Consider the following 56,199-nt stretch of genomic DNA (forward strand, 5'->3'; position numbering starts at 1 on the left):
CGCCTTTGGTGCGTTCGCCGCGGCACGCTTAGCCTGCGCGGCTTTGGTGCGGCAGATGCGGCAGCCCTGACCCCCGTTGAGTACGGCGTTGAAGGTGGGCCGGCCCTTGTGCCCGCACGTGGTGCACCGGGAGGGCCAGGTGGCGTTTGTGCGGCCTGGGTAGGGAACGAGCGGCTCGTACCCACGGGCGCGCATCTGCCCGGCGGCGGCCTCGGCGTCGATCAGGACGGCGGCCCGGGGTCGGGCACCCGACCTCGGATCGTAGGTGCCGGGTGCGCGGCGGGTCTCCTCCTCGGCCATGGCCCACACCTCGTCCGCGGTGACGCGGTCGGTGGAGCAGGTCTCGCTCCATCCGTTCGGCATGACGTCCTTGGTGAGGAACGGACACAGCTTGGCGCCGCGCAGACGGTCCAGTACGGCCTGCTCGACGTCGTAGGCGGCGGCGCCTGTCGTGTAGTCGCCGGCCCGGTACAGCTCCCACCCCTGACGCTCGTGCTGCAAGAGACGGGAGGTGTAGCCGGTGCAGGCGCCGATGCCGACCTTGACCGCGTTCCACTCCCGGTGGGTGATCACGTAGAGCTTCGCCGGCCCGGCCAGGTCGATGCCGTGGGTGGCGCACATCCGGCATCCCTTGCCGGTACGGACACCGGTCAGCCGAAGAGGTACTTCGTGGCCCGCCGGGCAGCGGCACAGCCACCGCTTGTCACTGCCGGGGTAGGGCTCCAGCGGCTCGAACCCGGCCGCCCGCATCTCGGCCGCGCACACCGCGGGGTCGAGCGGCGCGCTTCCCGCGCAGTGACCGCAGCGGTGGCCGCGGCCCTTGACCCCGGAGTACAGGGGCCTCGACTCCTTCCCGCACGTGGTGCAGCGGCAGTGCCAGCCCACCGAAGCACCGGGATACGGCTCCAGCGGCTCGAAGCCATGCCCCCGCATCAGGGCGGCGGCCTCGGCTGGATCGGTACGGCGAGCGGCAGCCCGCTGCCTATACCCCTCCGCCCGGCACACCGGACACGGGTCGTAGCCGCTGCGAACGCTCGACGCCTTCACCCGGACCACCTCGCCGCACGCCGCATGACGGCAGCTCCACGGTGCGGCGGCGGACAGATACGGCTCCAGCGGCTCGTACCCCGCCGCGCGCATCATGGCCCCCGCCTTCTCGGCGTTGGCCTCGCGCTGACGCAGGCCGCGGGCCCTGCGATTGCACGTGGCGCAGCCCGACGCGACCCCCTCCTTGATCAGGTTCCGGACCGCGGACAGCCGTGGTGTGCCGACGGCCCCGCACGCGGTGCAGCGGCAGCGCCACGGCGTCTGGCTGTTGCGGTACGGCTCCAGCGGCTCCAGACCGACCGACCGCATGTCCGCCTCGGCCCGCTCGGCCCCGCCGGCGCGCTCCTGGAAGATCGCCCGGCGGCTCTCCTTCGCGCACTCCGTGCACCCGACCCGTCCAGCGCTGAGATACGCCGGTCGCGGCGAGACGATGTTTCCGCACGCCAGGTGCCGGGACCGCCACGGCTTCCCACTCCCGGGGTAGGGCTCCAGCGGCTCGTATCCGGCCGCCCGCATTGCGGTGGCGTGCCTGGCCCCGGCCGCGTCACCGCGCGGGCGCCCTGCATCCTCGCGGTCGGTGGAAGGAGTGCGGCGGTCTGAGCGAACCATGCGACGATTCTCGCGCTTCAGGGCGAGCGACGAGCCCTGATTCGTGGTTCTCCCTCAGAATCGGCTCGCTTGGGTGCCGGCTGTCGTCCGGTTCCATGACGACCACCCGGGGGAGACTCTGCTGTTCCGTTTTATCGCGTCGCGACCGGCCGCGTGCTGATGGGTTCTGTTGGATCATGGAATAGACGTTCGCGTCCCAGGCGCTCAGCCCTGCTCGCTTACAGCAATGTCGGCAGCCGGGCCCATAGGCGCTTCCGCTCTCAGCGCTGAAGGGGCTGTGCGTCGCCGGCCGGGGTCGGTTTCCTACCCGCGCCTACGGCTCGCGGGCCCGCCGGGCGGGAAGCCGTCGCTCGCGAGTTCCACGCTGCCGAGGGGCCTCGGACGGGCGACAGACAGCGAGCCGACTTCCGGAGCGGTCGAGCGTCGACCGGTTGATGGCCAAAGGGGCCGTGTTACGCGAACCGGAGCGATGTCGGCGCCCGACGTTTTGATGGTGCGTATGCGTTCGTCGTCCGTATGCAGTGGGGTCTCCCGCATGCCTGATGACTCATCAGGTAAGTCAGCATCCGGTCAGTATGAGTCCCTACGTGCTCCGGGGTGATCGCCCCAACAGACGCCTGAGTGAAGGGGAAGGCCCAGGTAGGAAGCCGTCTCGACTGACCGGAGCGATGTTCCTCACAAACATCGTTCGAGCGTGCCGGTGTAGAGTCGCGACCGCCCTTGACCTGCACAAAGTAGGCAGGGAGCCGTCTTAGAGGAGTCCACAGTGCTGCGCACTCTGTTCAAGTCCAAGATCTAGCATCTGGGTGTTTTTGCAGGTCACAGGCTTTATCGCCTCGCTCGGGTCAGCAAACGGTCAGCATGCGTACGCATGGTGTCCCCGCTTGCTGACCTCCGACCCGCAGCAGGTGCCTGAGCATGATTCTTTGGCTGGAACGGATGGTTCATCGATGGCCCGCCAGCTCGCCCGCGGCATGGGTTCCTTCTTCGAGGACTGCGGCTGCACCGAGCCCGCCCGCCGCCCCACCCCTACCCGATCCGCTTCCGCGACGCGCTCGGCAGGCAGCGCGAGGAGTCCGGACACGGAACGCAGGACGACGCGATCGAACGCCTCACGAAGCTGATATGCGGAGAAGGAGACCACGGCGCCGTCCGTGGCGGCGGCCCGCCGTGAATTGGGCAGCTGTGACGGTCGAGGGGTACGCGAAGCAGTGGCGGTCCCGGCAACGCAGGATGACGGACTATTCCACCGGCGAGCACGTCGACAGCTCGATCAACGTGCAGATGTCCCGCGTTTGGGATCGCGGAAGCTGAACTCGGTCACGCCGATGGTGGTGGAGCGGTCCCTGGACGAGATGGAGGGCGACAGGACAGGGTCGGCCGGGGCAACCAGGTGAACATCTTCCGGGTCCTGAAGACCATTCTTCGGGATGCGTATGCCAAGGGGGCGATCGCGGACGACCCGGTGCAGGGGGACCAGGAACCCGAATACGTGCGCGAGCAGATCCATTCCAACCCGCTGAAGCCTGCGAAGCTGAAGCACCGCAAGGCGGGGGAGTTCCGCCAAGCGCCGCTGCCCCGGTCGGTGTGAGGGGCGATCGAGCGGTACGCAGAGCAGCACGGCACCACGCAAAAGGGCTACCTGCTGCGCGGCCCGGGCGGCTACTTCATCGAGGGCATGGAGCGGCGCCGGGTGAAGAAGCTCTTCAAAAACCTTCCGCCGGAGGAAGGGGTGGGGATGTAAGGCTTCCGGCACTACTTCGCCTCGAACGTCCTCGGGAACGGAATTCCTATCACCGATGTCGCGGAGTGGATGGGTCACAAGTCCATTGAGGAGACGTACCGCACCTACCGGCACCTGATGCCGGACAGCATCACCAAAGCCGCCCGGATCCTCGATGCCGGCCTCTGGGAAGCAGCCTGATTTCCGGCGGGGCCAGCCTGGCAGCGGGGAAGGGGCCGCCCCATGGGATCCGCACCTAGAGCGCCGCCGTTGCCGGCCTGCCGACGGCTGTCGTGCCCTCCATCAGGGCTGTACTGCAGCGTGCAGGCGTCGCTAGTGCAGCTTGGTCGGGCGGGTGGTGGCCGTCTGGACAACGAAGCCCTCGTCGTCATCGCTGAGCAGGCGGGAACGGCCTCCCGCCCACCGAGGGTCCAGGCAGGCAGGGCGATCTCGTTGCACCGGTGGATCACATCGCGCACGGTGTCCTCGTCGGCCGCCACCAGCTGGGCGATCACCGGCACCCGGCTCCCGCCGGCCGAGGCCGGCAGCATCATCACGCGCCGATAGCGCACCGCGTTGGTGCTGCCCGGGCGCACGATCTGCTACAGCCGCTGCCCCTTCTGGTCGGTCGGTCCGCGCACACGGACAGGCTCGGCCACCGTGCCTGCAGCGGTCGGATCGGACGTCACCGCACGTCCAACCGCCACGACGACCAACCCGGCGAACCTATGCGGTCACAGCACCAGGGAGGGTGGGACCAACGGCTTCGCGATCGGCCGCGGTACTCGGTCCTGGTCGGTGGCGCCGAGGAGGACGTGCCGCCCACCGTGCGCCGCCACGTGGCCCGGCGGGGGCGTCCACGTTCCTCGCGGGTCAGCCGCGGCCGACCCAGTCCACGACGGTCTCGGCGAACTCCCGCGGCACCTGCTCCGGTGCCGCCACGTGCCCGGCGGACAGCACTCTGGTCGGGCAGCCGAGCGCTGCCGCGAACTTCACCAGGGACGGCCGGGAGTAGGTGTCCTCGGGCGCGCACACCGCGAGCGTGCGTGCGGTGATCCGCGGCAGGCGGGGTTCCATGACGTAGCGGTGTACGGCCTCGTGACCCTCCTCGACGCGGTCGAGGACGGTCAGCGCGTCCACCACGTACCGGCCCAGGGCCGCCTCCTCGCCCGGCCGGTAGAAGCCGCGTCGTCCGTCCCACAGCTCCCGCAGATGCGTGCCGTCGGGTGAGGGGTCGACACGGTCGATGCGTCCGCGGCCGACCGCGCCGGCGCGCTTCTCGTCGTCGACGAACGGCGTCCCGGACAGCGTCAGGCTGGCCACGCGTTCCTGGAAGCGGGCGGCCAGCTCGACGGCGATCACCCCGCCGGTGTGGTGCCCGACCAGGTGGAACCGGTCGAGACCGAGCGCCTCGATCAGTTCTCCCGCCCCGTCCGCGAACCGCTCCACGGTATGCGGACCGGCCGGCTTCGCGGACGCCCCGTAGCCCAGCGTGTCCATGGCGATCGCCCGGTACCGCTCTCCGACCAGGGGGAGCACGTCCAGGTACTCCGTCCAGGAGCGGGGTGTCTGGTGGAGCAGCAGCACGGGCTCGCCTTCACCGCACTCCACGTAGTGCAACTGGCCGAAACGGCTGGGCGCGTAGCCCTTCCGCAGGGTGTCGGTGTCCGTCATGCGCACGTCGCTTTCGTTGCGAGGCCGGTGGTACCGAGGTGCCGACCCGGGTGGACGATCTTCACGGCGGCCTCCCGGTCAGGAGACCGGCGTCGTGATCACGTGACGTCTCGTGCCGTCAGGTCGAGGGCGACATCCGTGATCATGTCCTCCTGGCCGCCCACCATCCCGCGCCGCCCGACCTCGACAAGGATGCTGCGGGTGTCCAGGCCGTGGCGAGCGGCGGCCGCCTCGGCGTGGCGGAGGAAGCTCGAGTACACGCCCGCGTAGCCGAGGCTCAACGTCTCCCGGTCGACCCGCACCTCTCGGTCCTGGAGGGGGCGGACGAGGTCGTCGGCGGCATCCATCAGCGGGAACAGGTCGCAGTGGTGCTCCCAGCCCATCAGGTCGGCCACCGCGACGAACGCCTCCAGGGGGCAGTTGCCCGCGCCCGCTCCCTGTCCGGCGAGGGAGGCGTCGACGCGGGTGACGCCCTCTTCCACGGCCACGACCGTGTTGGCGACGCCGAGGGCGAGGTTGTGGTGGGCGTGGATGCCGAGTTCGGTGGCCGGGTCGAGGACGTCGCGGTAGGCGCGGAAGCGGTCGCGCACGCCGTCCATGGTGAGGCGGCCGCCGGAGTCGGTGACGTAGACGCAGTGCGCGCCGTAGGACTCCATCAGCTTCGCCTGACGGGCGAGCTCGGCGGGCTGGGCCATGTGGGACATCATCAGGAACCCGGCGACGTCCATGCCCAGGCCGCGTGCGGCGGCGATGTGCTGGGCGGCGATGTCGGCCTCGGTGCAGTGCGTGGCGACGCGGACGGAGCGGATGCCGAGGGCGTGGGCCTGCTTCAGGTCCTGGATCGTGCCGATGCCCGGAAGGAGGAGCGTGGTCGGGATCGCGGTGCCGGTGGCGTCGACGACGGCTTCGATCCACTCCCAGTCGGTGTGCGCGCCGACGCCGTAGTTGACGCTGGAGCCCGCGAGACCGTCGCCGTGCGCGATCTCGATGGCGGCGACCCCGGCGGCGTCGAGGGCGGCGGCGATGGTGCGCGCCTGTTCGGTGGTGTAGCGGTGGCGGACGGCGTGCATGCCGTCCCGGAGGGTCACGTCCTGGACGTACAGGCCGGTCACTTGGCCGCCTCCTTCGAAGCAGTGGCGCGGTGGGCGGCCATGCGCTCGGCGGTGCGCAGCGCGGCCGACGTCATGATGTCGAGGTTCCCGGCGTAGGCCGGCAAGTAGTGTGCGGCGCCCTCTACTTCGAGGAAGACGGAGACCTTGAGCGCTTCTCCCGTGCTGGGGGGTGTGAGGCTGTGCAGGGGGTCACCGGGGCGGACCGTCTCGTACTGCACCTTCTGCTTGAGACGGTAGCCGGGGACGTACGCCTGGACGCGGCCGACCATCTCCTCGACGGACGCGGTGACGGCCTCCTCGGCGCGGGCGGAGATCACACAGTGCACGGTGTCCCGCATGATCAGCGGGGGTTCGGCGGGGTTGAGGACGATGATCGCCTTGCCACGGGCGGCACCACCGACCTGCTCCACGGCCGAGGAGGTCGTCTCGGTGAACTCGTCGATGTTGGCGCGGGTACCGGGTCCGGCGGAGCGGGAGGCGATCGAGGCGACGATCTCGCCGTAGTGGACCGGGGAGACCGCGCTGATCGCGGCGACGATCGGGATGGTGGCCTGGCCGCCACAGGTGACCATGTTGACGTTCCGGGCGGTCAGGTGCGTGTCGCCGTTGACCGGTGGGACGACGTAAGGACCGATCGCCGCCGGAGTCAGGTCGATCAGTGTGCGGCCCAGAGGGCGCAGGACGTCCTCGTGGTGGCGGTGGGCGCCGGCCGAGGTCGCGTCGAAGACGTACTCCACGTCCGCGAACTCGTCCATCGCCACCAGGCCCTCGACCCCGGTGTGGGTGGTGGCGACCTTGAGGCGACGGGCGCGGGCCAGGCCGTCGGATTCCGGGTCGATGCCTGCCATGGCGGCGATCTCCAGCGACTCCGACAGCCGGAGGACCTTGATCATCAGGTCGGTGCCGATGTTGCCCGATCCGATGACGGCGACCTTCGTGCGGACACTCATGCGGTGTCTCCTTCCGGTGCGAACCGCACACTGACGCGGCCCAGTTGACTGATGCGGGCCTCGAACCGGTCGCCGGGTGCGGCGACGGCCATCGGGCCCAGCGCCCCGGTGAGCACGACGTCCCCGGCGCGCAGCGGGTCGCCCGCCGCCGCGAGCGTCGAGGCGAGCCAGGCGGCGGCGTTGAGCGGGCCGCCCAGGCAGTCGGCGCCCGTCCCCTCGGACACCGGCTCCGCGGCGCCGTCGCGCGTCATGGTCATCCGCACGGCGCGCAGGTCCAGGCCCGACAGCGGTACGGGCGTGCCACCGAGAACGTAGAGGCCGCTGGAGGCGTTGTCGGCGACGGTGTCGACGATGGTGATGTCCCAGTCGGCGTTGCGGCTGTCCACGATCTCCAGTGCGGCGAGTACGAAGTCGGTCGCCCGGATCACGTCCGCCACCGTGCAGTCGCGGTGTGGCAGGTCCGCGCCGAGCACCAGCGCGACCTCGGCCTCGACCTTCGGCTGGATGAGCCGTCCGGCCGCGACGGTGCCGCCCTCGGGGACGGCCATGTCGGCGAAGAGCGTGCCGAAGTCCGGCTGCCCGACACCGAGCTGGGTTTGTACGGCGGGAGAGGTCAGTCCGATCTTGCGTCCGGCGATGCGGCGTCCCGCTGCCAGGCCGCGTTCGACGTTGAGGCGCTGAACGCGGTACGCGGCGTCGATGTCGCCCTCGGGAAGCAGGGACCGTACCGGGGGGCAGGGCTCGCCCGTGTGCTCGGCCGCCAGCAGCGCGTCGGCTGCCTTCGCCACGTCGGCGGCGCTCACCGGGCGCTCACCAGCGGGGTGTCGACGCCCACCGGCCCGAGCGGCGTCGCTCCGCCGGGGGATCCGAGGGCGCTGTCGCGGCCGGGGAGGACCTCGGTGAAGAAGCGCCGGTTGTCCTCGCGGAAGTCGGGGTCGGCCTTGCGGTCGACCGTGATCGCCTCCGCCGGGCAGGCGAGTTCGCAGGCGCCGCAGTCGATGCACTCCATCGGGTTGATGTAGAGCTTGCGCTCACCCTCGTAGATGCAGTCGACCGGGCACTCCTCCATGCAGGACCGGTCCATGATGTCGACGCAGGACGCGCCGATGACGTAGGCCATGGTGTGTTCAGTGCTCCTTCTCGGTGGAGTGCCCGGGGAACAGGGCGGCTTCCGGGTCGATGACGGTGGCCGCGTTGTTGACGGCGGTGGCGGCCTCGCCGAAGCCGACCGAGATGAGGCGGACCTTGCCGGGGTAGTCGGTGATGTCGCCCGCCGCGAAGACCCGCGGCAGGTTGGTCGCCATGTGGGTGTCGACGGCGATCTTCCGTGCCCGGAGGTCGAGCCCCCACCGCTGCAACGGTCCGAGGTCGGCGAGGAAGCCGAGCGCGGCGATCACGGTTCCGGCCGGGACGAGGCGGGTCTCCCCGGTCGTGCGGTGCCGGATCTCCGCCCGCTCCACCCGGTCCCCGCCGATGAGCCGGCTCACCTCGCAGTCCGTGACGATCTCCACACCGAGGGTGCGCACCTTCTCCACGGTCGCCGCATGGGCGCGGAAGCGGGCGGTGCGGTGCACCAGGGTGACCGACCGGGCGATCGGCGCGAGGAGGGCCGACCAGTCGAAGGCGCTGTCGCCGCCGCCGACGACCACCACGTCCTGGTCCGCGTGGACCGACGGGTCCGGCACGAAGTAGGCGAGGCCGCGCCCGAGGAACTCCTCCCCGGCGGGCAGGGGGCGCGGCGTGAACGTCCCCACGCCGCCGGCGATGACGACGGCCTTGGCCCGCACCGACATGCCCTGGTCGCTGCGGACGACCGGCAGCCCGTCGGCGTCGCGCGTCAGCTCGGCGGCCCGGTGGCCCAGGAGGTAGTGCGGGGAGTACGGCTCGGCCTGGGCGACGAGCGCGTCCACCAGGTCGCGGCCGCGCACGGACAGGAATCCGGCGATGTCGAAGATCGGCTTCTCGGGGTACATCGCGCTGATCTGCCCTCCGAGCTGCGGCAGGACGTCCATGACGGTGACGCTCAGGCCGCGGAACCCGGCGTAGTACGCGCCGTACAGACCCGCCGGACCGGCGCCGATGATCAGGACGTCGGTGGTCAGGGCACCGGTGTCGTCGGTGAGTTGGCTCATGCGGTGAGCGTAGGAACGAGGGGGTGGTTCTCCCTACGGATCCGTTCCGGTGAGCAGGACGGTCGGTCGGAATCGTGTGAAGTGGGGCGTGTGCGCACCGGAACACGGCGAGGGGCCCGCCCTCAGGCGGACCCCTCCGTGCGGCCGACGGCCGACGAGCGCAGTCCCGCGGCTCAGGCCCGGCGGCTCAGGTCAGAGACCTTCCGATGCCCAGCGCGGCGGTCCGCAGAGCCGTCGCGTGCCCCGCCGCGTCCATCCGGTAGGTGGGCGCCGTGATGGACAACGCACCCACCAGTGTGGTGCCCCCGGTGAACACCGGGACGGCCAGGCTCGCGTATCCGAGCCTGATCTCCTCGGACTCCAGGGCGATCCCCTCCTCCCGGATCAGGTCGAGCTGGGCGCGGAGCCGCCCCGGTGAGATCACCGTGTGCCGGGTGAGCGGCTTGAGGCCGCTGCGGATCACGTCGACGAAGAGCGACGGCGGCGAGTGCGCGAGGATCGCCTTGCCGGTGCCCGTGCAGTACAGGGGAAGCCGGCCCGCCACCCGTGACTCGGCGTTCAGTCCGCGGTGCGGGAAGATCTTGTCCAGGTACACGACGTCCAGGCTGTCGTGGATGGCGAAGTGGATGGTCTCCCGCGTGATCAGGAGAAGATCCTCCATGTACGGCTGCACGGCCTCGCGCAGGATGCGCTGCCGGTGCACGCGCTGCCCGAGCTCGAACAGGCGCAGGCCGAGCCGGTAGTCGCACCCCTCCCGCTCCAGCAGTCCCCACGTGACGAGTTCCTGGGCCAGCCGGTGCACCGTGGCCTTGGCCGCCCCCGACCGGCGCACCAGCTCGGCGAGCGAGAGGGCGGCGTCGTCGGAGGTGAAAGCCTCCAGGATCGGGCGGACCTTGCCCAGAACGGAGTTCATGGGGTCGGCGCCGACCGCCGCGGCTCCGCCCGTATCCGCATCGGACCCCGGCGCCGCGCGGTGCGCGGAGAACACGCAGTCGTGTGGCGCCGGGCCGGCGAGGGAGCGATCACCGGCCGTCGCCGCGTCGGCCGGCGCCTTCATGCCGACTGCCCCGTGTCCACGGCCGCGGGGTCGATGACCGCGACGCCCATTCCGGTCAGCCACTCGGGCATCGGCTCGTACGCCAGGCGCCGGGCCGGCGCGTGGTCGAGGACCGCGGCCATCAGCAGCCACGTCCGCAGTTCCTGAGCGCCGTTGCCCGCGGCCTCCTCCAGCTCCTCGGTCGTGTACTCGGTGAGGCGGTGGGCTTCGCCGCGGGTGAGAAGGGTGAGGAACTCGTTGTCGAACTCCGGGGTGAGGGAAGCCTCGGCGGCACGGATGATCTCGCGACGGCGGGCGTCGTAGTCCTGCCAGTTCTCGCGTCCGTCGAGCCACGCGCCGACCATGAACTCCTCGTCGTCGCCATGTGGTTCACGCCAGTCGGGCCAGGGCAGCCGGTGCGAGAGCCCGCCCGAACCGACCACGGCGACGCGCCGGTCGCCGGGGAAGGCGAGTACGGCCTCACGGATGGCCCGCCCCAACCGGTCGCACCGCTCAAGGGTCGGCAGCGGAGGGGCGAAGACGTTCACCACCAGGGGCACGATCTCCACGTCCAGCCCGTCCAGCAGGTACTGGATGGCGTGGGACTGTCCGTGATCGATCTGGAGCCGGGCGGAGAACGCCGGATCGAACCGCCCGCTCTCCACCAGGGAGCCGGCGATGTGCCGCGCCAGGGGCACGTCCACCGGCTGGGGTCCCTTCGGAGTTCCGGACTCGCCGCTGGCGACGCACTCCCCGACGCCGAGCGTGAACGGGGGGATCAGGTCGAGCCAGAAACCGCGGAAGTGGTTCGAGCCGATGAGGAGGACGGTGTCGGGGCGGGTCCGCGCCAGCTCGTCGCGAGCCGCGCCGAGCGCGTCACGGAAGCGTTTGGCCCGGTCCTTGTGGAGGGTTTCCTCCCAGTGCGTGTTCATCAGCGTGCTGTGGGAGGCCCCCACGCCGAGCACGATCTCGCTCATGCCGTTGCTCCTTCCGGCTCCATGACGGGCCCGGTCTCCCCGGCCGGTTCGCACTCCGCGTGGGAACGGGTGAGCGTGTCGACCGCCGTGCGGATCAGGTGTCGGGTCAGTTTCCGCATCTCCCGTACGGAGACGGTGTTCATGCCGCGGGCGAAGTCGATGTCGAAGGGCGCCTCGGCGACCTTCGGCATGCCGACGCGGACCGTCGGGATGCCGCGCCCGCGCAGGATGTTGGCGTCGGTCGCGCCGCTGTTGCCGTTCACGGCCTCGTGCGGGCGCCCTTCGATCGCCTCCCATCCGGCGACCGCGCTGCGGAAGATCCAGCTCTCCCGGCCGGTGGTGGTCCCCGGGACGGCAAGGACCATCTCGACTGTGGCGTCGAGCGCCGGCATCGAGCGTTTCAGCTCCGCCAGAGCCGCGGTGAACTCACGTTTCGCCTGCATGGGCGTCGTCCCGGGGGCGATGCGCAGGTCGACGCGCAGGGTGCAGGCCGCCGTGGTCACCGCGGCCATGCGCGGCCAGCCGCCCCGCACCGACGACACGATGCCCTGTGGCGCGACCGTGCCGGTGGTGTGCCGCTTCGCGTACTCGGCGAACCACTCCTCCAGGTGCCGCACGACGTCTCCGGCGCGGCTGATCGCGTTGTCGTAGGGGAGCCGGTGGCGCGAGCCCACGTAGGTGTGGGTCCCGTGCACCGTCACCTCGAACCACACCAGGCCGACCTCGTCCCTCGACACGGTCCAACCCGGTTTGGCGATGACGGCGTAGTCGGTCCACACCCCCTGTTCGAGCAGGAACGAGCAGCCGACGCCCTGACCGGTGTTGAGCCGGTCGCTGCCGGGCCGGGCGTTGGTCGGCATGCCGCCGGCGCCGAACGCGGCCACCAGGTCCCCCGTGAGCGGGACACCGGCCAGCGCGATCGCCTCGGCGGCCATCATCACGCAGGCCGCGTGCCCCTTGGGGTTGGAGGCGCCGAGGCCGGTGACGAGGTCGTCGTAGACGGTGGCCTCGGGGCGCATGTCCTCGCGCAGCTTCGGCCCGATCCACGGCAGGTCCTCGCTCTCGACACCCGTGGTGAGGGTGTCGATGGGCGCGTACAGCATCAGATCGGGCCCGGTGCCGTCACCCTCCAGACGGGCCCAGGCGTTCGCCTGGCGTGCGTCGATCGGCTGACAGGCCGCGCGCAGACCCACCGACGCGAGGCTTCCCGCGATGTGCTCGGCGAGGGGGCGCTCGTCGCCGGTCGGGCTCGGGACGCCGACCAGGCCGACGATCAGCTCACGCAGCCGCTCTTCGGTGACATGCCGCCATGCCTCCGTCACCCAGGCGCGACGCCGGTCGCCGAGCCCGGAGAGCCCGTCGGGCTCGTCGTGGCCGCTCACTGGTTGACCCGGTGGACCTGGGTCATCGTCGTCCGGGCGAAGCGCTTCTTCGCGCGGGGGAGTGCCACCGCGACGGCGACACCGAGGAGGATCTTGAACAGGGTGCGGGCCATGATCAGGCTTCCCCTTCCGTGATGGTCGCGGTGTCAGCGGAGTCCGTGGTGGGCGCGATGACTCCGGCGGCGGCGAGCTTCTTGCCGTACTCCTCCTCGCTGAGGTTGCGCCAGGAGGTCAGCGACACGTCGGGGCGGTAGAGCTTCTCCGGAGGCGCGTCGGTCACGTCGACCATCCAGGCGTCCTGGCCGGAGAACTCGCCGTGGAACAGCCAGCGGACCGCGCCCAGGTACTTGGCGTAGAAGCGGAGCGTGTCCCAGCCCTGCGTGAAGTTGACCATGACGCCGACGTACTGGTGGTTGTCGGCGTCGACCGGGACGTAGAACTCGTAGTGGATGAACTTGGGGTACGCGATCCGCAGCACACCCGGCATCGAGAGCGAGGCGAAGCCGGGGAACTCCTGCGCTTCGATGACCGGGTCGACGGTGTCGGACCTGCCGGTGTTGCCGAGGTTGAACGTCTCCTTGGGCGGCTGCTTCTTCCACCACCGCTTGTTCGACCAGTGGCCCACGCCGGGGAAGTCGGCCTCCCAGTAGACCTCGTCCTGTACGCGGTAGATCCAGCGGCCCTTCGGCACGATCCGGGTGACGTTCCACGTCGGCATCGGCTTGAACAGGCGCCAGAGCGCCGTCCGGTGGAGGTACTTGGCGTGTCCCTCGTCGAAGCCGTTCTCGCAGGCGAAGCGCCAGTTGCCGCCGCGCGGCTCGATGCGGCCGCCCATCACGAAGGCGTTCGACACCAGCTCCTCGGGAAGCTGCTCGTCGATCGGGTGCGGCTCCTCCTCGGCGACCGGCATGTACACCCAGACCATGCCGAGCCGCTCCTCGACGGCGTACGTGCGGACCCCCAGCTTGCCGGTGAGCCGGCACCCGGGACCGTCGGTGATGACCGCCGACAGCCGGCCCGTGGGCAGGTCGAAGGTCCAGCCGTGATAGGGACAGCTGACGGTGCCGGGAAACTGCTGGTTGCCCTCGGACAGCGGGACGCCGCGGTGCGGGCAGCGATCGTGCAGCGCGTACACCTTTCCGCTGTCGCGGATCAGCGTGATCTTCTCGCCGCAGAGCGTGAACGGCTTCGGGTCGCCGGTGATGTGGCTCGCCCAGGTGACCGGGTACCAGTAACCGCGGAAGCCCGACGCCGCCGCGTCGTAGTGGGGCCAGGACGACCAGTCCTGGCGGCCGATCTTGTCGGCGGATCCGCGGCGCGCCTGGGCGGGCTCCTTCGCGGCGGTCCTCTTCACGGCGGGGGGTCGTTCGCTCGTCGTCATCTCGTCGTGGCCTCCTGCTCAGTGGGTCTGCGGCACGAGCATCCGGCGCGGTGCGGCGCCTGCCTATGAACCTGTTCCGGTGAGCGGACCGCGGTGGCGGCGGACCGGTCAGCGAACCACAGCCCTTGATCACCCGGGGGCGGGCGAACAGCATCCGTTCATGAACCGCATGACGATTCCCGGCCTGGTCGACGCCGCGGCCGCACACCACGGTGAGCGGGTCTTCCTCACCGTCGACGGGATCCGTCGCACCTACGCGCAGACGCGTACGGCCGCGGCCACGACGGCCGGTGCGCTGGCGGACCAAGGCTGCCGGCCCGGGGACCGGGTCGCCACGCTGCTCTCCAACCGCGTCGAACTGATCGATCTGGTGCTCGGGTGTGCCTGGCTCGGCGCGGTCGTGGTCCCGCTCAACACGGCACTCCACGGCCGGCTGCTCCGGCACGCCCTGGACGCGTCGCGGCCGCGGTTCCTGTACGTGGAGGAGGAGCTGGCCGCGCGTGCGGGAGAGGTGGGATACGCGGGAGAGGTGGGATACGCGGGGGAGGTCCGGGTCGTGGGTGCGGGCTCACCGCCCGTGCCCGCTTCCGGCGCCGTGCGTGCGCTCGACCCCTGTCCCGCCGAACCCGGCGATACCGCCGCCGTCCTGTTCACCTCCGGCACCACCGGGCCCTCCCGCGGTGTCCGCTGCCCCCACGCCCAGTTCGCCTGGTGGGGCCGGAACGTGGCCGACTCGTTGCGGCTGACCGCCGACGACATCCTCTACACGTGCCTCCCCCTCTTCCACACCAACGCACTCAGCACGCTGGCGCAGGCGATGACGGTGGGAGCCTCCGTGGTCGTGGACCGCCGGTTCTCCGCGTCGAGGTACTGGACACGGGCCGCCGAGGCGGAGGCCACCTGCGTGTACGTGCTCGGTGCCATGGTGCCGATGCTGCTCGCGCAGCCGGCCGGGCCCCACGACCGCGCGCACCCGGCCTGGCGCGGTCTCGGTCCCGGCACGCCCGGTGCGCTGTGGGGCGCGTTCCGCGAGCGGTTCGGCGTGACCCTCGTCGACGGGTTCGGTTCCACGGAGACCAACCTGGTCATCGGCGCCGTACCGGAGGAGTGCCGTCCCGGTTACATGGGCACGGTGCGCGACGGCTTCGAGGCGCGGGTCGTCGACGCGGACCTCTCGTGCGTGCCGGACGGAACGCAGGGAGAACTCGTCGTCCGCACCGATCAGGAGCATGCCTTCGCCACGGGCTACCTGGGCGAGGTGCGGCTCGATCCCGGTTCGTGGCGCCGCACCGGGGACCGCGTGGTGCGCGACCCCGACGGCTGGTTCCGCTTCGTCGACCGCGTCAAGGACTGCATCCGGCGCCGCGGCGAGAACATCTCGTCGTACGAGGTCGAGGCCGCGCTGCGGTCGCATCCTGATGTCGCCGAGGCGGCCGCGTTCCCGGTCCCGTCCGTACTCGCCGAGGACGAGGTGATGGTGGCGGTCGTCCCGCGTGCCGGCCGTGTGCTGGACCCGGCGGGGGTGGCCCGGCACTGCGCGAAGGAGCTTCCCGCCTTCGCGGTGCCACGGTATGTGGACGTGGTCGAGGAGTTGCCGCTCACGGAGACGGGGAAGGTGCGCAAGTCCGTGCTCCGGGAGCGGGGAGTCACCGGAGAGACGTGGGACCGGTGCGGGTAGGGCTCGTACCGGACGGCCGCTCGGCCGCTCCCGGCGGGACGCCGCACGCAGGGCGCACCGCAGGGGCGTGGGACCCGCCCGACCGGTTCCCACGCCCCACGGCCCCGGTCTCTCACCCGGGCAGCAGCACGGCCCGCCCCCGCACCCGCCCGCCCCGCAGCGCGTCCAGCGCCGCGGGAGCTTCCGCGAGGTCGAACTCCTCCACCGCCAGGGTCAGGACACCCTCGGAGAGCCGCCGGGCCAGGTCGCCGGAGACCTCGTGGGCCCGCCGCTCCTGGCGGATCATGTTCACCGGCAGCAGCGCCACCTCGTCGAGCAGCCAGCTCGGCAGGTCGAGCTCGACGCGCGGGCCGGCCACGTATCCGATGACGACGGCGCGTCCGCCCCGCCGCACCCACCGGCTGCGGCCGACCAGCCCGGCGCCGCCGAGCGTGTCGACGAGCAGCGAGGCCGACCGGTCCCGGGCGAGACCTTCCGCGTCCTCCAGCGTGACGGCCTCCGCCCCTTTCGGAACGTCGGCCAGCTGGTCCTCCCGGCCGACGACACCGGTCACCCGTGCGCCCGCGGCCAGCGCCTGCTGGGTCACCATCGCGCCGACCGCGCCGGCGGCACCCACCACGACGACGTCCTCGTCCTGCCCGATCCGGGCGACGTCGTGCAGAGCCACGTACGCGGTCGTGGCAGGGACGAAGAAGCTCGCCGCCACCGCAGGGGCGAGCGGAGCCGCGAGCGGGGTGACGGCCTTGCGCTTCACACTGACCCGCTCCGCCCACGTGCCGTCGCGCAGGAGACCCAGGCCGCCGCCGCGCAGCACGACCCGCGTCCCGGGCGTGAGACCGGAGTCGGAGTCGGCCTCCAGGACCGTGCCCGCGCCCTCGACACCGCCGACGTACGGCAGGGCCGGCTTCAGCCCGAAGTCACCGGCCGCGACGGTGGCGTCGAGGTGCGAGACGCCGGCCGCCGTGACCTGGACGAGGACCTCGCCCGGTGCGCGGACGGGCTCCAGCACGTCGTCGAGGACGGGAGCGGCGCCCCACGAGTGGAACCGTACGGCCCGCATCAGCCGGCGGCCTTGCCGATGAAGTCGAGGCTCAGGGCGTTGTAGCGCTCGGCCTGCTCGTGCTGCGGCCAGTGCCCGCACTCCTCGAACAGTTCGAGGCGCGAGCCGGGAATGCCCTGGTGCAGCGCCGTCGCCTCGGGCACCTCGCCGAACGGGTTCTGCCGTCCCCACACCACCAGCGTCGGCTGGGTGATCCGGGCCAGGTGCTCGGGCCGCAGCAGGTTGCGCTGACGGCGTTCCATGTCCTGGAGGGAGAGGAGGTTGTCGACGCCCGCGACGAACTCCGGCGTGTGGTAGATCGCGTGCCGGACCTCGACCAGCTCCTCGGTGGCGGAGGCGTCGTCCGCCATGAGCAGCCGCATCCGCTCGCGCGTGAGGTCGATGTCGTCGGAGGTGACGGCCTTCTTGGTGCTGGTGCGGATGCGCTCCATGATCTCCGGGTTGGCCACGGTGCCGCCGGAGCAGAGGAGCTGGAGGCTGCGCACCCGCTCGGGGTGTTCGATGGCGGCGCGGGCGCCGACCCAGCCGCCCAGGGACTCGCCGACGATGTGGACGCTGTCGACACCGACGGCGTCCAGGTAGTCGAGGAGGTGGGTGACGTAGTCGTCGATCTCGTACGGCTTGTCGGGCTTGCCGGTGTAGCCGTGGCCGAGCATGTCGATGGCGTGCAGGTCGTAGGCGGCGTGCGCGGTGATGTTGCGCGCGAACGCCTCCAGGTGGCCGCTGGTGCCGTGCAGGAAGACGACGGCCTGGGCGTTCGGGTCGCCGGCGCGCAGGGTGCGCGTGGGAACTCCGGCGGCGTCGACGTACTCGACGCGGAAGGGGGTGGGGTTGATCTCGGTCCAGATCGACATGGGCTGTACTCCGTAGGGCGGTTGGGGGGGAGACGAAGGTTCAGTTGAAGGAGTCGAGGAAGCCGCTGACCACCGAGTGGTACGCCTCCGGCCGCTCCTCCTGGAGGTGGTGGGAGGCGTGGTCCATCACGTGGAGGCTGCCGCTGGGCACCATGCGGGCGAGCATCAGCGGGTAGTCCGGGGTGAGGAACGCGTCCTGCATGCCCCACATGAACAGCGTCGGAGCCTGGATCCGGCCCAGTTCCTCGGTGAGGTCCTGCCAGTCGCCGCGCGGCGAGTCGGACATGGCCGCGAGCGCGCGCTCGCCTTCGTCGAGGCTCTGCTCGTAGCGCAGCGTCAGCGTCTCCTCGGGGAGCTTCGCGCCGTCGTACCACTCCAGCTTCGTGATGAGCTGCCGCATCTTCTCGCGGGTCGGGCCCTCGCCGCCGTAGTAGACGTCCCGGGCCGTGCGGCCGCGGTGACCGTTCTCGGGAAGCGGGGCGAGCGGGCCGTAGAACACGGGCATGCTGCCGGTGATCACGAGGGACCGGACACGGTCCGGGTACTTCGCCGCGAGGTTGAGGGCGATGGTGCCGCCCCACGAATTGCACACGAAGTCGGCGCGGTCGACGCCGAGCGTGTCGAGCAGACCGACCGTCTTCGCCGCGTGGTGGTCCCACATGGGGCCCTCGATGCGGGACTTCTCCGACTTGCCGTACTGGTGGATGTCGACGAGCAGACAGCGCCGGTCGGCCGCGAACAGGGGCGCGACGGGCCCGAAGTCGCTCCACGCCGTGCAGCCGGGGCCGCCGCCGTGCAGGAACACGGTGTCGGGGCCCGAGCCGAGGTCGTGGTAGTGGTAGCGGATGCCCGCGCCGTCCGCGTAGCGGCTCTCCGGTGCTGGTGACATGCGAGTCCTTCCGTACATATGCCGGGGGGTACGGTGTCCAGCCCATCACCGCGCCGGGCGGGAGCCCAGCTCCTCGGTCCGCTGAGTGAACCTCTCCCACTGGGCGGCTCCTGGGGCGGTTCACTGAGCGGTGTAGCCGCCGTCCACGTGCACCACCACACCGGTGGTGAAGGACGAGCCGGCGGCGAGCAGGGGAAGCACCGCGTGCGCGACGTCCTCGGGCCTGCCCCAGCGGCCCAGCGGCACCTTGGCGGTGAAGGCGGCCTGGGCGGCGGCGTCGGTCTCGGTGTCGCTCTCGTTCATGGCGGTGCGGACGGGGCCGGGGGCGACGCAGTTCACGGTGACGCCGGTCCCGGCGACCTCCAGGGCCGCCGACCTGGTGAGCGCGGCGACCGCGCCCTTGGTGGCGGCGTAGCCGGACCGCTCGGGGGCGCCGGTCGAGCCGAGCACGGAGCCGATCGTGACGATGCGTCCGTGACCGGCGTCGAGCATGCCGGGCAGGACGGCGCGGATCGCCAGCCACGTGCCGATGACGTTGGTGTCGAGGGCGGCTCGGAAGTCGTCGGGCGTCAGGGCGAGCACCGAGCCGCGGGCCAGGCGGCCGGCGGCCGTCACCAGGCCGGTGACCGGACCCCACCGGTCAGCGGCCAGGCCCACGGCCTCGGCCAGCGCGTCCGGGTCGGTGGTGTCTGCGACGAGCGCCAGCTGCTGCTCCCCGTGCACGTGGCGGAGCCGGTGTCCCGCCCACCGGCACCGTTCCGCGGAACGCCCGGTGACCATCACGGGCCTCCCGGCGCGTGCCACCGCCTCGGCGATCGCAAGACCGATCCCGCTGGTGCCGCCCGTGACGAGCACGGGCCCGCTCTGTGCGAAGGGTTCCCTGTGCTGAGTGTCGGTGAGTGGGGTGAAGGTCATCCGGTGAGGGTGCGGGGTGGTCGGGGGACACGCCAACGCGGGCGGTCCGGCCACCGGACCGCCCACGTGGGGACCTGCCGTCACCGTCCGGTGAACACCGGGGGCCGCTTGTCGAGGAATGCCTGGAGCCCCTCCGCCGCGTCGGCGGTTCCGGTCAGGTCGGCGACGCCCTTCTCCTCGCGCCGCAGGGCCTGCTCGACGGGCAGCCCGTACCCCTCGTCGACGACCCGTTTGAGCAGGGCGATGGCGGCCGTCGGCTGCGCGGCGAGACGGCGGGCCCGCTCGGTCACCACCGCGTCGAAGTCCTCCCGCGCCACTACGGCGTCCACGAGTCCGAGCTCCAGGGCGCGTTGCGACGTCAGTCCTTCCCCTTCCATCATCAGGCGCTTCGCCAGATGGGGGCCGACGAGCCGGGGGAGACGCTGGCTGCCGCCGGCGCCGGGGAACAGCCCCAGCCGGATCTCCGGGAAGCCGAACGTCGCCTCGGCCGAGAGGATCCGCAGGTCACAGGCGAGGGACAACTCGGCGCCGCCGCCCAGCGCGTGCCCGTTCATCGCCGCGACGACCGGCTTGGGCGCCTGCTCGATCACCCGTTGTACGTCGATCCAGCGGCGCATCTTCGCCTGGTTGTGCGCGGACAGGTCCCGCATGACCGCGATGTCGGCGCCCGCGATGAAGAAGCGGCCGGTGCCGGTGATGACGACGCAGCGCACCTCCGGGTCGGCGGCCAGGGGGGTCAGGACGGTGAGGAACTCCTCGATCATCGCCGGGTCGACGGCGTTCGCCTTGGGCCGGTCGACGCGGATCGTGGCCACGGCGCCGTCACGTGTCACGTGCAGCACCGAGCGCTTCTCCCGGGTCGCGTTCGCTTCGCTCATTCCGTCACTCCCTCTGCGGCCAGTGCCGCCAGCTGTTCGTCGCTCAGGCCCAGCAGTTCCCGTAGCACCTCGTCCGTGTGCTGGCCGAGGAGAGGTGCGGGCCGGTCGAGGCCGCCGGGTGTCGAGGCCAGCCGCACGACGATGCCCTCGTGACGGACCGGTCCGGTCAGGGGGTGGTCCAGTACGGGATAGAAACCGCGGGCGGCGAGCTGTTCGTCGGTCTCCACCAGGTCCTGCCCGGTCGCCACGACCGCCGCCGCCACGCCCTCGGTCTGGAGCAGTTCGGCCAGCCTGTCGCCGTCCTGCCGGCTCGTCCAGGCGGCGAGGGCGCCGTCTATCTCGTCCTCGTGCGCCCGTCGAGCGTCCAGGTCGCCTTCGGCGCAGGGGAGTTCGACGAGGCGCGTCAGGGCGTGCCACTGTGCTTCGTCCGTCACCGACACCGCCACCCACCGGTCGTCCCCGGCCGTCGGATACACACCGTGCGGCACGGCACGCGGTGACCGGTTCGGGTGTTCGGCGGTCCGGGGATCGGGCGCTTCCGTCCCGAGAACGGGCTCCAGGGCCGCCGGGCCCATCGTCGCGGCCATCGCCTCCAGCTGGGACAGGTCCACGTGTCCGCCACGTCCCCGCGCCAGCAGGTCGAGGACGGCGAGCACCGCGGAGTTGGCCGCGACCATGTCGCCGAGACCGAAGGTCAGGCCCTGCGGAGGGCCCCCGGGATCCCGGGTCTCGCTGGATAGGCCGGACATCGCGGCGAGCGTGTCCGCGAAGGTCACGGCGTTGCGCCAGGGCCCGGTCTGTCCGACCCCCGCCATCGACACCAGGACGACGTCCGGGTTCAGTGCGCGCAGCGACGCGTAGTCCATGCCCCACCGGGCGAGTACACCCGGGCTGAAGTTCTCGACGACGACGTCGCAGTGCGGGACCAGCTCGCGCAGCAACCGCCGGCCCTCCTCGGTCCGCAGGTTCAGGGCGACGCCGCGCTTGTTGCGGTTGAAGTTGAGGAAGTAGCCGCTGTCGTCGGGGTCGGAGCCCGGCCGCAGATGCATCGAGGGAGCGAACCGCGTGGGGTCCTGGCGGTGCCGCGACTCGATCTTGACGATGTCCGCGCCGTGCTCCCCGAGCTGCTTGGTCACGTACGGACCGGCGAGGACCCAGGTCAGGTCGAGGACGCGTACCCCCTCAAGGGCTCGGGACTTGGGCTCCTCCCCACCGTCGCGTACCCGGCCGGGCCCGGAACCGCGCCACGGCGCCTCTCCCGGTGCCACCTCGCGCAGTGCGGGCAGAGTCACCGGGCGGGGGAGCGCGGCCCACGGGAAGCCGACGTCCTCGACGCCACCGTCCGGCAGCCCTTCGCCGGTGATCGTGACGAGGAAATCGCGGTCGCGCAGCTGCGGGTTGCCTGTCAGACGCCCGGCCGGCACGACCTCCGCCCACGGCAGGGCCCGCGCCCGCGCCTCGGCGGCCAGCTCGGCGGCCGGTCGCCTCGCCGCGAACTTCTGTACGAGAGCGTCCACGTGGGCGCGCTTCCGCCACCTGAAAGCGGGATCCTGCCAGCGCTCGTCGAGGAGGTCACCGGCCTCGCCCCGCTCCGCCATCCACGCCAGCAGGTCCGTCCACATCCGGTCGCTGCCGGAGTAGCCCCCGGCCACATGGCCGTCCGCGGCCTCGAAGATCCGGTGCGCCACGTGCTCGTACACGCCTCCGTTGCGCACGGGGAAACGTCCGCCGTGGATCCAGGCGAGAGCGGCGGTCTCCAGCGTGGCGGCCACGGCCTCCTGCACGGAGACGTCGACCAGCTGAGGGGTGCCCGACACGACGCCCAGGAGCGCCCCGATCGCGGCGTGTGCCCCCGCGGTCTGCAGCGCCTGCTCGCGCGGGGGCGGCTTGGGCTGCCCGTCGGGGCGCCCGCCGAGCCACGTCATGCCACCCGCCGACGCCAGGACCAGATCGTCACCGACCCAGTCGCGGCGTGGTCCGGTCAGCCCGAAGGGCGTCACCACCACGTGCACGGCGTGCGGCCAACGGGACGAGCCGTCCTCCCGCAGGCCGATCAGCCGTGCCACGGGCCCGCTCTCCAGGACGATGTCGGCGCCCCCCGCCAGTGCGTCGAGGTCGGCCGGGCCGTCCACCGACACCCACCGCTTGCCCGCGTGCCAGTGGGTGCGGGCCGCCGGGCCGAGGTCGGATCCCGGCTCGATCCGTACGACATCGGCGCCGGACCCGACAAGCAGTCGGGCACCCTGGAAGGCGAGCTCATCGGTCAGGTCCAGCACGCGCAGTGCCGCCGGGTCCGTGTCTGGTCGTCGCACCACTGCTCCTTCCCTCACGTGTCCGCAGCCTTTGCGGGATCTCACGATCACGGGGGAGGGGAGGCGGTACCACCGGACTGTTCTGCTGACCGAACCGACCGAACCGACCGAACCGGCCGAACCGACCGACCGACCGAACCGGCCGAACCAACCGGACCAGCAGGCCCGCGCCGCGCGGTCAGCCCACGGCCGGCGCGCCGCGCACGACGGACGCCTTCCGTCCGCGCGCCGGAGACGACCGCGCGGTCTTCTGAACCACACCGCGCTCGATGCTCTCGGCCGTGGCCCGCAGGACGGCGAGGCACCGGTCCACCGACACCTGAGCGACCGGCGCGGTGACCGAGAGTGCCCCGTACTCCTGTCCGCCCATGGACACGGGCACGGCGAGGCTGGCGTACCCGGCCTTGACCCCTTCGACCTCCAGCGCGTACCCCTGACGCGACGCACTGGAGAGCCGCTGGGCCAGCACCCCGGGATCCGTCACGGAGCGTGAGGTCAGCACGGGAAGCCCGGTGCGAGCGAGGGCCGCGACCCGCTCGGCTCCGTCCGGTGCCAGGGCGAGCAGCAGCTGACCGGTCGCCGTGCAGGAGGCCGGGAGTCGGCCCCCGACGTACGAGTGGGTGAGCACGTTCGCCTCACCGGCGATCTTCTCCAGGAACAGGACGTGGGTGCCGTCGAGGACAGCGAGATGCACGGCGGCGCGGGTCCGCGTGTACAGGTCGGTCATCAGCGGGCGCGCGACCGAGCGCAGCACGGAGCAAGCGGGGACGCGCTGTCCGAGGTGAAAGAGCCTGATACCGAGCTCGTACGTCTCCCCGTGCCGGTCCAACAACCCCCATTGCACCAGTTCCCGGGCGAGCCGGTAGGCCGATGCCTTGGGCACGCCCGAGCGGCGGCTCAGTTCGCTCAGCCGCAACCGGTCCGCCCCCGACTCGAACGCGGCGAGCAGCAGCTGCGCCTTGCCCAGGACCGAATTGGGCAGAAACACCTCGTCGTCGGCGCTCGACTGCATCAGCGTCCCTCACTTCGTCGCACGGCGGCCAAAGCCATTTGACCTGCAACAACGACATGTTGCATAGAGGATCGGGAAGGCGAATCTCAGGCACCGGATGTGTGCATGACCCTATTGTCCGCTTCGGTGTCCGGTGCGTCGGGCTTCTCCGCCCCTCGGCGGCACATGCCGCCTCCTCCGTGCCGGTCCGCCAGGTGGGACGCCCACCTTTCCCCAGCTCCTGCGGGGTGCCAGCGTGCCGCAACTTCGACAGCACTCTGCCCCGGAGGTCCCACCCGATGTTCTGCCATCACCGCACGGGCCGGCGCCCGCGGACTGCGCTGCTCACCCTGCTCGTCACACTCCTCGCCACCGCCTGCGGGGCGGGTACCACGGACTCGGGGGGATCCGTCGGCGGTGAGGGTGCGGTCGTGCGGATCGCCCTCGGCGTCGACGCCTCGTATGCGCCGCTGTACCTCGCGGCCGAGCACGGCATGTTCGAGAAGGCTGGCCTCGACGTGCGGCTGATGAAGGTGGAGGGCGGGCCGGCCGCCGCCCAGGCGGTCACGGCCGGCACAGCACAGATCTCCGCCAACGCCGACTCCACCGCGCTGCCACAGATGGTGAACAATCCGCGGTTGCGCGCCCTGGGTGCCTTCCAGTCCTCGGGCCGCTACCTCAAGGTCGTCCTGCGCGAAGGCATCACGTCACCGCGTCAGATCAGGACGATGGGATCGATCCAGGGCATCGGCCTCTACGCCACGCACGAGTACCTGCGGCACCACCGCGTCGACCCGGACTCCGTGAAGATCCAGCAGAGCGCGCCGCAGGAAATCCCCACGATGCTCCAGCGCGGCGACATCGACGGCTACATCCTCTTCGACCCCTGGGTGACCAAGGGCGTGGACGCGGGCGGTCGCGTCGCGGGCTCGATCGGTGACTTCGATGTCACCTACGTGCAGTGGCTGCTCGCGGACCAGAAATGGCTGGAGAAGAACCAGGAAGTCGCGGGGAAGATCTTCCAGGTGGTCGCGGGGTGACGGAAGACCCGCACGCGGCCGCCCTCGCCGCCCACGAGCAGGCCCAGCTGCCCGTGGCGGGAACGGAGAAGGCCATCAGCGAGATCTCCTTCGAGGCCCGCGCCCTGACCTCGGCCGACGTCACGTCCTCGCGCCGGATCGTGGACTTCCTCAGGGGTCAGGGCCTCATCAGGAGCGCACCCGACCTCGACACGGTGCTGCTGCGCGGCTGGTACGACCGGTACGCCCGGTGACCGTCTGCGCAATGCCATTCCCGGGCTGTCCCACTGAGCGGACCGCCGCCCATGCCTCTGCCCTCCGACCGGCAGTAGCGTGCGCCAACTCGCGGGCCCAGAACCCGATGACCTGCCGAAAAGCGTCCCATTCCGAGGTGGCTATGAACACTGCATCCCACTTGAAGTTCCGCCCGACACGTCGCATCACCGGCTCGGCCCTCGCCGGCGCCGCCCTGTTCGCGTCGACCGCGTGCGGAGCGGGCACCACAGACACCGGGTCCGGTTCGGGTTCCGGCGGGGAGGGCCGCCCCCAGCTGCGTATCGCGGTCGGCGTCGACGCCTCGTACGCGCCGTTCTACCTGGCCGGCGCCGAGAACCTGTGGGCCGAGCACGGGGTCGACGTCGACCTCGTCCAGTTCGCCAAGGGCGGCGAGGGCATCGACGCCCTCAACGCCGGACAGGTACAGATGGCCGGCAACTCCGACGCCACCACCATCGGCCTGCTCGGCCAGAACCCGGACCTGCGCTCTCTCCTGGTGTACGAGGACTCCGGGCGCTACCTCAAGGTCGTCCTGGGACCCGATGTGAAGTCCCCCCAGCAGATCCGGAAGATGGCCGTGGTCCCGGGCCTGTCCGAGCTGGCCGCCACCCGGTTCCTCGAATCGAAGGGCATCAGGCCCGACTCGGTCGAGTTCGTCACGTCCGATCCCGCCGAGATCCCCGCGCTCACCAAGAAGGGCGACATGGACGCGTACGTCCTGTGGGAGCCGTGGCCGTCCAAGGGGAAGGAGCTGGGCGCGCGGATTCTGGAGACCACGGGCGACTACGGCCTCAGCTACCAGCACTGGCTCCTCTCGACCTCCCCCTGGCTCAAGGACCACGAGGACACCGCGGCCAAGGTGGCGGCGGCCCTCGCGGAAGCGGCCAAGAGGGTCGAGAGCGATCCGGAGGCCGCCGCGAAGGCCACCAAGGACGCCGCGAAGATTCCCACGGCCCAGACCGTGAACGCGGTGAAGGAGATCGACTTCGAGGTCCGTGACTTCACCGCGGAGGACCTGAAGGGTTACGACGGGACGGTCCGGTTCTACCTGGACACGGGCAAGCTCAAGACCCGTCCCGACGTGACCCGCGCCGTCCAGCGCGGCTGGCTTCCCGAGCACACGGAGGGATCCTGATGAGCAAGGCGACCAAGAGGTTCGCGACCGTACCGGGGGAAGGCGCCCGCGCCGCGGCCACCGTGACGGCCGTCCCCGGGACTCCTACGGAAGGAGCGGCAGCCGGGCGCGGAGCGGCCCTGCGCATCCAGGGCGCGGGAATCTCCTTCGGAAACTTCCGGGCCGTTCAGGGCATCGACCTCGACATCCCGGCCGGTGAGTTCCTCTGTCTGCTCGGCCCGAGCGGCTGCGGCAAGTCCACCCTGTTGTCGGCGATGGCCGGATTCACCCGGGTAAGCGAGGGGTCGCTCACTGCCGACGGAGTCCCCGTCAGCGGCCCCGATCCCGAACTCGGCATGGTCTTCCAGAGCAGCGAGGCCCTCTTCGACTGGATGACGGTGCACCAGAACGTCACCTTCGGGCCCCGCATGCGCGGTCGCTCCCGCGCCGAGCAGAACCGGGTGGCCGACGAGTTCCTCGGCCTGGTCGGCCTGCGCCACTGTGCGGACCGCTACCCCGGCCGGCTCAGCGGCGGCATGCGCCAGCGCGTCCAGATCGCGCGGGTCCTCGCCAACGAGCCGGGCGTCGTCCTCATGGACGAACCCTTCGGCGCGCTCGACGCGCAGACCCGGCAGGTCCTGCAACAGGAGACGGCCCGCATCTGGCGGGCCTCCGGCTGCACCGTCGTCTTCGTCACGCACGACATCGACGAGGCGATCCTGCTCGCCGACCGGATCGCCGTCATGACGGCGGGCCCCGCGGCCTCGATCAAGTCCCTGTACACGGTCGACCTGCCGCGCCCCCGCGACGAGGCCGACCCCGCAGCCCTGCGCCTGCGCAACAGGCTGCGCGAGGACATCGGGGAAGAGGTCCGCAAGGCGATGCGGGGCCAGGGACTCGACCAGGACACGGAAGCGGCCGCCGGCGACCCCGCCGAGGCACGCGACGCACACGTCGACCGAGAGGCGAGGGGCGCATGACGATCACCACGACGGAGGCCCCGGCCCCGACCCGCGCACGCGACCGTGCGCGCCGCACCGACCACCGGTCGGGCGGCGGACAAGGCCTGCGCACCATCGGCCTGTACGCCGTCGCCGTCCTTGTCGGGCTGGGGGTCTGGCAGCTCGTCGCCATGAAGTACGGCCCCTCCCTGGTCGCCTCGCCGAAGGAGACCCTGTCGGCCGCCCGAGAGCTGGCCGCCGACGGCACCCTGGGCAATTCGGTCATCGCCTCCAGCCGCCGCATCCTCATCGGCTGGGGCCTCGGCGTCGTGGTGGGCGCCCCGATCGGGCTGCTCATCGGCCAGATCGCGATCGTCCGCCAGCTCCTGGAGCCGTACATCGAGTTCTTCCGCTTCATCCCGCCGGTCGCCTTCGTCACCCTGGCGGTGGTGTGGCTGGGCATCGGCGAGACGTCGAAGGTGGTCCTGATCTTCTACACGGCCGTCTTCATCGTCACCCTCAACACGAGTGCGGGTGTGATGGCCGTCAACGAGTCCAAGCTGCGGGCGGCGGCCAGCCTCGGGGCGAACCGCCGCCAGATCCTGCAGCGCGTGGTGCTGCCGTCGACCGTTCCCTACATCCTCACGGGTGCCCGCCTGGCCATGGGCAACAGCTTCCTGACGATCGTCTCCGCCGAGATCGTCGCCGCCCAGGTGGGCCTCGGCTCCCTGATCTGGACCTCCCGCAACTACGGCCGCATCGACTGGGTCTTCGTCGGCATCATCACCCTCGGCGTCCTGGGCCTCGTCTACGACCGGCTGCTGCGCCTGATCGCGATGCGTGTATTGTACAAGTATGGGGTCAAGATGTAACCGGGGTCGCCGTGATCGACGGGGGAAGCGCAGTGACCAACGGGGGAAGAACGGAGAACACAGCACGTGAGTCATTCCTCGTCCACCTCGCGCACCCTGATCCTGGACGAGTTCGGCACCCTGCCGCGGCTCGGGCGGCGGACCGTGCCCGAGCCGCGGCCCGGGCACACCCTCGTCCGGGTGGCGGCGGCCACCGTCGCCCATCTGGACCTGAACATCCTCGACGGCCGGTTCGGCATCCTGCCCGGGCTGCCCTTCGTCCCCGGCACCCAGGGCAGCGGCCACGTCATCGCCTCGGACACGCAGCCCGAGGGCGCCCTGGTCCGACTGCGCGGCGAAGGGCTGGGCCTCAGTCGCGACGGCTCCTGGGCCGAGCACGCGCTCGTACCGGACGCCGCCGTCGAGCTCATGCCCGAGGGCACCGACCCTGCTCTGGCCTGCATGTACTTCTCGCCCGTCGGCACCGCCTGGGCGACCGTCCACTCCATCGCCCAGGTACGACCGGGGGAGCGGGTGCTGGTCACCGGCGCGTCCGGCGCGGTCGGCGCCATGGCCGTGCAGCTCGCGGCGCGCGCCGGCGCGGAGGTCGTCGGTGCCGTCGGCCGCCCGGCGAAGCTGCCGCACGTCCCCGGAGTGGCCAGGGCGCTGCTGGCCTCCGACCTCTCTGAGGAAGCCATCGGCGGCAAGGCCGACGTACTGATCGACACGGTCGGCGGCAAGATCCTGCGGCACGCCCTCGCCCTGGTCCGCCCGCGGGGCCGGGCCGCACTTCTCGGCTACACGGCCGGACGTGAACTCGCCCTGGACCTGGCGGACTTCTTCCTCGCCGACGTCTCGCTCCTGCCCGTGAACATGATCTCCCGCGGCGCTGAGGTCGCCCCCGACGTGCTGCGCCTGCTGCCCGACCTGTCGTCGGGCGCTCTGTCCCTGCCGTACGAGCGGTACGCGATGGACGCCCTCGGCGAAGCGGTGGAGCGGCTGCGCACGGGTGCGGCGGTCGGGAAGATCGTGCTCGACATGGGGAGCACCGGAAACTGAACCCACCCTCCCGCGCATACTCACGACCATGGGCCCCCTCCCGCAGGAGGGGGCCCATGGGGCGTCCGGTGTCAGGACGGGGAAACGCCGGCCTGCGCGGCGAGTCGGTCCGGATCGACGGGAAGCCAGTCGTAGTCGAGGGACTTCCAGAAGGCGCACTGGCGACGCGCCTCGAACACCTCGGTGCTCAGCGCCCGGCTCTCACCACCCGGCAGCAGGGACATGTACTTCCCGGCCCGGTAGGACGGCCAGGCGGCGAGTCCCGCGGCCGCGGGATTCCCGTGCTTCACGAACGAACCCCAGTAGCGCACCATCTCCCTCGACAGCTGCTGCTGCCCCGGGGACAGCAGCTTCGAGGCCGCCGAGGGAAGCAGGTACGGCATCTCGCTGGCATGCGAGGCCCCGGGGTCGAAGCCGGGCGGCAAGGAGCCGAGGACGGGAGGGTGCGGGTCGTCGAACTGGTAGAAGTACGTCCGCGGCTGCCGGCTCGCGAACTGGCCCGTGAGATCCTGGTACTGGCACCCGCCGAGCCCGTAGAAGGCGCTGCTGTCACCCCACAGCGCGGCGAAGGCGTACGTCCCGGTGTACGAGTCACCGTAGGCGTCGAACGGATAGTGCGCGAGTACGGCGTCGGCGTTCGGCCCGAACTCGATGCGGACCGCCCGCTCGTACTGCGCCTTCGTCGCGCGCGCGAACGGAAGTGACCACGGCCGCACTTCGTCACGCGTGCTGCCGATGAGGAGGGGGACGTTCGCGGCTCGGCCGGTGCGCACGGCCTCGCTCGGCGGTACAGGTAGCTCGGGCCCTCCGGACACGGGCAGCGGCCCGCTCAGGACGCCGCCGACGAAACCCCCGCTGGTGGCCAACAGTTCACCGGCCGGCTTGGACCGCAGGCAGGAGAGAACCGCCGGGGAGGCGGCACAGCCAGTCGCTGCGGTGTACGCGTGGCCACGGACGGCCGCCTGCTCGGCCGTGTGGCTGGGGCACCCGGCGCTCTGGATGATGGCCCCGGAGAAGAGACCGCGGGCCGGCGGCGATGCCATGAGGGCGCAGACGGAATGGCCACCGGCCGATTCACCCGCGATGGTCACGCGGCTCGCGTCCCCGCCGAAGGCGCCGATGTTGCGCTGGGTCCAGCGCAGCGCCGCCTGCTGGTCGAGCAGACCGTAGTTCCCCGTGCCCTGCCTGCTCAGCCCGGGCAGGCCGAGGAAGCCGAACACGCCGAGGCGGTAGTTGATCGTGACGACCACGACGTCGTTGGCCTCGGCGATCCGCGAGCCGTCCTCGGAGTTTCCCGAACCGAAGGAGAAGCCCCCGCCGTGGATCCAGAACATCACCGGCAGTGGACGGTTCGTCCGGTGGGCCGGGGTGTACACGTTCAGGTACAGGCAGTCCTCGCTCATCCCCGGACCGCCGTCGCCACCGAACTGCAGACAGCGCGGGCCCGGGGCCGTCGCCTGCCGGGTGCCCTCCCAGGCGGGCGCGGGAGCGGGAGGCTGCCAGCGTCCGGGGCCGACCGGAGCTGCCGCGTAGGGGATGCCGAGGAATCGGTCGACCGCCTCCGCCGATGTGCCCGCTACCAGGCCTTTGTCGGTGAGGATCGTCAAGGAGCGCGGGACGGCTGACGCGGGCACGGCCGCCATGAGGGTCAGGAGGACGAACAGGCTTGTCAGGCCGGCGAGTCCCCTTCGGACAGTAGGTCGCACGGAATCTCCTCAGAGGCCGGAGCAATGGGGGAGCCATGATGTGTCCAGTGCGCCAAGTGGACGACTTTTCCGGTCCGTTGAACGGACCCGCGGCAGCAGTCGCCGGTGTTTCCGTCAGTGGGGAGCCCCAGGGTGTCCTGGAGCACCTCCTCGGTCTGCTTCAACAGCTCTCCTTCACGGTGTGCGAGAGCGGTTCGCCATCGGGTTGGACCGTACGGAAGGGAGGAGCGGCGCGCGTAAGTGCGCAGGGGCGCGCAACCTGGACCTTGGCCTGGGCGGGCTGGTGTCGGCGCCTTGCTCGCGAGTTCCGCGCTGCCGAGAGGCCTCCCATGTGCCTGATGGATCATCAGGTAAGTCAGCATTCGGTCAGCATGAGTCCCCGGGCGTTCCGGGGCAGTGGTTCCCAACCGGCGCCGGTGCTTAGGGAAAGCCCAGGTGGGAAGCCGTCCAGCCCGACGAGAGCGATGTTCCTCACAAACATCGGACGGGGGCGCCGGTGTAAGGTCGAGGACGCCCTTGACCTGCAGAAAGCAGGCAGGGAGCTGTCTCAGAGGAGTCCCAAGTGCTGCGTACTCTGTTCAAGTCCAAGATCCACCGGGCGACCGTGACCCAGGCGGACCTGCACTACGTCGGTTCCGTCACCGTCGACGCGGAGCTGATGGAGGCGGCCGACCTCCTCCCCGGCGAGCTGGTGCACATCGTCGACATCGACAACGGGGCCCGGCTCGAGACCTACGTCATCGAGGGCGAGCGCGGTTCCGGGGTCATCGGGATCAACGGCGCCGCCGCCCACCTCGTGCACCCCGGTGACCTCGTGATCCTCATCAGCTACGCGCAGGTCGACGACGCCGAGGCCCGGACGTTCGTGCCGCGCGTCGTGCACGTCGACGGCGACAACCGCATCGTGGAGCTGGGCGCCGACGCGTCGGCGCCCGTTCCCGGCAGTGACACGGTGCGCGCCCCGCACGCGGTGCCCGCACAGATCTGAACCGTCCGGACCGAGGGAGACGTACCGCATGGCCGAGCTGAAGATCCGCGACGACCGGACGAACGGACGCCTTGAGGCGTTCGAGGACGACACCTTCGTGGGTGTCGTCGTCTACTTCGTCCTGGACGCCGAGCCCCGCGCGCTCGTGGCGGTGCACACCATCGTCGAGGAGGGCCACGAGGGCAAGGGGATCGCCGGAGCGCTCGTGCGCGAGTTCTACACGATCGCCGCGGGCGAGGGCGTTCCCGTCGTGCCGCTCTGCCCCTATGCCGCCAAGTGGGCCGAGCGTCACCCCGACGAAGCCCCGGTCCCCGCGCCCGATGTGGTCCGCGCGGCGAAGCTCCAGCTGAAGGCCACCCCGGACCTGTGGTGACCGCGGCCGCGGTCGGCACCCTCGCCCTGCTGCACACCTCGCCGGTCCACGTCCCCGTCTTCGACGGGCTGCGGGACCGGCACCACCCCGGGCTCGTCCTGCGCCACCTCGTCGACGAGGAGCTGCTCGTACGGGCCCGGGAAGCGGGCCCCGACGCGGTCGCCGGGGCGGTGGCCGCCGCCCTCGCGACGGCTGTCGCGGACGGCGCCGACGCCGTGCTCTGCACCTGCTCCACGATCGGCGGGGTCGCCGAGCGGCGGTCCGGCCCCCTCGGCGTGCCCGTGCTCCGCGTGGACCGGCCCATGGCCGCCGAGGCCGCCCGCTTCCGCCGGATCGTCGTGGTGGCCGCCCTCCGCTCCACCCTTGAGCCCACCGTCGCCCTCATCGCCGAGGAGTCCGGACCGGAACCCTCGGTCGTCAGCACCGCCGTGGTCGAGGGCGCCTGGGAGCGGTTCGAGGCGGGGGACCGGGACGGATACCTCGACGCCGTGGCGGCGGCCGTCGACGCGGCGCCCCACGCGGACGGCAGCGTCGTCGTGCTCGCCCAGGCGTCGATGGCGGGCGCCGTCGAGCGGATGACCACCCGGCGGCCCGTCCTCGCGAGTCCCCGGCCCGGGCTCGCGGCGGCCGCCCGCGCGGTGGCCGCGGCCCGTGCCGCCACGGCCGGCGCCTGACCCCGAAGGGCGGGATCCGGCGGGCGTGACAGGGCCCGCCGGGTCACCCTGGGAAGGGAGGGACCCGTCGACCGAGAGGCCCGCCATGACCCACCCGTATCCCGATCCAGTGCCGCCCTCACCCATTCCGCCGCCGGTGCCGACACCGCCCCCGGTCCCCCCGCCGAACCCCGTGCCGGTGCCCCCCGACCCCGAGCCCGGCCCGGCACCGCAGCCCGGCGGACCCGTACCGGAACCCGAGCCTCAGCCCCAGCCGGGCCCCGCCGGCCGCCGTCCCGCGTCAACGCGGAGGTGACGAAAGGACGTTGAGCTTTCGCGTATCCCTTGTCACGGAGCGTGCGCCACCCCTAACTTGGACGGCTGTCGCTGTGTTCAAGGGGGGCCCATGGCCGTACGCGGACGTCACCGTCGCCACCAGCCGAGCCGGATCAACCGTGCCTCGCTGACCGTCACCGCGGGAGGCGCCGGAATGGCGCTGCCGCTGATCGGCGCCGGCACCGTGCAGGCCGCCTCGCTCGACGTCTGGGAGAAGGTCGCGGCCTGCGAGTCGACCTCCCACTGGAGCATCAACACGGGCAACGGCTACTTCGGCGGCCTCCAGTTCAGTCAGTCCACCTGGGAGCGGTACGGCGGCACGCACTACGCGCCGCGCGCCGACCTCGCGTCCAAGGACCAGCAGATCGCCATCGCCGAACGCGTCCTCAAGGGCCAGGGGCCCGGCGCCTGGCCGTCCTGCGGCCCCCGGGCCGGCCTCGCCCGAGGCGGCGACGCGCCGGACATCGCCCCCGCCGGTGCGGCGGCCAAGGCGTCGGGCGGCGGGAACGCGGTCAGACCCGCCTCCCTGCCCGGACAGCGTGCCCTGCCCGCACAGCCGGCCAGGAACGCGAGCCCGACCTCCGTGCCCACGGTCCGCGAGATGTACACGGTGACGCCCGGCGACTCCCTGTCGAAGATCGCCCGTGAGGAGCGCGTCCAGGGCGGCTGGAAGCGGATCTACGACGCGAACCGGTCCGTCGTCGGCACCGACCCCGACCTCATCCACCCCGGCCAGCGACTCACCCTGCGCATCGCCGCGCCCCAGCAGCCGAAGAAGGCCGCGCCTGCGGCCACGCCCCCGCCGAAGGCCGCGTCCCCGAAGACGTCCCCGGCGAAGACGCCCCCGGCGAAGGCATCCCCTCCGAGGACGCCCACCGTCACCGCGCCTCCCGCGAAGCCCACCACCAGGCCCGCGCCGGGACAGACGACGAAGCCGAGCAGCAAGCCGATCACCAAACCCAGCACCAAGCCCAGCGCCAAGCCCAGCTCCGGAACGAGCACCAAGCCGAGCACCAAGCCCCGCACGAAACCCGTGTCCCAGACGCGGCCTCCCGCCGCGGACAAGGAGGAGTACTCGGCCCCCGTCTCCGCGGGCATCGGCACCCGCTACGGCACCCGCGGCTCCTCCTGGTCCAGCGGCTACCACACGGGCGTCGACTTTCCCGTGCCCACCGGCACCTCGGTGAAGGCCGTGGCCGCCGGTCGGATCGTGTCCTCCGGATGGGGCGGCGCGTACGGCTACCAGATCGTGCTCCGGCACGACGACGGCCGCTTCAGCCAGTACGCGCACCTCTCCGCGCTCACCGTCCGCGAGGGCCAGCGGGTGCAGGCCGGGCAGCGCATCGGGCGCTCAGGATCGACCGGCAACAGCTCGGGACCGCACCTCCACTTCGAGGTTCGGACGGGACCCGGGTACGGCTCCGACATCGACCCCCTGGCGTACCTCAGGGCCCGCGGAGTCACCCTCTGACCCGGACGCCGACGGTGCCCCGGCCGGCACCGTCATCCGGTCGAGCGTGAGCTGGATCAGGCCGCCCGCGGCCACCGTCCCGCAGATCAGCGCGGCGACGGTGCCCGCGGCGCCGTAGCGGAAGCTCTCGCCGAACAGGGTCAGGCCGACGGTGGCGGCAACCACCGGGTTGACCACGGTCACCGTCGCCAGCGGGGCGGCGAGACCGGCGCCCCGGTAGGAGGCCTGCGAGAGGAGCAGCCCCGTCACGGCCAGGGCCGAGAGCACCAGCAGACCGGTCCACTCCGCGAGCGGCGCCTCGGGCGTCCACTCCTCCGCCACCGACTTCGTGAACACCGAGGCGATGCCGAAGGAGACCCCCGCCGCGGCGGCGAGGATGACACTGCGCAGCGCGGACCTGCCCACGAGGTGCGCCGCGGTGAACAGGGCGGCCACCACGCCGAAGACGCAGACGGTGAGCAGCCACCGGTCGCCGTCGGCCAGCGACCGGGGCTCGGCGCCGTCGGTGAGGCTGAGCAGTCCCGCCAGGCCCACCGTGGCCATCAGGGCGCCGCGCCAGGCCCGCTGTCCGGCCCTGCGGCCGACGAAGAGGGCCGCCATCGGGAGCGCGAACACGATGGTGAGGGCGCCCAGCGGCTGCACCAGGCTGAGGGGACCGTACGCCAGGGCCGCGACGTGCAGGGCGGCGCCGAGGCCGTTGAGCAGGACGGACACCCACCAGGCCGGATTGCGCAGGGGTGCGTAGCGCGGACCGGCGGCGGAAGCCGCGACCCGCTCCTGCACGATCGCCGCGGCCGCGTAGGCGACCGCCGACACCAGGGCCAGGAGGACGGACAGCAGGAGGGGGCTCATACCTTCCACGATCTCTCTTCCCGGCCGATCGCGTCGTCGTCCCAGGGGACGTCTTCACGAGTACCGCCGTCGCAGTATGCGGCCGCCGCGTACGCCTGGAGACGTACACCCGCGCAGGTCAGAACGGGTGCAAAGGGTCCTTTTCGAGCCGTCGGGGCAGTCGTGAGAGGGAGCTAACGTGGGCGGAGAAATCGACGGCCTGCCATGATCGGAGAGGACGCCCGCGTGGATCTCGTGGACCCCCGTGAGAGTGAATCGCCGGGCGGTTTCTTCGCCCTGCGCACCACCGTGCCGGAGACCGGCGGCGCACACCGCCCGCTCGCACGGCTGTACGCGGGGGAGGACGGCCCCCTGCACGCGCGCGTGGACCGGGTCACCGCCCGGCTCGGCGCCCCCGAGCGGCGCGTCGGCGCCTCCGTCGCCCACCTCGGGCTCGCGGCCCGGCTCTGGTCGACGGCCCTCGGCCCCGCCGCCGTGCACGGCCGCTTCCCCGACCTCGACCCCGGCGAGCTGTACTGGGACGGGGACCTGAGCGCTCCCGACGACCTGTGGTGGGCCGGCCGCACGACCCGCCCGGCCACCGTGGACGAGCTCCGCGCGGCCGTCCAGGAGGCCCACCTCGTACCGCTCCATGCCACGCTGCGCCGCGACGGGCGGATCTCCCCGCGCCTGCTGTGGGGCAACGCGGGCTCCGCCCTCGCCGGAGCCCTGCGCGAGCTGACCCGCTGGGCCCGCGCCCACGGCCGCCCGGATGCGGCCGAACGGGCCGCCTCCCTGGTCTCCGGGCTCGTCGACCACCCGGACCTCGCGGGTACGGTCCGCGGCCCCCGGCTGCGCCGTACCAGCTGCTGTCTCTACTACCGCTGCCCCGGCGCCGGACTGTGCGGCGACTGTGTCTTCGACCACGCCCCCCGAACGGGTTTGGATGCGCGGCCATCCGCTCCGTAAAGTTGGGCTTTTGAAAGCCGAAGAGCGGCGACGTACGAGCGAACGAGGAACCCGAAGGCCATGACGGTGACCGAAGAAAACCAGGACTACGGGCCGGGCGTCGACCCCGATCGCCTGGCCGTCTGCCTCAGCGTCCTCGACGAGCTCGACAAGCTGGACGTCGACCACCCGGACGCGATCCGCGTCCGGCGCGCCACCGCCGGGATCTACCGGACCGTGAAGCAGCGCCGCCGCCAGGAGCGCCGGGCCGCCAAGACCGCCAACGACAAGGCGGTCACCGAGGCCACCGCCACCGGCTCCGCGCAGCGCATCGACGACGAGACCGAGGGCATCCTCCCGTCCTCCGTCACCGAGGAGGGCCGCATCGCCGGGATACTCCAGCGTCCGCGCTCCTGCTACGTGTGCAAGACGCGGTTCGTGGAGGTCGACTACTTCTACCACCAGCTCTGCCAGGAGTGCGCCGCCCTGAACCGGGCCAAGCGCGAGGCCCGCGCCGACCTCGCCGGCAAGCGTGCCCTGCTCACCGGCGGCCGGGCCAAGATCGGCATGTACATCGCGCTGCGGCTGCTGCGCGACGGCGCCCACACCACCATCACGACCCGCTTCCCCAAGGACGCCGTCCGCCGCTTCAAGGCGATGGAGGACTCCGCGGACTGGATCCACCGTCTGGAGGTCGTCGGCATCGATCTGCGCGACCCGGCCCAGGCCGTGGCCCTCGCGGACCGGATGGCCGAGAACGGGCCGCTGGACATCCTCGTCAACAACGCGACGCAGACCGTGCGCCGGCTGCCGTCCGCGTACGCCGCGCTGGTCGAGGGCGAGAACGCCGCGCTGCCGGCCGGGGACCTGCCCGAGCGGCACGTCATCGGCGCCTTCAACTCCGGCGCCGTCGCCGAGCTCGGCTCGTCGTCCGCGCTGCCCGCCGGAGTGAGCGGCCTCGACGCACAGCAGGTCGCCGACCTCGCCCTGGTCGCGGGGAACGCCAGCATCGCCCGGCACCTCGACGGCACCGCCATCGACGCGGGCGGCCTGCTGCCGGACGTCGTCGACAGCAACACCTGGGTGCAGAGCATCGAGCAGATCTCCCCGGTCGAGCTGCTCGAGACCCAGCTGTGCAACTACACGGCGCCGTTCATCCTGATCAGCAAGTTGCGGCCGGCGATGGCCGAGGCCGCGAAGAAGGCGTCCAGCGGACGTTCCTACGTCGTCAACGTCTCCGCGATGGAAGGCGTCTTCAGCCGCGGCTACAAGGGCGCGGGCCACCCGAACACCAACGCCGCGAAGGCCGCGATGAACATGGTGACGCGGACCAGCGGCCAGGAGATGTTCGAGACCGACGGCATCCTCATGACCTCCGTGGACACCGGCTGGATCACCGACGAGCGTCCGCACTTCGACAAGCTGCGCCTCGCCGAGGCCGGCTTCCACGCCCCGCTCGACCTGGTCGACGGCGCGGCCCGGGTGTACGACCCGATCGTGCGCGGCGAGGAGGGTGTGGACCTGTACGGCTGCTTCCTGAAGGACTACGCCCCCGCGAACTGGTAGGCCCCGTCTTCCGAAGGCGGTTCAGGCAGTCCCGACAAGAGCGCCCCACCGGCCCGGTGGGGCGCTCTTTCCGGCTTCTTTCACCCGATCGCGTCACACTTGTGAGCCCGGTAGAGCGCGGGCGCGCTCATTTGGTTACTCTGATGTCCACGGTCGGCCACCGAAGACACACACCGTCTTCACGGCCGATCCGGGACTGGCCTGCCACCAAGGCCGCGCTCCCGCCCGATGAACGGCGCCACCGCGACCGACCGGCACCAGTCCCACAGGTACGCGACACAGAGGAGTGCGCGGTGACACCCGAACTGACGAAGCAGGAACCGCAGCCGGCCGAACGCAAGGACCGGCAGCGCAAGAACGGCGAGCTGGGAAGCCTGGAAGTCTGGGCCCACGCGGCCCCGATCCGGCTCGCGGGCTACGAGGACGACCTCGCGGAGCCCCACATCCTGCCCGGCATCGACTGATCCCTCGCTTCACACCCCGGTGCCCCCGGCCGTTCGCGGCCGGGGGCACCGGGGTGTTCAGGGCGGTCCGTGCGCCGGTTGCCGCAGCCGGGTCGGCGGCAGGTACTCGCGGATCAGGGTCCTGTGCCACCAGGCCCCCGTCGCACGGAGCTCGCGCCAGGTCGTGTACCGGTAGCGGTACAGCCGGGCGCGGACGAACGTCGGGGGCGCCTCCGGGAAGGGGTTGTGGGCGAGCAGCTTCAGGGTGTCCCGGTCGCCGTCGAGCAGCCGCTCGACGAACGGGCCGAACCACGCGCGCGCGTACCCGGGGCTGAGCGCCGCGAACCACATCAGCCAGTCGAGCCGCAGATGGTACGGGGCGAACTGGCGGGGCATCCTGCGCGGATCACCGGGCTTGCCCTTGAAGCCGTACTCCCGCCACACCGTGCCCGCGTGGGGCACCGGGTCCTCGGTGCCCTCGACGATGATCTCGTCCCTGATCCGGCCGACCGTGCCGAACGCCCCGTACGTGTTGACCAGGTGGAACGGGTCGTACGAGCGGTTCATCGCCTGGTGCCGGGAGAGCAGGTTGCGCGCCGGGCGGTAGCTCCGTACCAGGACGAACGCGGTCACCGCGACGACCAGGACCACGTACCAGAGCGGCGGGTCGGGCTGCGGGTGCTCGCCGGTGAGCGGGGAGGCGTCCACGGCGGAGACGGCGATCACGATGGTGATCCAGTTCAGCCAGGCGAAGTTCCCCGAGAGCACCAGCCACAGCTGCGTGGCGATCATCAGACCGGCCGCTATCGTGGCGACCGGCTGCGGGGCGAACAGCAGGAACGGCACGACCAGCTGGACGACGTGGTTGGCGGCGACCTCCACCCGGTGCAGCGGGCGGGGGAGGTGGTGGAAGAACCAGCTGAGCGGGCCGGGCATCGGCTGGGTCTCGTGATGGTGGTAGAGGCAGGTCAGGTTCCGCCAGCAGGGGTCGCCGCGGATCTTGATGAGCCCGGCGCCGAACTCGACCCGGAAGAGCAGCCAGACCAGCAGGTACAGGACGAGGATCGGCGGTCCCGTGTCGTCGTTGCCGAGGAAGACCGCCAGGAACCCGGTCTCCAGGAGCAGCGACTCCCAGCCGAAGGAGTACCAGGTCTGGCCCACGTTCACGATCGACAGGTACATCCCCCAGAGCAGCAGCCACAGCAGCATCGACACCGGCAGCGGCACCGCGTCCCCGGCGCCCGCCACGAGCGCGAGGGCGAGCGCGGCGCCGGTCCAGGCGACGGTCGCGAACAGGCGGTCCGAGTAGCGCCAGTGGAAGACCGAGGGGGTCTGGCGGGGCCGGGTCACGCGCACGTACTCCGGTACGGGGAGCATGCCGCGCTCCCCGATCAGCGCCCGGAACTGGAGCGCCGCCGACAGGAACGCGACGCAGTAGAGCCCGGCGAGCCCCCGCTGGAAGACGATCCGGCTCAGCCAGTGATCGGGTGCGGTGAACCACTCCATCGCTTCCAGTATCGGCCCTCGCCCACCCGCTCACTCACTGACGAGGCGCCGCAGGGCCCGGCCCAGGTGACGCGCGTACGCGCGCTGGAGCACCGGGACCAGGGGGCCGCCGAGCCGGGTGTACCAGGCGGCGGGGCGGCTGAACGCGGTGACCGTGAACCGGACGGTGCCGTCGGGGTCCAGGTCGACGACGAAGGACTCCTCGCCGCACTCCGGATGCCCGGTGAGGGTGCCGTACGCGAAGCCGGTGCGCTGTTCCTCGTACACCGTCCAGATCACCGAGCAGGGGACGCCGAGCCGGAGCGGGCCGATGCCCGCCGACACCTCGACGGTGACGCCGGGCTCCGCGCGGTCGGCGTCGGCGAGGACGCCCGCCCCGGTGGCGCGGTGCATCCGCCAGGCGGTGACGGCGGCGCCCGCGGCCTCGAAGGCGGCGCGGCCGTGGCCGACGGTCATGGTGTGCCGGAGGTGGTGGTAGCCCTCGGGGAGGCGCGCCGGGGTCCGGGTGGCGCCGACCTCGGGGTAGGTGAGGGCGGGGCGCGGACGCTCGCGCCGGGACAGGCTGGTCGTCAGACGGGTCATGCCGGAAGCTCCGTTCGGGGGTGGGCCGCGGGAGTCTGTGTGGGGGCCGGTGCGGGGGTCGTGGCGCGGTCCGACGCGAGGCGGCGGCGGGCGAGCAGCGCGCAGACGGTGAAGCCGAGGGCGTTGCCCAGGCCGTGGGTCGCGGCGGTCCAGGTCAGGTCGAGGTGGGGGAGTCCGGTCGCCTCGCCGAGTGCCCAGCTCAGGGCGAGGAGCATGGTGACGAGGAGAACGAGGGCCGAGACGGCGAGCAGGCCGCGGGTGAGGCGGTCGGCCGGCGCGGCACGGCGCTCGCGCAGGGTCAGGACGGCGACCGCCGTCATGCCGGCCGTCAGGACGACGGCCCCGGCGAGTTCGGCCCAGTCGTCGACGAAGTAGCCGAGCAGGACGAGCACGGTGCCGGCCGGGACGCTCAGCGCGGCGAAGCGGGCGGCAGGGGTGTCGTGGACGCGGCAGAGGAGCCCGGCGACCAGAGCGGCGGCGAAGCCCGCGAAGTGGAAGTGCGGGACGGTCAGGGCCAGGATGTCCAGCTCGAAGCCGAAGAGGGGGTACGAGGCCCGTTCGGCGACGAGCGCGACCCCGGCGACGGAGGGCGCGGCCAGGGCGGTGAGCACGGCCACCTCGCCCGGCCGGAGCGAGCGGGTGAGGAACAGCCGGGCGGGCGCCTGCAGCGCGAGGGCCAGCGTGGCCAGGGCGTACACCGCGGCGAGCGCGGTCGAGAGTCCGGAGCGGGGCAGCCAGAGAGAGAGCGCGCCGGGGGCGGCGAACAGCGGCCAAGCGCGCCGGAGCCGGTCCCACCCGGGCGGCCGGGGGCCGTCGAGGAGCGCGAGGCCCGTCGGCACCACCCAGAGCATGCCGATCGTGACGACCGAGCCCACCAGGACCGACAGTGCGGTCATGTGCCACCACCCCCGATTGAACGCGTTCAACTCACGGGATGGAGCCTAGGGGCTTTCTTGAACGTGTTCAAGTGGGGGGCGAGTGCGCGGAACCCGGTCGGCCGCCCTCCGCTTGCGGCGCCCCCCGGGCTGCGACAGACATGAGGGACTGGCCGGAACCGGGCGCCGTGGCCCGGGGGAGAGAAAGCGGGAGAACCAGGTGCGCTCAGTTCCCAGCCGGACGCGGCGGACTTCCACCGCTCCCCGCGCGACCCCGCGCGGTGCTACCCCCACCGCGCCCCGCGCGACCCCGCGCGGTGCGACCCCCACCGCGCCCAGCGCGGTCCCGCGCGCCGCGACCCGCTCCGCACTCGCGGCGTTCGCCGCCTCCCTGCTGCTCGCGGGCTGCTCGTCGGCCTGGGAGGGGTCGCGCGGCGGCGCCCAGCCGGCCGCGGCCGACGCCCAGGAAATCCTTCTGCAGCCGTTCGCGGCCCCGGGTCCCGACCCCTTCACCGAATCCACCGCCCGCACCACCGGGCCGCCGTCCCGGAAGCGCGATCCCGACCCCGCCGCCGAGCACGCCCGTGAGGTCACCGGCTCCGCCCCCGGCCTGTACGGCGGCACGCGCGCGGAGGGCAGCTGCGACGTCGACCAGCAGGTCTCCTTCCTCGCCGCCGACCAGGACAGGACACGGGCCTTCGCCGAGGCCGCCGGCATCCCCGAGACCAACGTCGCCGACTGGCTGCGCGGGCTGACCCCGGTCGTCCTGCGCGCGGACGTACGGGTCACCAACCACGGCTACCGCGAGGGCGGTGCCAAGGCCTTCCAGTCCGTCCTTCAGGCCGGTACGGCGGTCCTCGTCGACCAGTACGGCTCCCCCCGCGTCCGCTGCGCCTGCGGCAACCCGCTCCGCACCCCGGTCGCGACCACGGACGGCGTCCACCAGGGCGACCCCTGGGACGGCTTCGACCCCGACCGGGTGATCGTCGTCCGGCCGACCACCAGGGTGGTCACCAGCCTGGTCATCGTGAACGCCGCCGACCGCAGCTGGATCGAACGGCTCACCGGCAGTGACGGCGACAAGGACCGCAAGCCCGCCGTGGAACCGGACTGCGACCCGGACGAGTGCCCCCTGAGCGACGCCGGCACGCCCGACCCCAGTGCCCCCGACCGGCCCGCGTCCCCGGATCCCGCCTCCCCCGACACGGGCTCACGGGTTCCGTCGACCCCGGTCCCCTCGGTGCCGGAGAGCCCCGTCAGCCCCGATGCCTCCGGAACCGGCGGCACGGACACAGGACCCACCCCCACGGACCCCGGCCCGGACGCCGAGCCCGACCCGTACCCGAACCCCGACGACCCGTATCCGAGCCCGGACGACCCGTACGCGGAGCCGGACCCCGAGACGGAGCCGTACCCGGACCCGTACGCCGACCCGTATGCCGACCCGGACGCGGACCCCTACGCCGACCCCCGTACGGAGCCCTTCCCCGACCCCTTCGGTGACCCGAGCGCCGAGCCGCCGGGCGAGCAGCCCCCCGTCCCGGACGGCGAGCTGCCGGACGAGGAGCTCTTTCCGGCCGGACCGGTCCCGGAACAGCCGGAGACCTTCGAAGGGTGAAACGGATCTTCATGGTGCGCACGGGCGGGGCTGCGCCTAGCGTGGCCCCATGAACGCGGGCAGCGGGGGCGGTGGCGGGGAGGCGGCCGAGCGGCTCCGCCGTGCGCCGGAGGGGCGGGACGCCGGGGCCGGGATCCTGGCCGACTACGGGTCGGCCTTCCGGATGGGCGGCTTCGACTGGGACCTCGTCGCCGGCACGATGATCATGGACGACGCCGCCCTCGAAGTCTTCGACATGGACCGCGCCGAGTACGACGGCCGCCCCGAGACCCTCGGCTCACGGGTCCTGCCGGACGAGGGTCGCCGCCTCGACACCCTCGTCGCCCAGGCCCTCAAGGACGGCAGCGAGCAGTACGGCGCGTACTTCCGCATCCGCCGCCGCGACGGCAGGCACCAGTGGACCCACACCCAGGGCATCGTCCACCGCGACGACTCGGGCCGCCCCGTTCGGATCGTCGGCGTCCTGCGCGACGCGACCCACGAGCTCACCGAGTCCGCCGCCCGGCTCGGCCTCGACGAAGGACGGCGCAAGCGGGCCGGCGTCGTCGAGGGCACCACGGCGGCCCTCGCGTACGCGCGGACCGTGCAGGACGTCATCGACCTGCTCAACGACTCCCACGCGCTCGAACACTTCGGCGCCGCCAGCCTCGTCATGGGCCTCCTCGAAGCCGGCCGCATCCATCTCGTCGCGGAGGGCCCCGACGGCGCGTTCGTGCCGGGCACCCGTTTCACCCGGGTGGACGAGCCGTACCCGATGAGCGAGGTGATCCGCACCCTGCGACCGCGGTTCATCGACTCGCCCCGCGACTTCGCCGACTCCTTCCCGGTCCTCTGGCCGCACATCAGCGGGCTCGGCATCACCGCCGCCGCCTATATGCCGCTCATCGCCCAGGCCCGGCCCATCGGCGCCCTCGGCCTGCTCTACAGCGACAAGACCGGATTCAGCGAGGACGAGCGGACCCTGCTCGTCGCCCTCGGCAGCAGCATCGCCCAGAGCCTCCAGCGGGCCATGCTCTACGAGCAGGAGCACGACCTCGCCGAAGGGCTCCAGCAGGCCATGCTGCCGCGCCGGATCCCCGACGTGCCAGGCGCCCAGACCGCGGTGCGCTACCGCTCGGCCCGCCTCGGCCGGGACATCGGCGGCGACTGGTACGACATCATCGCGCTGCCCGGCGGACGGGTCGGCGCGGTCATCGGCGACGTACAGGGGCACGACACGCACGCGGCGGCCGTCATGGGCCAGCTGCGGATCGTGCTGCGCGCGTACGCCGCCGAGGGCCACACCCCGGCCACGGTGATGGCCCGCGCCTCCGTCTTCCTGCACGAGCTGGACACCGAACGCTTCGCGACCTGCACCTACGCGGAGGTCGACCTCGCCACCGGGGTCGTCCAGGTGGTGCGGGCCGGCCATGTCGACCCGCTGCTCAGGGAGGCCGACGGCCGCAGCCGAAGACTTCCGGTGGAGGGCGGGTTGCCGCTCGGGCTCTCCGCGGAGTTCGGCCGGCTCGACTACCCGGTGACCACCCTTGAGCTGGACCCGGGCCAGACCCTGATGCTCTACACCGACGGTCTGGTCGAGAAGCCGGGCGCCGACCTCGACGAGGGCCTCCAGTGGCTCTCCGCCCTGGTCAGGCGCGGACCCGCCGACCTCCAGGAGCTCGCCGACCATCTGTGCGACGTCGTCGCCGACCGCGGCGGCGAGGACGACGTCGCGATCCTGCTGCTGCGCCGCCAGGGCGCGGCCGCCGCCCAGGGGGCCGGCCGGTTCCGGCAGCACGTGGCCCAGAACGACCCGGAGGCGCTGAGCTCTGCCCGGCACATGATCAGGGCGGCGGTACGGGCCTGGGGGGCCGGGGAACGCGCCGACGAGATCGAGCTGGTCGCCGACGAGCTGATGACCAACGCGCTGATGCACACGGACGGCGGGGCGATCGTGACCCTGCGGGTCCTCGGCGGCGCCGAACGGCGGCTCCGGGTGGAGGTGGAGGACCGTTCCAGCGCTCTGCCCCGGCGCCGGGAGGCGGGGGAGGCGGGCGTCTCCGGGCGGGGCCTCTTCCTGGTCGACCAGCTCTCGGACGTGTGGGGCGTCGAGTCGAGGGGCGGCGGCAAGTGCGTGTGGTGCGAGTTCGCCGTCGAGAACTGAGATGTTCCATCGAGGAGTTCTTCGCTCCGGGCCCGCAGGTGGGCGATGTTAACTGAGCGTGAACTGATCGTACTTGACCGTAACTGTCGGTACGCGATTGACTTCGCTCCACCGCCTCCACCGCCTCTTTCGCGCAGGACGTGAGGACACACCCGTGAGCAGCGAGCTACTGGCACCGCTTGACCTGGCCTTCTGGCACCTGGAATCCACCGCCCACCCCCTGCACCTCGGAGCGCTCGCCCACTTCGGTCCCGTACCCCCGGACGGAACGCCCGGCCGGGAGCCCCTGGACGTCCTGGACCTGCTCGCCCGCCGTGCCGCCGCCGTCCCCCGGCTCAGGATGCGCGTCCGCGACGTCCTCCTGCCCGTCGGCGGCGCCGCCTGGAGCGCGGACCCCGACTTCGACGTGCACCGACACGTCCACGAGGTCACCCTCCCCGGCGCCGACTTCCCCGCCGAGACCGCCCGGCTCGCCGCCGAACTCATGGAGCGCCCGGTCGCCCGCGGCCTTCCCCCCTGGGAGATGTACCTGCTGAGCGGCGCCCCGGACGGCTCGTTCGCCGTCCTCGTCAAACTCCACCACGCCCTCGCCGACGGCATGCGGGCCGTCGCCATCGGCGCCGGGATCTTCGACGAGATCGCCGCGGGCCGCCGCCCCGTCCGCCGCCCCCGCCCCGTACCGCCGGGCTCCTGGATCCCGGGCCCCGGACGGCTCCTCGGCATCGCCCGGGAGCGGCTCGGCGACCTCGGCAGGGCCGTCGAGGTCGGCGCCTCCGTGGTCGGATCCTCCGTCCTCCGCGCCGGCCGCCTCGACGGCCCTGCCACCGCCCTCGCCGCCGAGTCCAGCGGGACTCGCCGCGTCGCCACCGTGACCCTGCCCCTCGACCGCGTCCACCGGGTCCGCCGCGGCACCGGCGGGACCGCCAACGACGTCCTCCTCGCGGTCGTCGCCGGGGCCCTCCGCCGCTGGTTCGAAGGACGTGGCCTGCCCCTCCCCGGGGCCGACCCCCGGGCCCTGGTCCCCGTGTCGCGCCGCCGCCCCGGCGCTCCGCCCGGCCCCGGCAACAGCCTCTCCGGCTACCTCGTCGACCTGCCCGTCACCCAACCGGATCCGGCCGCACGGCTCGCCGCCGTCCGGCAGGGCATGGACCGCAACAAGGCCGCGGGGCCCTTCCGCGGCGCCGGTGCCGTCGCCCTGCTCGCCGACCGGCTGCACCCGCTCGCCCACCGTTTCGGCGCCCCGCTCGCCTCCGGCGCCGCCCGGCTGCTCTTCGACCTCATCGTCACCCAGGTGCCGCTGCCCCGCTCCGCGCTCTCCCTCGGCGGCGCGCCGCTCCGCGCGCTCTTCCCCATGGCCCCGCTCGCCCGCGGCCAGTCCCTCGCCGTCGCCATGTCCCCGTACGGCGGCCAGGTTCACATCGGCCTCGTCGCCGACGGCGAGGCCGTCCCCGACCTCGACGCGCTGGCCGCCGCGCTCACGGCCGAACTGGACCTCCTCGACCCGTCGGAGAGCCCTGACGATCCGCCGGCGACCCCTGACGACGTGCCGGAGAGCCCTGACCTCATGACCCTGACCTCATGACCTCATGACCTCGCGGTGCACGTCGCGCCCGGCCGGACCCTGGTGAGCGAGATCAGGTACTCCTCGACCTTCCTGTCGACGCAGGCGTTGCGGCCGTACCCGGTGTGACCGGTCGAGTCGAACGACAGCAGCATGCCGTCGGGGAACTGGCGCGCCAGGCTCACCGCCTCCCCGTACGGGGTCGCGGGGTCGCCCGCCGTGCCCACGACGAGGACCGGCGGGACCCCGGGGGCGTTGACCCGGTGCGGACGCCCGGGACCGGTGGGCCAGTCACGGCAGACCAGCTCGTTCGTCACACCGGTCGTGCCGTAGACGCCCGCGGCCTTCTCGGCGGGGGCCAGTGCGTCCCAGTAGGCCTGCGCGTCACGCGGATGGGGGACGTCGAGGCAGTTGATCGCGATGAGGGCGGCGTCGCGGTTGTCCTCGGGAACGTCAGCCTCCTCCTCGGAACCGGTGTCCGATCCAGCCTCAGCCTCAGCCTCAGCCTCAGCCTCAGCCTCAGGGTCAGGGTTCGGGTCCGGGGACTCCTCCCCGCCCGACGTCAGGGCCGCCAGTCCCGTCCCGTCACCGTCGTCCGCCGCGTGCAGGGCCTCGGACAGGTCCGCCCACTGGTCCTCCGGCGTGTACATGGACAGGCTCAGCGCCGAGACGAGGCCTGCGGCGTCGAGACCGTACGCGGAGTCGTCGACCGGCAGCGGTTCCCGCTGAGTCCGCTCGAGGAGCCGGTCGATCAGCGTGCGTATCTCCTCGGGCGTCGCGCCGGGGCACGCGTCGCCGATCGTGGCGGCGCAGGACTCGGCGTACTCCTCCACCGCCTCCCGGAACCCGGTGGACTGGCCGAGCATGCGCTGCCGCCAGTCGAGGGAGGGGTCGACCGCCCCGTCCAAAACCATCGCCCGTACGCGGCGCGGGAACTGCTCGGCGTACGAGGTGCCGAGGCTGGTGCCGTACGACCAGCCGACGTACGTGAGCCTCCGCTCGCCGAGCGCCGCCCGCAGCACGTCGAGGTCCCGGGCCGCGTCGTCCGTGCCGACGTGCGGCAGCAGCGGCCCACTGGCCTTCCGGCAGTCGGCGGCCGTCGTCCGCGCGGCGGCGAGCACGTCGGCGCGTTCGGCGTCCGTCCGGGGGTGGAGCGGTGTGCCCCCGGGCTCCCCGTCGACCGGTTCGGCGCGCCCGGTCGGCTCCTCGGGGAGGCAGGTCAGGGCCGGCTTGCTCTCCCCGACCCCGCGCGGGTCGAAGGACACGACGTCGAACCGTTCGCGTACGCCCCGCCCCAGGTCGTCGGCGACGCCGTCTTTGATGAGCCGCACCCCGCGCTCCCCGGGGCCGCCGGGGTTGAGGACGAGCGAACCGACGTGCTTCCCCGGGGCGGCGGTCACCGCCTTTGCCACGGGCAGCACGAACGTCCTGCCGTCGGCGGGGCGGGAGTAGTCCATCGGGACGGTGAGCGCGGCACACCGGTACGCGCCGCAGGGCCGCCACGTGAGCTTCTGGCCGTAGAAACGTCCGAGGTCGGGGCGGGCGGCGGGGTCGGCCGGGGCGGCCGAGGACTTCGGCCGGTCTCCGTCCGGGCCGGGCCCTGCCGTGCAGGCCGCCAGGGATGCGGTGCCGAGCACGGCGAGGGCGAGGATGAGGGCCTGACGGCGGCGGGTGGGGGCGGTGATCACGAGGTACTCCCATGGTGGTCGGTCCAGGGAAGGATCACGCGCGGATGCTGAGGATTTGCTGAGGCGGCGGATGCGGCCCAAGAAGGGGGCCCGGGGGCACATGGGCCCCGCGTCGAGTCGCGTGAAAGCCACCTCCGGCCGTCGGCCGTTGACCCTTAGCCGCCGTCCGGTCCGCGCCCCCTCGCGTCCCCGGTCGGCAGCCGCAGGACGAACCTGGCCCCGCCGAGCTCCGAACGGTCCGCCGTGAGCGTGCCGCCGTGGGCGTGGGCGACCCAGGAGGCGATGGACAGGCCGAGACCGGTGGACCCCGACCCGCTGCGGAACCGCTCGAACAGGGCGCCCGCGACCTCCGGAGGCAGGCCGGGACCCGCGTCCTCGACCGTCAGCGTGCCGGACCGGGACACCGTGACGCGTACGTCCGCCGGGACCCCCGGCGCGTGGCCGTGCGCGAGGGCGTTGCCCAGGAGGTTGCCGACGGCCCGGCGTACCAGATCCGGATCGGCGACCACGACCGACTCCTCGGACTCCACCCGGACCCGATGACCTGCCCGATGCCCCTCCGCGGCGGTCTCGGTCGCCTCCTCGACGACCGCCTCCACCACCTGGTCGAGGCGCAGCGGCTGACGGGCCACCGTGGCCGTACCGGACATGAGCCGGGCCCGGGTGAGGAGCCCGTCGACGAGGCGGCCCATGCCCTCCGCGAGGCGCAGCGTGCGCCGGTGCACGTCCGTGCTGTCCGTCTCGCCGCGCAGCGCCGTCTCCGCGAGCGTCCGCAGCGAGGCGGCCGGAGTCCGCAGGTCGTGGGCGGCGTCCGCGAGGAACGCCTCCTGCTGACCCAGCGCGCCGAGCGCGGGCCGGACCGCCCGCCCGGACAGGACGTGACCGACGGCCGCCGACAGCAGGACGAGCACGGCGCAGCCGCCCGACACGCCCCACACCAGCTGCTGGTGGTCGTCCCGCTGGGCCGTCGCGTCGGCCAGGGTGACGAGGACGCCCTGAGGCCCTTCGTCCTCCGTGGCCTCCGGCGGGTAGAAGGGCAGCGCGAACACCCGTACCGGCGCGCCGTCCGTCGCGCGCCGGTCGAAGCCGCGCGCCGCCCCCTCCCGGGCCACGGTGCGCCCGGCCTCCAGGATCACGGCGGGGCCGACGGTGACGCACGGTTCGGCGGGCGCGTGCTGGACGGTCAGGCCGCCGTCGGCATGGCCGTCTCCAGGGTCGGCGCGGGACGTCAGGAGGACGGTCAGCGGCGGGCAGCCGGTGTTCACGGTGTCCGCCAGGACGTCCGTGACGAGCCGCCCGTCCTCGTCGGTCTCCAGGAGGCCGAGGGCCCAGCTGGTGTCCGCGTCCATCGAGTGGTCGAGCTGCTCCCGCCAGCGGGCGCTGTCACCGCGCACGGCGAAGACGGCCATCGCGACGAGCCCCACGGCGCTCGTCAGCGCGAACAGCAGGCTGATCCGCCGGCGCAGCCGCAGGACCCGCGCCGTCGGCGTGAGCGGGGACACGGGCGAGCGGCGGAGGAGGGACGGGCTCACCGCTCGTCGTCGGGGGCGAGCCGGTAGCCGACCCCGCGCACGGTGTGGATCAGCGGCGGGTCCCCGAGCTTGCGGCGGAGCTGGGAGACGAGCACCTCCAGGACGTTGGACTGCGGCTCGGCCATCTCGTCCCAGCAGCTCTCGATCAGTTCGGCGCGGGTGACGGCCTGGTCGGCGCGGGCCGCGAGGACTTCCAGGACCGCGAACTCCCTGGTGGTGAGCGTGAGCAGGACCCCGCCCCGGCGGACGTGCCGGCGGGCGGTGTCGACGTCCAGGTCGCCGATGTGGTGGACGGGAGGGCGTACGGCGGCGGAGCGGCGGCACAGACTGCGCACCCGGGCGATCAGTTCGGGCACGGCGAACGGCTTGACGAGGTAGTCGTCACCGCCGCCGGTGAAGCCCTCCACCCGGTCCGCGACCGTGTCGCGCGCGGTGAGGAACAGCACGGGCACCGTACCGCCGCCCCGCCGGAACCCGTCGACGTAGGCGACGGCGTCGCCGGAGGGCAGCATCCGGTCGAAGACCGCGCAGTCGTACGCGGTGACGAACAGGGCCTCGTCGGCCCGCGGCAGATCGGCGGCCTCGTCGACGGCGAGCCCGGCGGCCCGCAGAGCGGCGGCCACCCCGAACCGAAGGTCTTCGTCGTCCTCGACGAGCAGTACGCGCACGTCACCCACCCTAGGCCGTTTCGTCTGGAGCCCCGGGCAGACCAGATGAAGACGCCCGCGATGCGGAGTCCGGGCAGGTGCCCGGGCCCGCCCGGCGCATTCGCCGGACTGGTCCGTGCCGAGTGGCCTGCCTGGCCCCTCGGGCGGCCCGAGACTCGTCCGTGACCTGCGGAAAGATCCACGACGAGGGTTACCGCGGGTTTCGCCGCCGCACACAGGATCGTCACCGAACCGACATACCGAGCGGTCGGAATCCCCTTACGCAGGGGCTATACCCATGAGTAACGTACGCGGACCACCAGCGCCACCCGCCCGTTCCCCGGGGCGGCAAGGAGCGAGATCGATGTCTTATCACCAGCCTTTCCCCGGCCCACCGCCCCTACCGCAGCACCGGAATGCCGGTCGGCACCGCCAAGAGGCGGCGTCGCATTCCTGGGAGGGTGGATCGCCGTCCTGGGACACCGATCCACAGGCAGCCTTGGACTCGTCCCCGCGAGCGTGGGACTCCTCGCCGCAGGGCCGGGACTCCGCGCAGCAGCCCTGGGGCGCGTCCCCGCAGCCGCAACCGCCCGCCGCCACCGACGACCGTGATGATCTGCGCCGGCTCGGATCGGCCTATCGCAGGCTCCGCCGCGTCGCCACCTTCACCGCGCTCGGCTACTTCGTCGTCTTCCTTCTCCTGTCCGGCTACGCCCCCTCGATGATGACCGGCACCATCACCGGTGGTCTCACCACCGGTCTGGTCCTGGGGCTCCTCCAGCTGCCCGTGGCGCTGGCCGCGATCGCGCTGTACGAGCGCATCGCACGCAAACGCGTCGACCCGCTCGCCGCGGCGATCCGCGAACGCGCCGAGCAGGCGGCCGCGGCAGCCGCGCCCCGGCCAGAACGCCAGAGCCGCTCCGGACGTCCCGCGTGGCAGCGGCCCACCGGAGGTGCGCGCGCATGACAAGCTTCAGCTCCGGGGCCCAGACCATGTCGCTGATGGCGTTCATCGCGGTCATCACTGTCACGCTGCTGCTGTGCGTGATGACCGGCCCCGACCGTGACGACCTGGGCGAGTTCTACACCGGCTACCGCTCGCTCTCGCCCGTGCAGAGCGGCCTCGCGATCGCCGGCGACTACATCTCCGCCGGCACCGTGCTCGGCACCATCGGCATCATCGCGCTCGTCGGCTACGACGGCGTCACGCTCGCTCTGAGCACCGTGCTCTCGCTGGTCCTGATGATGTTCCTGCTCGCCGAACCGCTGCGCAATGCCGGCCGGTTCACGATCGGCGACGTCTTCGCCCGGCGTCTCCCCGGCCCCGCCGTGCGGATCACCACGGCCGCGGTCACCCTGACCGCGCTGCTGCCGCTGGTGATCTTCCAGCTCGCGGGCGCCGGCGACCTCCTCTCCGTCGTCCTCGGCTTCGACGCCGACGGCTTCAAGACCGGCGCGATCGTGTTCCTGGGCCTGCTGATGATCGCGTACGCGGCGATCGGCGGCATGAAGGGCACCGCCTTCATCCAGATCGTCAAGACCGTCGTCCTGCTCGGCGCGTCCCTCGCGATCGCCGCGCTCATCCTCAACCGCTTCGACTTCAGCCTGCCCTCCCTGCTGGACGCCGCCAAGCGCGGCAGCGGGGCGGGAGACGCCTATCTCGCCTCCGGTCTGCAGTTCGGCGGCAACGAACTCGACATGATCAGCACCCAGTTGACAGTCGTGCTCGGCGCCGCGGTGCTGCCGCAGATCACCATGCGCATGTTCACCGCGCGCAGCGCGGCAGCCGTGCGGCGCTCGATGTCCTGGGCCGTGTCGACCGTCGTCGTGACCTGTCTGCTGATCGCCGTCATCGGCTTCGGCGCGGCGGCGATCGTCGGCCACCAGGGGATCGTCGCCGGCGACCCGCAGGGCAAGACGGCGTTCCTCATGGTCAGCCAGGCCGTCATGGGCGCGGACCAGACGACCGTCGAGACACTGCTGTTCACGGCCGTGGCGACAGCCATCTTCCTCACGCTGCTGGCCTCGATCGCCGGGATCACCCTCGCCTGCGCCAACACCCTGGCGCACGATCTGATCACGCACGGGCTGCGCCGCAAGGCGCGACTCAAGGACTCCGTGGAGATGGCCGTCGCCCGGACCGCCGCGGCGGGCGTCGGGCTCGTGGCGATCGCGATCGCCGCCGGTGCACGGCATCTGAACCTTCAGGCACTGCTCACCCTGTCGTTCTGCATCGGCGCGTCCGCGGTCTCACCGGCCCTCATCTACAGCCTCTTCTGGCGCCGTTACTCCCGTACGGGACTCCTCTGCACCCTCATCGTGGGCAGCGCCTCCGCGCTCATCCTCATGACCGGCAGCAACCTGGTGTCCGGATCCCCCCAGGCGATCTTCCCGGACCAGGACTTCAACTGGTTCCCGTTCACCACGTCGGGCATCCTCTCGGCCCCGCTGGGCTTCCTCGCGGGCTGGCTCGGCACGGTGCTCTCCGGACGCGACCCGGCCGACCAGCGCACGCGGTACGAAGCGGTGGAGGAGACGATCCTGGCCGGCACACCCGCGGCGAGCAGCTCTTCCGCGTCCTGACGCCCATGCCCCGAAGAACGGGCGCCCGGCCTGGCGTTCCAGGCCGGGCGCCCGTTCGGCTGTCCCGAGGTGCCCAGGGCCTCTGCGCCGGCGGGCTCGGGGCTCGGGCCTCGCGGCCCCTGGCTCAGGGCAGGGCTTCGAGGCGCTCCCTGTTCTCCTCGCCCCACTGGCCGAGCGGGGTGAGAGCGGTAAGGAGGGAGTGCCCGAACTCGGTCAGCGAGTACTCCACTTTCGGGGGCACCTGGTGATGGACCTCGCGGTGCACCAGGCCGTCGGCCTCCAGCTCCCGCAGATGCAGGATCAGCATCCGCTCACTGATGCCGACCACCGTGCGGCGTAACTCGCCGAAGCGCAGCGGTCCCTCGCCGAGCCAGAACAGGATCAGCCCCTTCCATTTGCCTCCCATGACGTCGATGGCAGCGTCCAGGCCGCAGGTGTAACTCCGCTTCCGCACCGGCATTTCCCCTAACAAAACTGTGGGTACCCGACAGAATTGTAGGTACTTGAAGAAGTGTCGGTGTGGCCGCAGCATGGATCGGAGGTCGTTCGGAGAAGGCGGCAAACCGCCCTGGCGTGACGGCAGTCGGATCTCTTTCGCGCAGCCGATGCATCGGCATCAGGCAGGAGCACACGTATGACCGGGCACCACCGCACTCCCGTGACCGTCGTCGGGCTGGGTTCGATGGGCAGCGCGTTGGTCGAGGCGTTCGTCGACGCGGGCCACCTGACCACCGTCTGGAACAGGACAGCGTCGAAGGCCGTGCCGCTCGCGGCCAAGGGCGCCGTCCACGCGCGGACGATGGACGAGGCGGTCACGGCGAGTCCGCTGGTCATCGCCTGCCTGACCACGTACGAGAGCACCGTCGAGGCCCTGGAACCGGCCACTGCCGCGCTCAGGGGGCGGGCCCTCGTGAGCCTGAACAGCGGTTCGCCGGCCGGTGCCCGTCGGCTGGCCGACTGGGCGCTCGGGCACGGTGCGCGTTACCTCGGCGGCGCGATCAAGAACGTGCCGTCCGCCGTCGGAGCCGAGGACACCCTCCTGTATTACGGCGGGGACCGGACCGTCTTCGACGAATTCGGCGGGACGCTACAGGTGTTGGGCGGTGACACCGTCTACCTCGGCGCCGACCCCGATCTCGCCGCCCTGTACGAGATGGCGGTGGGTGGCACCCTGCTGCCCGCGCTCGTCGGCTTCTTCCAGGGTGCGGCGGCGTTGCAGGCGCGTGGACTCGAGGTGGCCTCGATGGTGCGGTTCAGCACCAAGTGGTTCGAGATGATCAACTCGGTGCTGCCGGTGTTCGCCGACGAGATCGACCGCGGCGACTACAGCGAGCCCGCGTCCTCGGTGGGTCTCTTCCTGGCCGGAGCCGCGGATGACGAGGAACTCGGCAGGGAGGCGAACCTCGACACGGAATGGCACAAGCCCTTCCACGACTTGTTGCGGCGGGCCGTCGAGGCCGGCTACGGGGACCAGAGCATCTCCGCCCTGACGGAGGTGCTCAGGAACCCGGTACGGCCGGGCCGGAGCCTGTGACGAGGACGTCGCGGGCGTCGGTCTCCGCGTCCGAGTCCACGACCGCGACGGCGTCCGAGTCCACGACCGCGTCCGAGTCCGCGACGTCAGGCGAGGCGGTCAGCGGGGTCACGCCTCCCGCTTCGCGTCGATCTCGGCGATGAGGCCCTCGATGAGGCCCTTGATCTCGTCGCGGATGGGGCGGACGGCCTCGACGCCCTGGCCTGCCGGGTCCTCCAGGGCCCAGTCGAGGTACTTCTTGCCGGGGAAGACCGGGCAGGCGTCGCCGCAGCCCATGGTGATGACGTAGTCGGACGCCTGGACGGCCTCGGTCGTGAGGACCTTCGGCTTCTGGGCGGAGATGTCGACGCCGACCTCCTTCATCGCCTCGACGGCGGCCGGGTTGACCCGGTCGCCCGGGACGGATCCGGCGGAGCGGACCTCGATCCGGTCGCCCGCGAGGTGGCCGAGGAAGCCGGCGGCCATCTGGGAGCGGCCGGCGTTGTGGACGCAGACGAAGAGCACGGAGGCGAGCGGAGCAGTCATCGGGTCTTCCTCGGAGGCAGGGACGGCGCGTCGAAGACGTCAGCCCAGGCTGGTATCAGCGCAGGGTGATGTGACAGTATCAGTCCATGATGACGTCAGTCGATACTGATCTGATCCGGGTTCTGGGTGACCCCCTGCGCCTCCAGATCGTGACCCTGCTCGCCCGCGAGACGCTCTGCACCACCCACCTCGTGGAGGAGACCGGTGCCAGGCAGACCAACCTCTCCAACCACCTGAGAGTGCTGCGCGAGGCCGGGGTCGTCGACACCGAGCCCTGCGGTCGGTTCACGTACTACCGGCTCAAGCCGGACGTCATCGAAGCCCTGGCCGGGCAGTTCGCCGCCCTCGCCGAGGCCGCGCGCGCCAACGCCGACACCAAGAGAGCCTGCCCGTAGCCTCTCGCCCCGCCTGCCCGAGGAGATCCCGCCCGTGACCGCCACCGAGCCCGCCGCGAGCGACGCCATAGCCGTCGACCCGTCGCCCCGGCCCGCCCCCGGCGCCACCCCGCCCCGTACCCCGCTCGTGGCACGAGCCGCCGCCGAGTTCGTCGGCACCGCCGCCCTCGTGGCGATCGTCGTCGGCTCCGGCATCCAGGCCACGCAGCTCACCGACGACGTCGCTCTGCAGCTCCTCGCCAACTCCACCGCCACCGTCTTCGGCCTCGGCGTCCTCATCGCTCTCCTCGGCCCGGTCTCGGGCGCCCACTTCAACCCGGCCGTCACCCTGGCCGAGTGGTGGACCGCCCGCCGCGGCGGCGGAGGCGTGACCGGGCGCGACCTCGCGGTGTACGTCCCGTCGCAGGTCGTCGGCGCCGTCGCGGGCGCGGTACTGGCGGACGCGATGTTCGGCGAGCCGCTGGTGAAGTGGTCCACGCGCGACCGCTCGGCCGGGAACCTGCTCCTCGGCGAGGTCGTGGCCACCGCCGGCCTGATCCTGCTGATCTTCGGCCTCGCGCGCACCGACCGGCTGCGTTTCGCGCCGGTCGCGGTCGCCTCGTACATCGGCGCGGCCTACTGGTTCACGTCGTCCACGTCCTTCGCGAACCCCGCCGTGACCATCGGCCGGGCCTTCACCGACACCTTCGCCGGCATCGCCCCCGCCTCCGTCCCGGCGTTCGTCGGCATGCAGCTCGTCGGCGCGGCCCTGGGTCTCGCGCTGGTCGCGGTCATCTTCATGCGTGGCGGGGCGACCGGCGAATGACACATGTCGTGCACGCCACCGCCCGCCGCC

Annotated in this window: 52 protein-coding genes and 2 pseudogenes (2 of these 54 cut by a window edge); 24 read left to right on the forward strand and 30 right to left on the reverse strand. The window is 72.1% G+C overall.

Translation table 11 applies throughout. From position 1 onward, the window contains the following. A protein-coding gene (locus tag ACIA8N_RS13645) for a hypothetical protein (protein WP_365781057.1) crosses the window boundary here: on the reverse strand, positions 1–1,656 show its 5' portion. 537 nt of this gene lie to the left of the window's left edge; 1,656 of the gene's 2,193 nt are visible here — the first part of the coding sequence; the start codon lies at positions 1,654–1,656; its stop codon lies off the left edge, out of view. 1,393 nt (positions 1,657–3,049) lie between these two features. Between ACIA8N_RS13645 and ACIA8N_RS13650 the strand changes: the two genes are divergently transcribed. After that, positions 3,050–3,247 (forward strand): hypothetical protein, encoded by a 198-nt coding sequence (locus ACIA8N_RS13650; RefSeq protein WP_365781056.1) that lies wholly within the window; start codon positions 3,050–3,052, stop codon positions 3,245–3,247. Positions 3,248–3,718: 471 nt separating this feature from the next. On the opposite strand, the pseudogene ACIA8N_RS13655 reads toward ACIA8N_RS13650, so the two are convergent. The 11 genes and pseudogenes from ACIA8N_RS13655 to ACIA8N_RS13705 form a co-directional block, all read right to left on the reverse strand. Beyond that, a pseudogene (locus tag ACIA8N_RS13655) lies at positions 3,719–3,978 on the reverse strand (helix-turn-helix domain-containing protein); the annotation flags it as partial. Positions 3,979–4,252: 274 nt separating this feature from the next. Next, positions 4,253–5,053, reverse strand: coding sequence for an alpha/beta fold hydrolase (locus ACIA8N_RS13660; protein ID WP_365781055.1), 801 nt, complete (start codon positions 5,051–5,053; stop codon positions 4,253–4,255). 98 nt (positions 5,054–5,151) lie between these two features. Continuing rightward, positions 5,152–6,165: a 4-hydroxy-2-oxovalerate aldolase gene (gene dmpG / locus ACIA8N_RS13665; protein WP_399416314.1), complete on the reverse strand. Its 1,014-nt coding sequence runs from the start codon at positions 6,163–6,165 to the stop codon at positions 5,152–5,154. After that, complete coding sequence (locus tag ACIA8N_RS13670; RefSeq protein WP_365781054.1) at positions 6,162–7,115, reverse strand: acetaldehyde dehydrogenase (acetylating); 954 nt, start codon at positions 7,113–7,115, stop codon at positions 6,162–6,164. Before ACIA8N_RS13670 ends, dmpG begins: the two co-directional genes overlap by 4 nt. After that, positions 7,112–7,918, reverse strand: a complete 807-nt coding sequence (locus ACIA8N_RS13675) for a fumarylacetoacetate hydrolase family protein (RefSeq protein ID WP_365781053.1) — start codon at positions 7,916–7,918, stop codon at positions 7,112–7,114. Before ACIA8N_RS13675 ends, ACIA8N_RS13670 begins: the two co-directional genes overlap by 4 nt. Further along, a complete protein-coding gene (gene fdxA / locus ACIA8N_RS13680) occupies positions 7,915–8,235 on the reverse strand; it encodes a ferredoxin (protein ID WP_359527311.1) in 321 nt (106 codons plus the stop codon). Before fdxA ends, ACIA8N_RS13675 begins: the two co-directional genes overlap by 4 nt. A 7-nt stretch (positions 8,236–8,242) precedes the next feature. Then, positions 8,243–9,247: an NAD(P)/FAD-dependent oxidoreductase gene (locus ACIA8N_RS13685; protein ID WP_365781052.1), complete on the reverse strand. Its 1,005-nt coding sequence runs from the start codon at positions 9,245–9,247 to the stop codon at positions 8,243–8,245. A 187-nt stretch (positions 9,248–9,434) separates the two neighbouring features. Next, on the reverse strand, positions 9,435–10,304 hold the full coding sequence (locus tag ACIA8N_RS13690; RefSeq protein WP_365781051.1) for an IclR family transcriptional regulator: 870 nt from the start codon (positions 10,302–10,304) through the stop codon (positions 9,435–9,437). Beyond that, the gene (locus ACIA8N_RS13695; RefSeq protein ID WP_365781050.1) at positions 10,301–11,260 is read right to left on the reverse strand and encodes a catechol 1,2-dioxygenase; all 960 of its coding nucleotides are present in this window, start codon (positions 11,258–11,260) and stop codon (positions 10,301–10,303) included. The genes ACIA8N_RS13690 and ACIA8N_RS13695 overlap by 4 nt, the downstream gene beginning before the upstream one ends. Next, positions 11,257–12,642 (reverse strand): deacylase, encoded by a 1,386-nt coding sequence (locus ACIA8N_RS13700; protein WP_365781049.1) that lies wholly within the window; start codon positions 12,640–12,642, stop codon positions 11,257–11,259. Before ACIA8N_RS13700 ends, ACIA8N_RS13695 begins: the two co-directional genes overlap by 4 nt. A gap of 115 nt (positions 12,643–12,757) precedes the next feature. After that, complete coding sequence (locus ACIA8N_RS13705) at positions 12,758–14,023, reverse strand: Rieske 2Fe-2S domain-containing protein (protein ID WP_359527299.1); 1,266 nt, start codon at positions 14,021–14,023, stop codon at positions 12,758–12,760. A gap of 160 nt (positions 14,024–14,183) precedes the next feature. Here ACIA8N_RS13705 and ACIA8N_RS13710 point away from each other — a divergent pair, with 160 nt between their 5' ends. Next, on the forward strand, positions 14,184–15,701 hold the full coding sequence (locus ACIA8N_RS13710; RefSeq protein WP_365781048.1) for an AMP-binding protein: 1,518 nt from the start codon (positions 14,184–14,186) through the stop codon (positions 15,699–15,701). 112 nt (positions 15,702–15,813) lie between these two features. Here the strand turns inward: ACIA8N_RS13710 and ACIA8N_RS13715 are convergent, their stop codons facing one another. The 7 genes from ACIA8N_RS13715 to ACIA8N_RS13745 form a co-directional block, all read right to left on the reverse strand. Further along, complete coding sequence (locus ACIA8N_RS13715) at positions 15,814–16,761, reverse strand: alcohol dehydrogenase catalytic domain-containing protein (protein WP_365781047.1); 948 nt, start codon at positions 16,759–16,761, stop codon at positions 15,814–15,816. Continuing rightward, on the reverse strand, positions 16,761–17,615 hold the full coding sequence (locus ACIA8N_RS13720; protein ID WP_359527291.1) for an alpha/beta fold hydrolase: 855 nt from the start codon (positions 17,613–17,615) through the stop codon (positions 16,761–16,763). The genes ACIA8N_RS13715 and ACIA8N_RS13720 overlap by 1 nt, the downstream gene beginning before the upstream one ends. Positions 17,616–17,655: 40 nt before the next feature. Continuing rightward, positions 17,656–18,504, reverse strand: coding sequence for an alpha/beta hydrolase (locus ACIA8N_RS13725; RefSeq protein WP_359527289.1), 849 nt, complete (start codon positions 18,502–18,504; stop codon positions 17,656–17,658). A 120-nt stretch (positions 18,505–18,624) separates the two neighbouring features. After that, positions 18,625–19,419, reverse strand: coding sequence for an SDR family NAD(P)-dependent oxidoreductase (locus tag ACIA8N_RS13730; RefSeq protein WP_359527286.1), 795 nt, complete (start codon positions 19,417–19,419; stop codon positions 18,625–18,627). A gap of 80 nt (positions 19,420–19,499) precedes the next feature. Beyond that, positions 19,500–20,297: an enoyl-CoA hydratase-related protein gene (locus tag ACIA8N_RS13735; protein ID WP_359527285.1), complete on the reverse strand. Its 798-nt coding sequence runs from the start codon at positions 20,295–20,297 to the stop codon at positions 19,500–19,502. Further along, positions 20,294–22,609, reverse strand: a complete 2,316-nt coding sequence (locus tag ACIA8N_RS13740) for a CoA transferase (RefSeq protein WP_365781046.1) — start codon at positions 22,607–22,609, stop codon at positions 20,294–20,296. The genes ACIA8N_RS13735 and ACIA8N_RS13740 overlap by 4 nt, the downstream gene beginning before the upstream one ends. Positions 22,610–22,787: 178 nt before the next feature. Continuing rightward, a complete protein-coding gene (locus tag ACIA8N_RS13745) occupies positions 22,788–23,621 on the reverse strand; it encodes an IclR family transcriptional regulator (RefSeq protein WP_365781045.1) in 834 nt (277 codons plus the stop codon). 278 nt (positions 23,622–23,899) lie between these two features. Here ACIA8N_RS13745 and ACIA8N_RS13750 point away from each other — a divergent pair, with 278 nt between their 5' ends. The 6 genes from ACIA8N_RS13750 to ACIA8N_RS13775 all read left to right on the forward strand — a co-directional run bounded on the left by ACIA8N_RS13750 (position 23,900) and on the right by ACIA8N_RS13775 (position 28,860). Further along, on the forward strand, positions 23,900–24,640 hold the full coding sequence (locus ACIA8N_RS13750; RefSeq protein ID WP_365781044.1) for an ABC transporter substrate-binding protein: 741 nt from the start codon (positions 23,900–23,902) through the stop codon (positions 24,638–24,640). Continuing rightward, entirely contained in the window at positions 24,637–24,873 is a 237-nt protein-coding gene (locus ACIA8N_RS13755) for a hypothetical protein (RefSeq protein ID WP_365781043.1), read from the forward strand. The genes ACIA8N_RS13750 and ACIA8N_RS13755 overlap by 4 nt, the downstream gene beginning before the upstream one ends. Positions 24,874–25,016: 143 nt before the next feature. After that, positions 25,017–26,030: an ABC transporter substrate-binding protein gene (locus tag ACIA8N_RS13760; RefSeq protein WP_365781042.1), complete on the forward strand. Its 1,014-nt coding sequence runs from the start codon at positions 25,017–25,019 to the stop codon at positions 26,028–26,030. Next, complete coding sequence (locus ACIA8N_RS13765; protein WP_365781041.1) at positions 26,030–26,989, forward strand: ABC transporter ATP-binding protein; 960 nt, start codon at positions 26,030–26,032, stop codon at positions 26,987–26,989. The genes ACIA8N_RS13760 and ACIA8N_RS13765 overlap by 1 nt, the downstream gene beginning before the upstream one ends. Next, entirely contained in the window at positions 26,986–27,822 is an 837-nt protein-coding gene (locus ACIA8N_RS13770) for an ABC transporter permease (protein ID WP_365781040.1), read from the forward strand. Before ACIA8N_RS13765 ends, ACIA8N_RS13770 begins: the two co-directional genes overlap by 4 nt. A gap of 66 nt (positions 27,823–27,888) precedes the next feature. Continuing rightward, complete coding sequence (locus ACIA8N_RS13775) at positions 27,889–28,860, forward strand: zinc-binding alcohol dehydrogenase family protein (RefSeq protein WP_365781039.1); 972 nt, start codon at positions 27,889–27,891, stop codon at positions 28,858–28,860. Between the two features lie 71 nt (positions 28,861–28,931). Here the strand turns inward: ACIA8N_RS13775 and ACIA8N_RS13780 are convergent, their stop codons facing one another. Then, a complete protein-coding gene (locus tag ACIA8N_RS13780; protein WP_365781038.1) occupies positions 28,932–30,566 on the reverse strand; it encodes a carboxylesterase family protein in 1,635 nt (544 codons plus the stop codon). 562 nt (positions 30,567–31,128) lie between these two features. On the opposite strand from ACIA8N_RS13780, the gene panD reads away from it, so the two are divergent. From panD to ACIA8N_RS13800, 4 genes are all read left to right on the forward strand, one after another. Continuing rightward, the gene (panD, locus tag ACIA8N_RS13785; protein WP_365781037.1) at positions 31,129–31,554 is read left to right on the forward strand and encodes an aspartate 1-decarboxylase; all 426 of its coding nucleotides are present in this window, start codon (positions 31,129–31,131) and stop codon (positions 31,552–31,554) included. After that, positions 31,511–31,927, forward strand: a complete 417-nt coding sequence (locus ACIA8N_RS13790; protein ID WP_365781036.1) for a GNAT family N-acetyltransferase — start codon at positions 31,511–31,513, stop codon at positions 31,925–31,927. Before panD ends, ACIA8N_RS13790 begins: the two co-directional genes overlap by 44 nt. Further along, entirely contained in the window at positions 31,921–32,601 is a 681-nt protein-coding gene (locus ACIA8N_RS13795) for a hypothetical protein (protein WP_399416325.1), read from the forward strand. Before ACIA8N_RS13790 ends, ACIA8N_RS13795 begins: the two co-directional genes overlap by 7 nt. Before the next feature lie 385 nt (positions 32,602–32,986). Next, positions 32,987–34,387: a transglycosylase family protein gene (locus ACIA8N_RS13800; RefSeq protein WP_365781034.1), complete on the forward strand. Its 1,401-nt coding sequence runs from the start codon at positions 32,987–32,989 to the stop codon at positions 34,385–34,387. Here ACIA8N_RS13800 and ACIA8N_RS13805 read toward each other — a convergent pair. Continuing rightward, a complete protein-coding gene (locus ACIA8N_RS13805; RefSeq protein ID WP_365781033.1) occupies positions 34,268–35,239 on the reverse strand; it encodes a DMT family transporter in 972 nt (323 codons plus the stop codon). The two genes, ACIA8N_RS13800 and ACIA8N_RS13805, sit on opposite strands and share 120 nt — an antisense overlap. Before the next feature lie 204 nt (positions 35,240–35,443). Here ACIA8N_RS13805 and ACIA8N_RS13810 point away from each other — a divergent pair, with 204 nt between their 5' ends. The 3 genes from ACIA8N_RS13810 (at position 35,444) to ACIA8N_RS13820 (ending at position 38,196) form a co-directional block, all read left to right on the forward strand. After that, positions 35,444–36,187, forward strand: coding sequence for a (2Fe-2S)-binding protein (locus ACIA8N_RS13810; RefSeq protein ID WP_399416328.1), 744 nt, complete (start codon positions 35,444–35,446; stop codon positions 36,185–36,187). A gap of 60 nt (positions 36,188–36,247) precedes the next feature. Then, positions 36,248–37,732 carry an SDR family NAD(P)-dependent oxidoreductase gene (locus ACIA8N_RS13815; RefSeq protein ID WP_365781031.1) on the forward strand — a complete coding sequence of 495 codons (1,485 nt, stop codon included), beginning with the start codon at positions 36,248–36,250 and terminating at the stop codon, positions 37,730–37,732. 293 nt (positions 37,733–38,025) lie between these two features. Then, positions 38,026–38,196 (forward strand): hypothetical protein, encoded by a 171-nt coding sequence (locus tag ACIA8N_RS13820; RefSeq protein ID WP_365781030.1) that lies wholly within the window; start codon positions 38,026–38,028, stop codon positions 38,194–38,196. A 57-nt stretch (positions 38,197–38,253) separates the two neighbouring features. Here ACIA8N_RS13820 and ACIA8N_RS13825 read toward each other — a convergent pair whose 3' ends face one another. The 3 genes from ACIA8N_RS13825 to ACIA8N_RS13835 are packed head-to-tail and all read right to left on the reverse strand — an operon-like array spanning position 38,254 to position 41,150. Beyond that, positions 38,254–39,681 carry a lipase maturation factor family protein gene (locus tag ACIA8N_RS13825; protein WP_365781029.1) on the reverse strand — a complete coding sequence of 476 codons (1,428 nt, stop codon included), beginning with the start codon at positions 39,679–39,681 and terminating at the stop codon, positions 38,254–38,256. A gap of 30 nt (positions 39,682–39,711) precedes the next feature. Continuing rightward, positions 39,712–40,263 (reverse strand): DUF1990 domain-containing protein, encoded by a 552-nt coding sequence (locus tag ACIA8N_RS13830; RefSeq protein WP_365781028.1) that lies wholly within the window; start codon positions 40,261–40,263, stop codon positions 39,712–39,714. Next, positions 40,260–41,150: a YndJ family protein gene (locus tag ACIA8N_RS13835; RefSeq protein WP_365781082.1), complete on the reverse strand. Its 891-nt coding sequence runs from the start codon at positions 41,148–41,150 to the stop codon at positions 40,260–40,262. The genes ACIA8N_RS13830 and ACIA8N_RS13835 overlap by 4 nt, the downstream gene beginning before the upstream one ends. 208 nt (positions 41,151–41,358) lie before the next feature. Here ACIA8N_RS13835 and ACIA8N_RS13840 point away from each other — a divergent pair, with 208 nt between their 5' ends. The 3 genes from ACIA8N_RS13840 to ACIA8N_RS13850 all read left to right on the forward strand — a co-directional run bounded on the left by ACIA8N_RS13840 (position 41,359) and on the right by ACIA8N_RS13850 (position 46,481). Beyond that, complete coding sequence (locus ACIA8N_RS13840) at positions 41,359–42,756, forward strand: DUF6777 domain-containing protein (protein ID WP_365781027.1); 1,398 nt, start codon at positions 41,359–41,361, stop codon at positions 42,754–42,756. 49 nt (positions 42,757–42,805) lie between these two features. Then, on the forward strand, positions 42,806–44,899 hold the full coding sequence (locus ACIA8N_RS13845) for a SpoIIE family protein phosphatase (RefSeq protein WP_365781026.1): 2,094 nt from the start codon (positions 42,806–42,808) through the stop codon (positions 44,897–44,899). Positions 44,900–45,053: 154 nt separating this feature from the next. Then, positions 45,054–46,481: a wax ester/triacylglycerol synthase family O-acyltransferase gene (locus ACIA8N_RS13850; RefSeq protein ID WP_365781025.1), complete on the forward strand. Its 1,428-nt coding sequence runs from the start codon at positions 45,054–45,056 to the stop codon at positions 46,479–46,481. 2 nt (positions 46,482–46,483) lie between these two features. Here ACIA8N_RS13850 and ACIA8N_RS13855 read toward each other — a convergent pair whose 3' ends face one another. The 3 genes from ACIA8N_RS13855 to ACIA8N_RS13865 form a co-directional block, all read right to left on the reverse strand. After that, complete coding sequence (locus tag ACIA8N_RS13855; RefSeq protein ID WP_365781024.1) at positions 46,484–48,148, reverse strand: alpha/beta hydrolase; 1,665 nt, start codon at positions 48,146–48,148, stop codon at positions 46,484–46,486. A gap of 155 nt (positions 48,149–48,303) precedes the next feature. Then, positions 48,304–49,680: a HAMP domain-containing sensor histidine kinase gene (locus tag ACIA8N_RS13860; RefSeq protein WP_365781023.1), complete on the reverse strand. Its 1,377-nt coding sequence runs from the start codon at positions 49,678–49,680 to the stop codon at positions 48,304–48,306. Next, entirely contained in the window at positions 49,677–50,348 is a 672-nt protein-coding gene (locus tag ACIA8N_RS13865) for a response regulator transcription factor (RefSeq protein ID WP_365781021.1), read from the reverse strand. Before ACIA8N_RS13865 ends, ACIA8N_RS13860 begins: the two co-directional genes overlap by 4 nt. A 478-nt stretch (positions 50,349–50,826) precedes the next feature. Here ACIA8N_RS13865 and ACIA8N_RS13870 point away from each other — a divergent pair, with 478 nt between their 5' ends. After that, positions 50,827–51,294: a DUF485 domain-containing protein gene (locus ACIA8N_RS13870; RefSeq protein WP_365781020.1), complete on the forward strand. Its 468-nt coding sequence runs from the start codon at positions 50,827–50,829 to the stop codon at positions 51,292–51,294. Beyond that, complete coding sequence (locus ACIA8N_RS13875; RefSeq protein WP_365781019.1) at positions 51,291–52,910, forward strand: cation acetate symporter; 1,620 nt, start codon at positions 51,291–51,293, stop codon at positions 52,908–52,910. Before ACIA8N_RS13870 ends, ACIA8N_RS13875 begins: the two co-directional genes overlap by 4 nt. 124 nt (positions 52,911–53,034) lie before the next feature. On the opposite strand, the gene ACIA8N_RS13880 is transcribed toward ACIA8N_RS13875, so the two are convergent. Next, on the reverse strand, positions 53,035–53,364 hold the full coding sequence (locus ACIA8N_RS13880; RefSeq protein WP_399416334.1) for a winged helix-turn-helix transcriptional regulator: 330 nt from the start codon (positions 53,362–53,364) through the stop codon (positions 53,035–53,037). A gap of 180 nt (positions 53,365–53,544) precedes the next feature. Between ACIA8N_RS13880 and ACIA8N_RS13885 the strand changes: the two genes are divergently transcribed. Further along, positions 53,545–54,444 (forward strand): NAD(P)-binding domain-containing protein, encoded by a 900-nt coding sequence (locus ACIA8N_RS13885; protein ID WP_365781017.1) that lies wholly within the window; start codon positions 53,545–53,547, stop codon positions 54,442–54,444. Here ACIA8N_RS13885 and ACIA8N_RS13890 read toward each other — a convergent pair. Further along, positions 54,410–54,556, reverse strand: a complete 147-nt coding sequence (locus tag ACIA8N_RS13890; protein WP_365781016.1) for a hypothetical protein — start codon at positions 54,554–54,556, stop codon at positions 54,410–54,412. The genes ACIA8N_RS13885 and ACIA8N_RS13890 overlap by 35 nt on opposite strands. After that, complete coding sequence (locus ACIA8N_RS13895) at positions 54,553–54,969, reverse strand: arsenate reductase ArsC (RefSeq protein ID WP_365781015.1); 417 nt, start codon at positions 54,967–54,969, stop codon at positions 54,553–54,555. The genes ACIA8N_RS13890 and ACIA8N_RS13895 overlap by 4 nt, the downstream gene beginning before the upstream one ends. A gap of 86 nt (positions 54,970–55,055) precedes the next feature. Here ACIA8N_RS13895 and ACIA8N_RS13900 point away from each other — a divergent pair, with 86 nt between their 5' ends. The 3 genes and pseudogenes from ACIA8N_RS13900 to ACIA8N_RS13910 form a co-directional block, all read left to right on the forward strand. Further along, a complete protein-coding gene (locus tag ACIA8N_RS13900; RefSeq protein WP_365781014.1) occupies positions 55,056–55,364 on the forward strand; it encodes a metalloregulator ArsR/SmtB family transcription factor in 309 nt (102 codons plus the stop codon). A gap of 34 nt (positions 55,365–55,398) precedes the next feature. Further along, entirely contained in the window at positions 55,399–56,169 is a 771-nt protein-coding gene (locus tag ACIA8N_RS13905; protein ID WP_365781013.1) for an MIP/aquaporin family protein, read from the forward strand. Positions 56,170–56,183: 14 nt separating this feature from the next. Continuing rightward, positions 56,184–56,199, forward strand: a pseudogene (locus ACIA8N_RS13910) (pyridine nucleotide-disulfide oxidoreductase) (its annotated part continues 407 nt past the right edge of the window); the annotation flags it as partial.

The sequence above is a fragment of the Streptomyces sp. NPDC051822 genome (assembly GCF_044452745.1).
Classification (GTDB): domain Bacteria; phylum Actinomycetota; class Actinomycetes; order Streptomycetales; family Streptomycetaceae; genus Streptomyces.

Bases quoted from the DNA above. Each gene is read 5' to 3' on its own strand.
- ACIA8N_RS13660 (WP_365781055.1), bottom strand. From the start codon at position 5,053: ATGACGGACACCGACACCCTGCGGAAGGGCTACGCGCCCAGCCGTTTC.
- ACIA8N_RS13670 (WP_365781054.1), bottom strand. From the start codon at position 7,115: ATGAGTGTCCGCACGAAGGTCGCCGTCATCGGATCGGGCAACATCGGC.
- fdxA (WP_359527311.1), bottom strand. From the start codon at position 8,235: ATGGCCTACGTCATCGGCGCGTCCTGCGTCGACATCATGGACCGGTCC.
- ACIA8N_RS13685 (WP_365781052.1), bottom strand. From the start codon at position 9,247: ATGAGCCAACTCACCGACGACACCGGTGCCCTGACCACCGACGTCCTG.
- ACIA8N_RS13690 (WP_365781051.1), bottom strand. From the start codon at position 10,304: ATGAAGGCGCCGGCCGACGCGGCGACGGCCGGTGATCGCTCCCTCGCC.
- ACIA8N_RS13695 (WP_365781050.1), bottom strand. From the start codon at position 11,260: ATGAGCGAGATCGTGCTCGGCGTGGGGGCCTCCCACAGCACGCTGATG.
- ACIA8N_RS13705 (WP_359527299.1), bottom strand. From the start codon at position 14,023: ATGACGACGAGCGAACGACCCCCCGCCGTGAAGAGGACCGCCGCGAAG.
- ACIA8N_RS13710 (WP_365781048.1), top strand. From the start codon at position 14,184: ATGAACCGCATGACGATTCCCGGCCTGGTCGACGCCGCGGCCGCACAC.
- ACIA8N_RS13715 (WP_365781047.1), bottom strand. From the start codon at position 16,761: ATGCGGGCCGTACGGTTCCACTCGTGGGGCGCCGCTCCCGTCCTCGAC.
- ACIA8N_RS13720 (WP_359527291.1), bottom strand. From the start codon at position 17,615: ATGTCGATCTGGACCGAGATCAACCCCACCCCCTTCCGCGTCGAGTAC.
- ACIA8N_RS13725 (WP_359527289.1), bottom strand. From the start codon at position 18,504: ATGTCACCAGCACCGGAGAGCCGCTACGCGGACGGCGCGGGCATCCGC.
- ACIA8N_RS13730 (WP_359527286.1), bottom strand. From the start codon at position 19,419: ATGACCTTCACCCCACTCACCGACACTCAGCACAGGGAACCCTTCGCA.
- ACIA8N_RS13735 (WP_359527285.1), bottom strand. From the start codon at position 20,297: ATGAGCGAAGCGAACGCGACCCGGGAGAAGCGCTCGGTGCTGCACGTG.
- ACIA8N_RS13745 (WP_365781045.1), bottom strand. From the start codon at position 23,621: ATGCAGTCGAGCGCCGACGACGAGGTGTTTCTGCCCAATTCGGTCCTG.
- ACIA8N_RS13750 (WP_365781044.1), top strand. From the start codon at position 23,900: ATGTTCTGCCATCACCGCACGGGCCGGCGCCCGCGGACTGCGCTGCTC.
- ACIA8N_RS13760 (WP_365781042.1), top strand. From the start codon at position 25,017: ATGAACACTGCATCCCACTTGAAGTTCCGCCCGACACGTCGCATCACC.
- ACIA8N_RS13765 (WP_365781041.1), top strand. From the start codon at position 26,030: ATGAGCAAGGCGACCAAGAGGTTCGCGACCGTACCGGGGGAAGGCGCC.
- ACIA8N_RS13770 (WP_365781040.1), top strand. From the start codon at position 26,986: ATGACGATCACCACGACGGAGGCCCCGGCCCCGACCCGCGCACGCGAC.
- ACIA8N_RS13800 (WP_365781034.1), top strand. From the start codon at position 32,987: ATGGCCGTACGCGGACGTCACCGTCGCCACCAGCCGAGCCGGATCAAC.
- ACIA8N_RS13805 (WP_365781033.1), bottom strand. From the start codon at position 35,239: ATGAGCCCCCTCCTGCTGTCCGTCCTCCTGGCCCTGGTGTCGGCGGTC.
- ACIA8N_RS13810 (WP_399416328.1), top strand. From the start codon at position 35,444: ATGATCGGAGAGGACGCCCGCGTGGATCTCGTGGACCCCCGTGAGAGT.
- ACIA8N_RS13815 (WP_365781031.1), top strand. From the start codon at position 36,248: ATGACGGTGACCGAAGAAAACCAGGACTACGGGCCGGGCGTCGACCCC.
- ACIA8N_RS13825 (WP_365781029.1), bottom strand. From the start codon at position 39,681: ATGGAGTGGTTCACCGCACCCGATCACTGGCTGAGCCGGATCGTCTTC.
- ACIA8N_RS13830 (WP_365781028.1), bottom strand. From the start codon at position 40,263: ATGACCCGTCTGACGACCAGCCTGTCCCGGCGCGAGCGTCCGCGCCCC.
- ACIA8N_RS13845 (WP_365781026.1), top strand. From the start codon at position 42,806: ATGAACGCGGGCAGCGGGGGCGGTGGCGGGGAGGCGGCCGAGCGGCTC.
- ACIA8N_RS13875 (WP_365781019.1), top strand. From the start codon at position 51,291: ATGACAAGCTTCAGCTCCGGGGCCCAGACCATGTCGCTGATGGCGTTC.
- ACIA8N_RS13885 (WP_365781017.1), top strand. From the start codon at position 53,545: ATGACCGGGCACCACCGCACTCCCGTGACCGTCGTCGGGCTGGGTTCG.
- ACIA8N_RS13895 (WP_365781015.1), bottom strand. From the start codon at position 54,969: ATGACTGCTCCGCTCGCCTCCGTGCTCTTCGTCTGCGTCCACAACGCC.
- ACIA8N_RS13900 (WP_365781014.1), top strand. From the start codon at position 55,056: ATGATGACGTCAGTCGATACTGATCTGATCCGGGTTCTGGGTGACCCC.